Annotated in this window: 54 protein-coding genes (1 of these 54 running past the window's edge); 35 read left to right on the plus strand and 19 right to left on the minus strand. The window is 67.6% G+C overall.

Going from position 1 to position 55,799, the window contains the following annotated elements; translation table 11 throughout:
* Both bluB and EV662_RS17200 read left to right on the plus strand, forming a co-directional pair.
* Positions 1-654 (plus strand): 5,6-dimethylbenzimidazole synthase (gene bluB, locus EV662_RS17195; RefSeq protein WP_132465355.1); only part of this gene is annotated, 654 nt, incomplete at its 5' end.
* Between the two features lie 762 nt (positions 655-1,416).
* Entirely contained in the window at positions 1,417-2,787 is a 1,371-nt protein-coding gene (locus EV662_RS17200; protein WP_132465358.1) for an SLC13 family permease, read from the plus strand.
* A 62-nt stretch (positions 2,788-2,849) separates the two neighbouring features.
* On the opposite strand, the gene EV662_RS17205 is transcribed toward EV662_RS17200, so the two are convergent.
* Genes EV662_RS17205 through EV662_RS17220 form a run of 4 tightly spaced genes read right to left on the minus strand, consistent with a single transcriptional unit; the run spans position 2,850 to position 5,377 of the window.
* Positions 2,850-3,761 (minus strand): MBL fold metallo-hydrolase, encoded by a 912-nt coding sequence (locus EV662_RS17205; RefSeq protein ID WP_132465361.1) that lies wholly within the window; start codon positions 3,759-3,761, stop codon positions 2,850-2,852.
* Entirely contained in the window at positions 3,758-3,994 is a 237-nt protein-coding gene (locus EV662_RS17210; protein WP_132465364.1) for a thioredoxin family protein, read from the minus strand. Before EV662_RS17210 ends, EV662_RS17205 begins: the two co-directional genes overlap by 4 nt.
* 49 nt (positions 3,995-4,043) lie before the next feature.
* Complete coding sequence (locus EV662_RS17215) at positions 4,044-5,093, minus strand: permease (RefSeq protein WP_132465367.1); 1,050 nt, start codon at positions 5,091-5,093, stop codon at positions 4,044-4,046.
* Positions 5,090-5,377: an ArsR/SmtB family transcription factor gene (locus tag EV662_RS17220; protein ID WP_132465370.1), complete on the minus strand. Its 288-nt coding sequence runs from the start codon at positions 5,375-5,377 to the stop codon at positions 5,090-5,092. The genes EV662_RS17215 and EV662_RS17220 overlap by 4 nt, the downstream gene beginning before the upstream one ends.
* 379 nt (positions 5,378-5,756) lie before the next feature.
* Between EV662_RS17220 and EV662_RS17225 the strand changes: the two genes are divergently transcribed.
* Positions 5,757-6,245, plus strand: coding sequence for a peptidase associated/transthyretin-like domain-containing protein (locus EV662_RS17225; protein ID WP_132465373.1), 489 nt, complete (start codon positions 5,757-5,759; stop codon positions 6,243-6,245).
* A gap of 20 nt (positions 6,246-6,265) precedes the next feature.
* Entirely contained in the window at positions 6,266-6,877 is a 612-nt protein-coding gene (locus tag EV662_RS17230; protein ID WP_132465376.1) for a ferric reductase-like transmembrane domain-containing protein, read from the plus strand.
* Positions 6,878-6,938: 61 nt separating this feature from the next.
* Here the strand turns inward: EV662_RS17230 and EV662_RS17235 are convergent, their stop codons facing one another.
* The gene (locus EV662_RS17235; protein ID WP_165915643.1) at positions 6,939-8,273 is read right to left on the minus strand and encodes an ATP-binding protein; all 1,335 of its coding nucleotides are present in this window, start codon (positions 8,271-8,273) and stop codon (positions 6,939-6,941) included.
* Positions 8,270-8,983: a response regulator gene (locus tag EV662_RS17240; RefSeq protein WP_132465382.1), complete on the minus strand. Its 714-nt coding sequence runs from the start codon at positions 8,981-8,983 to the stop codon at positions 8,270-8,272. The genes EV662_RS17235 and EV662_RS17240 overlap by 4 nt, the downstream gene beginning before the upstream one ends.
* Before the next feature lie 233 nt (positions 8,984-9,216).
* Between EV662_RS17240 and EV662_RS17245 the strand changes: the two genes are divergently transcribed.
* The 7 genes from EV662_RS17245 to EV662_RS17275 all read left to right on the plus strand — a co-directional run bounded on the left by EV662_RS17245 (position 9,217) and on the right by EV662_RS17275 (position 15,711).
* Complete coding sequence (locus tag EV662_RS17245) at positions 9,217-9,765, plus strand: EF-hand domain-containing protein (RefSeq protein WP_165915644.1); 549 nt, start codon at positions 9,217-9,219, stop codon at positions 9,763-9,765.
* Positions 9,766-9,836: 71 nt separating this feature from the next.
* Positions 9,837-11,177, plus strand: coding sequence for a ferredoxin reductase family protein (locus EV662_RS17250; RefSeq protein ID WP_132465388.1), 1,341 nt, complete (start codon positions 9,837-9,839; stop codon positions 11,175-11,177).
* Between the two features lie 263 nt (positions 11,178-11,440).
* The gene (locus EV662_RS17255; protein WP_132465391.1) at positions 11,441-11,761 is read left to right on the plus strand and encodes a hypothetical protein; all 321 of its coding nucleotides are present in this window, start codon (positions 11,441-11,443) and stop codon (positions 11,759-11,761) included.
* 11 nt (positions 11,762-11,772) lie between these two features.
* Positions 11,773-12,558: a DUF4198 domain-containing protein gene (locus tag EV662_RS17260; RefSeq protein ID WP_132465394.1), complete on the plus strand. Its 786-nt coding sequence runs from the start codon at positions 11,773-11,775 to the stop codon at positions 12,556-12,558.
* Between the two features lie 87 nt (positions 12,559-12,645).
* The gene (locus EV662_RS17265) at positions 12,646-13,002 is read left to right on the plus strand and encodes a FeoA family protein (protein ID WP_132465397.1); all 357 of its coding nucleotides are present in this window, start codon (positions 12,646-12,648) and stop codon (positions 13,000-13,002) included.
* A complete protein-coding gene (gene feoB, locus EV662_RS17270; protein ID WP_132465400.1) occupies positions 12,995-15,481 on the plus strand; it encodes a ferrous iron transport protein B in 2,487 nt (828 codons plus the stop codon). The genes EV662_RS17265 and feoB overlap by 8 nt, the downstream gene beginning before the upstream one ends.
* The gene (locus EV662_RS17275; protein WP_132465403.1) at positions 15,478-15,711 is read left to right on the plus strand and encodes a FeoB-associated Cys-rich membrane protein; all 234 of its coding nucleotides are present in this window, start codon (positions 15,478-15,480) and stop codon (positions 15,709-15,711) included. Before feoB ends, EV662_RS17275 begins: the two co-directional genes overlap by 4 nt.
* 23 nt (positions 15,712-15,734) lie before the next feature.
* On the opposite strand, the gene EV662_RS17280 is transcribed toward EV662_RS17275, so the two are convergent.
* Positions 15,735-18,113 carry a YbcC family protein gene (locus EV662_RS17280; RefSeq protein ID WP_132465406.1) on the minus strand — a complete coding sequence of 793 codons (2,379 nt, stop codon included), beginning with the start codon at positions 18,111-18,113 and terminating at the stop codon, positions 15,735-15,737.
* Positions 18,104-19,693, minus strand: coding sequence for a proton-conducting transporter transmembrane domain-containing protein (locus tag EV662_RS17285; protein ID WP_132465409.1), 1,590 nt, complete (start codon positions 19,691-19,693; stop codon positions 18,104-18,106). Before EV662_RS17285 ends, EV662_RS17280 begins: the two co-directional genes overlap by 10 nt.
* A gap of 104 nt (positions 19,694-19,797) precedes the next feature.
* Between EV662_RS17285 and EV662_RS17290 the strand changes: the two genes are divergently transcribed.
* The 9 genes from EV662_RS17290 (at position 19,798) to EV662_RS17330 (ending at position 29,675) form a co-directional block, all read left to right on the plus strand.
* On the plus strand, positions 19,798-20,676 hold the full coding sequence (locus EV662_RS17290; RefSeq protein WP_132465412.1) for a LysR family transcriptional regulator: 879 nt from the start codon (positions 19,798-19,800) through the stop codon (positions 20,674-20,676).
* A 338-nt stretch (positions 20,677-21,014) separates the two neighbouring features.
* Positions 21,015-23,312: a cache domain-containing protein gene (locus EV662_RS17295; RefSeq protein ID WP_132465415.1), complete on the plus strand. Its 2,298-nt coding sequence runs from the start codon at positions 21,015-21,017 to the stop codon at positions 23,310-23,312.
* Positions 23,313-23,314: 2 nt separating this feature from the next.
* On the plus strand, positions 23,315-23,956 hold the full coding sequence (locus EV662_RS17300; RefSeq protein WP_132465418.1) for a response regulator transcription factor: 642 nt from the start codon (positions 23,315-23,317) through the stop codon (positions 23,954-23,956).
* Positions 23,957-24,248: 292 nt separating this feature from the next.
* Complete coding sequence (locus EV662_RS17305) at positions 24,249-25,328, plus strand: Hint domain-containing protein (protein WP_132465421.1); 1,080 nt, start codon at positions 24,249-24,251, stop codon at positions 25,326-25,328.
* A 173-nt stretch (positions 25,329-25,501) separates the two neighbouring features.
* A complete protein-coding gene (gene rpsD, locus EV662_RS17310; protein ID WP_132465424.1) occupies positions 25,502-26,122 on the plus strand; it encodes a 30S ribosomal protein S4 in 621 nt (206 codons plus the stop codon).
* A 147-nt stretch (positions 26,123-26,269) separates the two neighbouring features.
* Positions 26,270-26,806, plus strand: coding sequence for a TIGR00645 family protein (locus tag EV662_RS17315; protein WP_132465427.1), 537 nt, complete (start codon positions 26,270-26,272; stop codon positions 26,804-26,806).
* Positions 26,807-26,881: 75 nt separating this feature from the next.
* A complete protein-coding gene (hisC, locus tag EV662_RS17320) occupies positions 26,882-27,967 on the plus strand; it encodes a histidinol-phosphate transaminase (protein WP_132465429.1) in 1,086 nt (361 codons plus the stop codon).
* Complete coding sequence (locus EV662_RS17325; protein WP_132465432.1) at positions 27,964-28,884, plus strand: prephenate/arogenate dehydrogenase family protein; 921 nt, start codon at positions 27,964-27,966, stop codon at positions 28,882-28,884. The genes hisC and EV662_RS17325 overlap by 4 nt, the downstream gene beginning before the upstream one ends.
* Positions 28,884-29,675: an extensin-like domain-containing protein gene (locus EV662_RS17330; RefSeq protein WP_132465435.1), complete on the plus strand. Its 792-nt coding sequence runs from the start codon at positions 28,884-28,886 to the stop codon at positions 29,673-29,675. The genes EV662_RS17325 and EV662_RS17330 overlap by 1 nt, the downstream gene beginning before the upstream one ends.
* Positions 29,676-29,705: 30 nt before the next feature.
* Here EV662_RS17330 and EV662_RS17335 read toward each other — a convergent pair whose 3' ends face one another.
* Complete coding sequence (locus EV662_RS17335; RefSeq protein WP_165915645.1) at positions 29,706-30,707, minus strand: DUF2125 domain-containing protein; 1,002 nt, start codon at positions 30,705-30,707, stop codon at positions 29,706-29,708.
* A gap of 68 nt (positions 30,708-30,775) precedes the next feature.
* On the opposite strand from EV662_RS17335, the gene EV662_RS17340 reads away from it, so the two are divergent.
* The 3 genes from EV662_RS17340 to EV662_RS17350 all read left to right on the plus strand — a co-directional run bounded on the left by EV662_RS17340 (position 30,776) and on the right by EV662_RS17350 (position 34,276).
* Positions 30,776-31,315 (plus strand): gamma-glutamylcyclotransferase, encoded by a 540-nt coding sequence (locus tag EV662_RS17340; protein WP_132465441.1) that lies wholly within the window; start codon positions 30,776-30,778, stop codon positions 31,313-31,315.
* Between the two features lie 68 nt (positions 31,316-31,383).
* Positions 31,384-32,586, plus strand: coding sequence for a biopolymer transporter ExbB (locus EV662_RS17345; protein ID WP_132465444.1), 1,203 nt, complete (start codon positions 31,384-31,386; stop codon positions 32,584-32,586).
* Between the two features lie 4 nt (positions 32,587-32,590).
* Positions 32,591-34,276: a peptidoglycan -binding protein gene (locus tag EV662_RS17350; RefSeq protein WP_132465447.1), complete on the plus strand. Its 1,686-nt coding sequence runs from the start codon at positions 32,591-32,593 to the stop codon at positions 34,274-34,276.
* On the opposite strand, the gene EV662_RS17355 is transcribed toward EV662_RS17350, so the two are convergent.
* The 3 genes from EV662_RS17355 to gloB all read right to left on the minus strand — a co-directional run bounded on the left by EV662_RS17355 (position 34,273) and on the right by gloB (position 38,129).
* Positions 34,273-34,800, minus strand: a complete 528-nt coding sequence (locus EV662_RS17355) for a M23 family metallopeptidase (protein WP_165915646.1) — start codon at positions 34,798-34,800, stop codon at positions 34,273-34,275. The genes EV662_RS17350 and EV662_RS17355 overlap by 4 nt on opposite strands.
* Positions 34,801-34,865: 65 nt before the next feature.
* The gene (clpA, locus tag EV662_RS17360) at positions 34,866-37,196 is read right to left on the minus strand and encodes an ATP-dependent Clp protease ATP-binding subunit ClpA (RefSeq protein WP_132465452.1); all 2,331 of its coding nucleotides are present in this window, start codon (positions 37,194-37,196) and stop codon (positions 34,866-34,868) included.
* A 165-nt stretch (positions 37,197-37,361) separates the two neighbouring features.
* On the minus strand, positions 37,362-38,129 hold the full coding sequence (gene gloB, locus EV662_RS17365; RefSeq protein WP_132465455.1) for a hydroxyacylglutathione hydrolase: 768 nt from the start codon (positions 38,127-38,129) through the stop codon (positions 37,362-37,364).
* Positions 38,130-38,195: 66 nt separating this feature from the next.
* Here gloB and EV662_RS17370 point away from each other — a divergent pair, with 66 nt between their 5' ends.
* The 7 genes from EV662_RS17370 (at position 38,196) to EV662_RS17400 (ending at position 44,611) form a co-directional block, all read left to right on the plus strand.
* A complete protein-coding gene (locus EV662_RS17370) occupies positions 38,196-38,942 on the plus strand; it encodes a class I SAM-dependent methyltransferase (RefSeq protein WP_132465458.1) in 747 nt (248 codons plus the stop codon).
* Positions 38,943-39,206: 264 nt separating this feature from the next.
* Positions 39,207-39,767, plus strand: coding sequence for a F0F1 ATP synthase subunit delta (locus tag EV662_RS17375; protein WP_132465461.1), 561 nt, complete (start codon positions 39,207-39,209; stop codon positions 39,765-39,767).
* Positions 39,768-41,306: a F0F1 ATP synthase subunit alpha gene (gene atpA, locus EV662_RS17380; RefSeq protein WP_132465464.1), complete on the plus strand. Its 1,539-nt coding sequence runs from the start codon at positions 39,768-39,770 to the stop codon at positions 41,304-41,306. It begins immediately after the preceding gene.
* A gap of 20 nt (positions 41,307-41,326) precedes the next feature.
* Positions 41,327-42,196, plus strand: a complete 870-nt coding sequence (locus EV662_RS17385; protein ID WP_132465466.1) for a F0F1 ATP synthase subunit gamma — start codon at positions 41,327-41,329, stop codon at positions 42,194-42,196.
* Positions 42,197-42,214: 18 nt separating this feature from the next.
* Positions 42,215-43,639: a F0F1 ATP synthase subunit beta gene (atpD, locus tag EV662_RS17390; protein WP_132465469.1), complete on the plus strand. Its 1,425-nt coding sequence runs from the start codon at positions 42,215-42,217 to the stop codon at positions 43,637-43,639.
* A 56-nt stretch (positions 43,640-43,695) separates the two neighbouring features.
* Positions 43,696-44,106, plus strand: coding sequence for a F0F1 ATP synthase subunit epsilon (locus tag EV662_RS17395; RefSeq protein WP_132465472.1), 411 nt, complete (start codon positions 43,696-43,698; stop codon positions 44,104-44,106).
* Positions 44,107-44,260: 154 nt separating this feature from the next.
* Positions 44,261-44,611 (plus strand): H-type lectin domain-containing protein, encoded by a 351-nt coding sequence (locus EV662_RS17400; RefSeq protein ID WP_132465475.1) that lies wholly within the window; start codon positions 44,261-44,263, stop codon positions 44,609-44,611.
* Positions 44,612-44,666: 55 nt separating this feature from the next.
* On the opposite strand, the gene EV662_RS17405 is transcribed toward EV662_RS17400, so the two are convergent.
* Entirely contained in the window at positions 44,667-45,692 is a 1,026-nt protein-coding gene (locus EV662_RS17405; protein WP_132465478.1) for a ribose-phosphate pyrophosphokinase, read from the minus strand.
* A gap of 104 nt (positions 45,693-45,796) precedes the next feature.
* On the opposite strand from EV662_RS17405, the gene EV662_RS17410 reads away from it, so the two are divergent.
* Positions 45,797-46,396: a 2-hydroxychromene-2-carboxylate isomerase gene (locus EV662_RS17410; protein ID WP_132465480.1), complete on the plus strand. Its 600-nt coding sequence runs from the start codon at positions 45,797-45,799 to the stop codon at positions 46,394-46,396.
* A gap of 161 nt (positions 46,397-46,557) precedes the next feature.
* On the opposite strand, the gene EV662_RS17415 is transcribed toward EV662_RS17410, so the two are convergent.
* The 6 genes from EV662_RS17415 to EV662_RS17440 form a co-directional block, all read right to left on the minus strand.
* The gene (locus EV662_RS17415) at positions 46,558-47,643 is read right to left on the minus strand and encodes a threonine aldolase family protein (RefSeq protein WP_132465483.1); all 1,086 of its coding nucleotides are present in this window, start codon (positions 47,641-47,643) and stop codon (positions 46,558-46,560) included.
* 4 nt (positions 47,644-47,647) lie between these two features.
* Positions 47,648-48,118, minus strand: a complete 471-nt coding sequence (locus EV662_RS17420) for a YcgN family cysteine cluster protein (RefSeq protein WP_132465486.1) — start codon at positions 48,116-48,118, stop codon at positions 47,648-47,650.
* A 4-nt stretch (positions 48,119-48,122) separates the two neighbouring features.
* Positions 48,123-49,082: a bifunctional riboflavin kinase/FAD synthetase gene (locus tag EV662_RS17425; RefSeq protein ID WP_132465489.1), complete on the minus strand. Its 960-nt coding sequence runs from the start codon at positions 49,080-49,082 to the stop codon at positions 48,123-48,125.
* A gap of 32 nt (positions 49,083-49,114) precedes the next feature.
* Entirely contained in the window at positions 49,115-49,558 is a 444-nt protein-coding gene (locus EV662_RS17430) for a MaoC family dehydratase (RefSeq protein ID WP_132465491.1), read from the minus strand.
* A gap of 132 nt (positions 49,559-49,690) precedes the next feature.
* Entirely contained in the window at positions 49,691-50,560 is an 870-nt protein-coding gene (locus EV662_RS17435) for a TIGR01459 family HAD-type hydrolase (protein WP_132465494.1), read from the minus strand.
* A gap of 56 nt (positions 50,561-50,616) precedes the next feature.
* Entirely contained in the window at positions 50,617-51,537 is a 921-nt protein-coding gene (locus EV662_RS17440; RefSeq protein ID WP_132465497.1) for a manganese-dependent inorganic pyrophosphatase, read from the minus strand.
* Positions 51,538-51,787: 250 nt separating this feature from the next.
* Here EV662_RS17440 and EV662_RS17445 point away from each other — a divergent pair, with 250 nt between their 5' ends.
* The 4 genes from EV662_RS17445 to xdhB all read left to right on the plus strand — a co-directional run.
* Positions 51,788-52,075 (plus strand): co-chaperone GroES, encoded by a 288-nt coding sequence (locus EV662_RS17445; RefSeq protein WP_132465500.1) that lies wholly within the window; start codon positions 51,788-51,790, stop codon positions 52,073-52,075.
* 42 nt (positions 52,076-52,117) lie between these two features.
* Entirely contained in the window at positions 52,118-53,764 is a 1,647-nt protein-coding gene (gene groL / locus EV662_RS17450; protein ID WP_132465506.1) for a chaperonin GroEL, read from the plus strand.
* A 147-nt stretch (positions 53,765-53,911) separates the two neighbouring features.
* Complete coding sequence (gene xdhA / locus EV662_RS17455; RefSeq protein ID WP_132465509.1) at positions 53,912-55,360, plus strand: xanthine dehydrogenase small subunit; 1,449 nt, start codon at positions 53,912-53,914, stop codon at positions 55,358-55,360.
* On the plus strand, positions 55,357-55,799 hold the beginning of the coding sequence (gene xdhB / locus EV662_RS17460) for a xanthine dehydrogenase molybdopterin binding subunit (protein ID WP_132465512.1). It continues 1,861 nt past the right edge of the window; the window shows 443 of its 2,304 coding nt (coding positions 1-443); its start codon is at positions 55,357-55,359; its stop codon lies beyond the right edge, outside the window. The genes xdhA and xdhB overlap by 4 nt, the downstream gene beginning before the upstream one ends.

The following is a 55,799-nucleotide window of genomic DNA, read 5'->3' on the forward strand; positions in this document are numbered from 1 at the left end:
GCGCGCCGTTTCACCCCCGAGGAACGGGACACGATCCACGAATTGATCCGCAGCCGCCGCGACGTCCGCGACGAGTTCCGCCCCGATCCGATCCCCGACGACGTTCTCTGGCGCATTCTGGACGCGGCCCATCACGCGCCTTCGGTTGGGTTCATGCAGCCCTGGAACTTCATCCTGGTCCGCGATATCGAACGCCGCCGCGCGGTGCACCGCGCGTTTCAGGCCGCCAATGCCGAGGCCGAGGCGATGTTTCCCGAGGAAACCCGCAGCACCTATCGCGCGCTCAAGCTGGAAGGCATCCTGAAGGCACCGCTGAATATCGTGGTGACCTGCGACCGCGACCGCTGCGGGCCGGTGGTCCTGGGACGCACCCACAACCCCGAGATGGACCTGTATTCCTCGGTCTGCGCGGTGCAGAACCTGTGGCTTGCCGCGCGTGCCGAGGGCGTCGGCGTGGGCTGGGTCAGCATCTACAACGAACCCGACCTGCGCGCGATCCTGGCGTTGCCAGACCACGTGGCGATCGTCGCCTACCTGTGTGTCGGTTTCGTCGACGCGTTCTACGCCGCCCCCGAACTTGCCCTGAAGGGCTGGCGCCAGCGCCTGCCGCTGGAGTCGCTGGTCATGGACGAGACCTGGAAGAAAGGCGCATAAAAAGCCGCGGCGGCGGGTCGGTCCACCCCGCCGCCGCCTTTACGGCGGCTTTGGAGACAGCATCGACCTCTGGCGCATCGTGTGGGGCTAAATGCCGGGACGGGAGAGCGCCCGGTGCCTGGAAAGCCGCCGAACATGGCGTGCAGCCCTCTTGAAATGCGCGTCACCAAAGGGAAGCGTCCTTCAACCCTTTGATCTTGGGGCAGGTCAAGGACCGCAGGTTTCGGCAGATCGACGAAGAAACCGACCGCCTTGAGGCGATGCCTTCGCTAACCTTCGGGCGGATGTGGCTGTTTTTGCGGCACTATGGACGACAAAACCCGGGGTTTGTCCGCGAACCTGGGTCTCGGCGTAATCGCGATCTTTCCGGTGGCCCTTGCCGTTCATTCGAACATCGGTGCCGCCGGTGCCCGAGCGTTTCGGCAGGTGGTGTCATTCGAACACCGTGCGCGAGCCGTCATGGCCCGCGCGTGCCAGAAGGTGCACCGCCGTGCAGGCGACCGCGCTGCAAGGCACAGGGTGCCCCAAGTCGAGAAGGCCCTCCGAAGGCGCATAATTCTGGGCGCACCGCGTGGTCTTGGGGCATGAAACTTGCGTGCGATTTCTGTCTTGGTCCAAAGGGTGCCCAACGAAACCGCCAGGTGCGGCGGGGAAATTCGCTCGATCCGGCGGGGATGCGACGGGAACCGGGATAATGTCGGTGTTCCACGCGGCCGCGGGACGCGCTATCCCGGCGCCGCCGATTACCGGAAAGGATACGCGATGCGCCATGGCTCCCTGATGCTTTTCGGGCTGATTTTCGCACTTTCGGCGGGGATCGCACTGACGGCGCCGGCGGGCCTGGCGCACGACCAGGCGCTGACGCTGGCGGTGGTGCTGGTCACGCTGGGGCTGTGGGGGACGGGCCTTGTGCCGCCATACCTTGCCACGCTGATCTTCTTCGCCGCGCTTCTGGTGGGCGGGCTGGCCGGGCCCGAGACGGTGTTTTCGGGGTTTTCCTCGGCGGCGATGTGGCTGGTGATGTCGGGTTTCGTCATCGGCGCGGCGATCACCGGGTCGGGGCTGGGCGCGCGGCTGGGCGCGGCGGTCGCCCCGCACCTGTCGCGCAGCTATGCGGGGCTGATCGCGGGGATGATGGGGCTTGGCGTGGTGCTGGCCTTTCTGATGCCCTCGTCCATGGGGCGGGCGATGGTGATGGTGCCGGTCGGGCTGGCCCTGGCCGAGGCGCTGGGATTCGGGCGCGGGTCGAACGGCCGGATCGGGGTTGCGCTGGCCGTCGCGCTGGCCTCGAACCTACCGGGCTTCGCGGTGCTGCCCGCGAACATTCCCAACATGGTGCTGGCGGGCGCGGCCGATCGGCTTCTCGACCTGCAGCCGAGCTATGCCGATTACCTTCTGCTGCATTTTCCGGTCCTTGGCCTCGCCAAGGCGGGCGTGGCGGTCTGGCTGATCCTTCGGCTTTTCCCGGCAGAAGTCGCCCCGGCGCAGGCCGCGACCGCGGCAAGCGCGGGGACCCGGCGCCAAACGGTGCTGATGGTGTTGCTGCTGGTCACGCTTGTCCTGTGGTCCACGGACAAGCTGCACGGGGTTAGTCCCGCCTGGGTCGGGATGGTTCTGGCCATCGTTCTGCTGCTGCCGCAAATCGGTTACGTCTCGCCGCCTGCGTTCCGCGAGGCGGTGGATTTCGGCACGATGATCTTCGTCGCCGGGGCGCTGGCCCTGGGGTCGGTGGTCGGCTCGTCGGGACTGGGCGAGAAACTCGCCGGGCTCTTGCTGCAGGGGCTTCCATTGGCGCCGGGGCGCGATTTCTTCAATTTCCTGGCCCTTTCGGGGCTGAGCGGTGCGACCGCGCTTGTCACCACCCAGCCCGGGGTGCCCGCGGTGATGACGCCTTTGGCCCAAGATTTGGCCGCGGCGACCGGGTTTTCCCCGTATGCGGTCGTCATGACGCAGGTGGTCGGCTTTTCCACGGTGGTGTTTCCCTACCAGGCCGCGCCGCTGATCGTGGCGATGGGGCTGGCCAAGGAACCGGTCCGCGCGCTGGTCCGCACGACGCTGGCGCTGGCCGTGCTGACCGTCGTTTTCCTGCTGCCGCTGGATTTCCTGTGGTGGAAGGCGCTGGGCTGGATTTAGGGCAGGGGGCCTTGCGCTGCGGTGCGATCGCCTGTTCTGGGGGCGGAACGGTGTGCCCGCGCCTATTCCCATTCCATCTGTTCGAAGGCGGACTGGGCATTGCGGCCGGCAAGGCTGTCGAACTGTTCGAGATGCGAAAAGGCCGACTGGTCGACACTCGGCGCATCCATGATATCGCCGCCCTCTTCGATCAGGGCACCGATCTTTTCGCGCAGGTTCGTCAGGTAATCGAAAGTCTCGGCCCGCGCCCGGTCGAGCGTGGTGGCCGGCCCGTGACCGGGGATGACATGGGCGGGGTCGAGGGCCGCGACCGCTTCAAAGGCAAGCGGCCAGCCCGCGACCGAGCTTTGCGGACCGATTCCCAGCAACCGGCCGATATAGACGATATCGCCGGTAAAGACGGTCCGCGCCCGGGGCATCCAGACGAAACTGTCGCCGGGTGTATGCGCCGGACCGACGTGCACGATTTCGAGGCTCAGCCCGCCAAGGGCGAGCGTGTAGCGATCCGCGAAGGTGATATCGGCAAAGGCAGGCTCCGTCCCGGCAAGCGCATCGCCCAGAAACCCGGCCAGCGCCGTCATCTGCATCGACCCGCGCGCGGCCTGGTCTTCGACCGCGGCGGCGCTTGCGATCACCGTTGCGCCCTGCGCCTGCCAATAGCCATTGCCAAGCCAGCGGTGATCCTGGCCGCCGGTGTCGATGACATAGACCACCGGCTGTTCGGTCACCGTGCGGATCGCATCATGCAGCGCCGCCGCCCCCTTCCACGAGCCGCCCGGATCGATCAGAACCGCCCCCTCCGGTGTCGTCACCAGGCCGAAGGTCGCGTTGTTGCCCAGGTTTTCGGGGCTGCGCTGTGCCGTTTCGCCGACGATCGCCCAGACACCCTCGGCGACGGGCTGGATTTCAAGCCGCTGTGCCGATGCAAGGTCGGGAACGGCGCACGCCAAGGCGATGACCAGAATGCGGATCATGCGGTCAGCCAGCTTTCCAGCTTGGCTGTGTCGGGCAGTCCGCCGGCATGGACAAGCTTGCCATCCACCGCGACGCCCGGCGTGGACATGACACCCGCCATCGCGATGGATTTGGCGTCGGTGATCTTTTCGACCGAGACCTCGACGCCAAGCCGGGATGCGGCGTCCTTGACCATGGCCGCGGTGGCCTCGCATCGTTTGCAGCCGGGGCCGTAGACCTTGACGGTTTTCATGGCGTTCTCCTTGGAATGGGGCCCGTGGCCCGGGCGGATCACAGGATGATCAGAGGATGAGGTTGAACAGAAAGCCGGTGGCCAGGATGCCCAGCGATACCACCGCGAGGAAAATACCGATCAGCCGGTAGGTCAGCACCTGCTTTAGGATGATCATTTCGGGCAGCGACAGCGCGATCACCGACATCATGAAGGCCAGCGTCGTGCCAAGTGCGGCGCCCTTGCCCAAAAGCGCCTCGACGATCGGGATCACGCCGGCCGCGTTGGTGTACATCGGAACGCCCACCGCGACGGCCGCAGGCACCGACCACCACGCCTCGCCGCCCATGATCCGCAGCATCATCGCCTCGGGCACATAGCCGTGGATCAGGGCACCGATGCCGATGCCGACCAGCACCCAGATCCAGACCTTGCCGACGATCTCGCGCACCTGTTCGGCGCCGATCCTGAACCGGTCGGCCAGGGTCAGCCGTTCTTCGGGAATATCGCCCACCGGGCCCGCGTTCAGCTCGCGCACCCAGTCCTGCAGGTAGCGTTCCAGTCCCATGCGCCCCAGCATGAAACCCGCGACCGTGGCGATGGCAAAGCCGAAGACAAGATAGACCGTAGCGATCTGCCAGCCGACAAGCCCGTAAAGCAGGCCCAGCCCCACCGGCCCCACCATCGGCCCCGCGATCAGGAACGAAAAGGTCACCCCCAGCGGGATCCCCGCCGAGACGAACCCGATGAAAAGCGGCACCGACGAGCACGAGCAGAACGGCGTGAACACGCCCAGCAGGGCGGCCAGGGGATAGCCCGCGATCTCGCGCTTGCCGGCGAGAATGGCGCGGGTCTTTTCCGGGCTGAACCAGCTGCGCAACACCCCGGTGACAAAGACGATCGCCGTCAGCAACAACAGAACCTTGGGCACGTCGTAGATGAAAAAGGCGAGGGCCTCGCCGGTGTGGCTGTCGCGCGCCACCGGGAAAAGCGACGTCGCCCATTCCGAAAAGCCCACAAGCTGGGAATAAAGCAGCCACCACGCGCCTGCCGCCGCCGGCAGCCCGGCATACCATACCCAGTCCGGACGGCCGCGGGGCGGGTGCGTCTCGGCCGTCATGCGACCTTCTCCGCCACGCTGCGTTCCGCCGCCAATACCGCGTCGATCACCGCGACCAGTTCCGGCGCAAGATCGGGGTTGCGGCGATACCGCACCCATTGCGCGTCGCGCCGGTCCAGCACCAGACCGGCCTGCCGCAGCACCTTCATGTGCCGCGACATCCGGCTTTGGCTCGCGTCGAGGCGGGCCATCAACTCGCAGACGCAATGCTCGCCGCCGTCCCAGACAAGGGCAAGCGCGGCACGGCGGGTCGGGTCGGAAATGGCTGTCAGAATATCCTGCATGGCGTTATGTATATGCTTGATGGCGCATATGCGCAATTCTTCATTTTCCTGAAGGTCTCTTCCAAGCCTTCGGGCCGATATCGCGCGCCGCTGGCCGGCCTGTGAAAAGGGGAAATCCGCCTCGGACATGACCCCGCCGCGCAAGGTGCGCAGGGGCGCATCGGCCCTGTCGAAACCGCTTGTCGTGCCGTGCCGCCGAAACGCCCCGTACCGCCTGCGCGCCGAACGCGGCCCGGGCTGCGTTCCTTCACGGCCCCGTGGGGACAATTTACCTCGCGCTTCGGCGCCCTCGGTTGGGGGAACGACCCACATGCGCTATTTTATCTGGGAACGGTTGTCTCAGCGACCGTGTTCTACGCGCCTACCGGGAGAGACCGACATGACTGCCGTCCTGTTCAATCGCCGAACCCTGCTGGCCGCCAGCGGTGCGGCCTTGGTGACCGGTGCATCGGGCCTGCGGGTTCCGGCCAGGGCGCAGGGGGTTTCACCGACCCCCACGATGCGCGGCGGGTCGAACAACTATCGCCCCGGCGCACCCATCGTGAAGCGGATCGGCGGTGGCGGTTTCTGGATGTCGGGCACCGTGCGCCGCGCGGGCGATGGGGCGCCGCTGGCCGGTCAGCGCATCCAGATCTGGGCGCACACGACCGAGGGGCATGAACGCGACTGGCACAGCCACGGCGCCACGCTGACCGACGAGAACGGCGTTTTCCGCCTGGAGATGCCGCAGATCGTTCCTGCCTTCGGACAGGCCCATGGGCACCTTGCCTATGACAGCGGCGACTTCAAGACGGTCTTCCTGCGCCCGGTGATGGCCAGTTCGAAAGACACCAGTCTGGAGGCGCATTTCGTCCTTCAGCCGGCGTGATCGGGGTGAGGGAGGCGCGAATGCGCCGGCTGCGCATGGCCCTGATCTGGGGCGGTTTCACCGCCGCGCTGGCCGTGCCGATCGCGGCGGCGGCGACCAGCCCCCTGCTGGCATGGCGCGACCCGGTCTACGTCGCCGCCGGCTTTGCCGGGATCGTCGCGATGGGGCTGTTGCTGTTTCAGCCGCTTCTGGCCGTCGGATACTTGCCGGGCCTTGCTGCGCTGCGGGGGCGGCGCGTCCATCGCTGGACCGGCGGCGCATTGGTCGCGGCCATCGTTGTCCATGTCTCGGGGTTGTGGATCACCAGCCCGCCGGACGTGGTCGACGCGCTGACGTTCACATCGCCCACACCCTTTTCCGCCTGGGGCGTGATCGCCATGTGGGCACTTTTCGCCGCGGCGCTGCTGGCCGCGGGCCGGCGCCGGGTGCGTCTGCGCTGGCGGACCTGGCGGCTCGCGCATACCTCGCTGGCGGTGGTGGTCGTGATCGGCAGCGTGGCGCATGCCCTTCTGATCGAGGGCACCATGGAAACGCTGTCCAAGGCGGGGCTTTGCATGCTGGTCGTCGCGGCGACGGCGAAGGCCCTGGTCGATCTGCGGGTCTGGTCGTCCGGGGCAAACGCGAACCGGTGAAAGCCGGCCACCACGGCAGAGGGCATTCGAAAGCGCCCCGCAAAGGAAGCCGCCTCGATCGCTAGGTCGCCTTGGTCGCAGGCAGGCGTAGGGTGACGCGCAGTCCGCCCTCAGCCCGGTTTTCAAGACACAGTTCGCCGCCATGCGATGCGATGATGTTGCGCGCGATGGCCAGCCCCAGGCCCGCGCCCCCAGTCTCTCCGCTGCGGCTTTCCTCGCCCCGGACGAAGGGTTCCAGAACGTCCGAGAGCCGGCCTTCGGGGATGCCGGGGCCGTCGTCCTCCACGATCACGCGGGCCGCGGTTCCCTCGCGTTCAACGCGCACACCGGCGGCCCCGCCATAGCGGATGGCGTTGTCGATGACATTGCCGAAGGCGCGGCCCAGTGCGACGGCGCGGCCGGGCACCTGCACCGCCTCCGCACGCGTCAGCTTGGCGCCCCGCTCGTGGCACAACCGGTCCAGCAGCGCGGGCAGATCGACCCGCGTCTGTTCCTCGCCATCGCCGGCCCCGCGCGCATACTGGACCAGCCCGTCGGCCATGACGGTCATCTCGTCCAGGGTGCGGATCATCGGGGCTGCCTCATCCTCGTCCAGCATCTCGGCACGGATCCGCAGGCTGGTGATGGGCGTGCGCAGATCATGCCCGACTGCGGCCAGCGTGCGCATCCGCTCGGCGTCGAACCGGGCGATGCGGCCCTGCATCTCGTTGAAGGCGGCGGCGGCGTCGCGCAACTCGCGCGGTCCGGCTTCGGGGACATGCACGCCGCGGTCGCCCTGTCCGGCGGCGCGCGCGGCCGCGGCCAGCGCGTTGAGGGGGCGTGTCAGACGCCGAACCAGCAACAGCGCGACGCCCAGAACCGACACCAAGGAGGTTCCAAGCACCAGCAACAGGACCTCGGACGGAATTCCGGGCGGCCCCCTGTGATCGCCGCGCGAAATGGAGTTCAGCCATTGCAAACCGCCGGCATCGCCGCCCAGCCGGATCGACAGCGCCACCGCCTCGCCGCTGCGCGCCCCGTCCTCGCGATGCCGGACCACCAGTTCGGCGCGCACCTCGCGGTCGCCCAGGGCGTCGCGCAGCGCGCGGGTCAGGGACGCGGAACGCGGGCCGCTATGGCCTGCCTCGACGATGGGGGCCGGGTCGACGGAGACCCGGGTCCGCCGGGTCGAAGCCGCCCGCGCCGCCTGAACCCGGCGATCGGCGGGCGCGGCCTCGATGGCGGGGACAAGCGAGACGATGCGTTCCACCTCGCGCTCGATCAGCGCGGCACTGTCCTGCCGCGCCCGATCCGCATACAGCAGGGCCGCCGCGACGAGGTTCGCCGCGATCAAGGCCGCCGCCAGAAGGATGGAAAACCGGGCGGCAAGGCCGTCGAGGGGCAGGCGCAGGGTCATGTGTCCTCCACGTCGACGGCCAGGCGATAGCCGCCGCCCCATTCGGTGACGATCAGCCGGGGCGCCTTGGGGTCGGCCTCGACCTTGCGGCGCAGGCGGCTGACGGTGTTGTCGATCGCCCGGTCATAGGCCTTGGCATCGCGCCCCGCCGTCAGGTCCAGCAGGCGGTCGCGGCTGAGCACGGTATGCGGGTGATCCAGCAGGATGCCCAGCAGGCGGCTTTCGCCCGAGGTCAGCGACACCGTGCGCCCGTCATCGTGCTGCACCTGCTGAAGGTCGGGATCGTGGTGCCACGGCCCGAACCTGCGGATGCCCGAGGCGATAAGCGTCGCGGGTTCCGGCACCCGGCGCAGAACCGCGCGGATGCGCGCCAGCAACTCGCGCGGGTTGAAGGGTTTGACCACGTAGTCGTCGGCGCCCAGCTCCAGGCCCACGATGCGGTCGGTCTCGTCCGCCATCGCGGTCAACAGGATCACCGGCGGGCCGCCGCGCGCGACCAGCCAGCGGCACAGGCTCAGCCCGTCCTCGCCCGGCATCATGATGTCCAGCACCACCAGCGCGGGCGTGCCGTCCTCCAGAACCCGCCGCGCCTCGCCCGCATTCGCCGCAAGCTGCGTCCGCAGCCCCTGCTTGCGCAGGTATTGGCCCAGAGGCTCGCGTATGTCGCGGGCATCGTCGACGATCAGGATCTGTGGGTCACCTTGGGACATCCGCGGGGTCGGGCCTTTCAGCTTTTCCATAGAATAGGGGGGAGTAGGCGGGGTTTCCCAGCCTCTCCATCCCGTGCCGGCAAAAAGAAATGTCGCGAATTGTCGTCGCGCCCGGCGTTACGACAATTCGCGACAAACCGGCGCCGGCGCTGACACACATTCCGGCGAGGGGTCGTCCATATCGGGGTCATCGAGGGCCGAACGGCCTTACGGACACAAGAAAGGATGACACCATGACCAAATCGAAACTCGTTCCCGCAGGTCTCCTGACGCTGGCCCTGGTCGGCGGCACCGCCGCCGTGGCCACCGCGCAAGGCATGCCCTTCTTCGGCGACAGGGACGCCAAGGTGATGCGCGCCGATTTCCGTGGCGGCGATCATGGCCAGCGCGGCGACCGGGGCGCACGCGGCCCGCGCGGTGCCTTTGGCGGCGAGATGGTCCGCACCGTCTTCGAGGCCGTCGATGCCGATGGCGACGGCCGCGTGACCCGGGCCGAGATCGACACCTATCGCGCGGCGCAACTGGCCGCGGCGGACAGCTCGGGCGACGGCGCGCTGTCGATCGAAGAGTTCGACACGCTTTACCGCGCGCTGACCCGCGCGCGCATGGTCGACGCGTTCCAGGCGCTTGACGCCGATGGCGACGGGCAGATCGTGGCCAAGGAGATCGACACCCGGGTGTCCCGCATCGTCGAACGGATGGACCGGGACGGCGATGGTGTCCTGACGCTGACGCCGGCGCGGCCCGCGCCGGCACCCGCCGCCCCGCAAACCGACAACTGAGATGTCACGGGGCGGCCCTGCGCCGCCCCGTCCATTTTCGATCCGGCGCCAATCGCCCAAGGACCACCGAGATGAAGACAATCAACACCACCTTCTGGGCCCTGATGCTGGGGATCAGCGCCCTCTGGATCGCGGCCAGTCTGCCGCTGCCGCAAGCCCCGAATTTCATGGCCATCCGCCACTTGCTGGTGGACTATTCCGGCTATCTTGCCATCGGCGCGATGAGCGTCGCGATGATCCTGGCCACGCGCACGCCGTGGCTGGAACGCTGGCTGAACGGGCTGGACAAATCCTATCGCCTGCACAAGTGGCTGGGCATCGCCGCGCTGGTGACCGCGGTCGTTCACTGGGTCTCGGTCAACGGCCCGAAATGGGCGGTGTCCTGGGGCCTGATGGCGCGGCCCGAACGGGGCGGGCATGGCGGCGCGGGCGCCGATCTTGGGGCGGTCGAGGCCTTCCTGAGAAGCCAGCGCGGCACCGCCGAGATGCTGGGCGAATGGGCGTTCTACGGGGCCGTGGCGCTGATCGCCGCGGCGCTGATCAAGCGTCTGCCCTACAGGCTGTTCGCCGCGACCCATACGCTGGTGGCCATCGCCTATCTGGTGCTGGTCTTTCACGCCGTCGTGCTGATCGATTTCGACGCCTGGACGCAGCCGGTGGGCCTCGTCACGGGTCTGTTGATGGCCGGCGGCGTCGCCTCGGCGGCGCTCGCCCTGACGCGGCAGATCGGCCGCCGCCGCCAGGTCGCGGGCCGCATCGCCGCGTTGCGCCAGATCCCCTCGATGCAGATCACCGAGACCGAGATCGCCATGGACGAAGCCTGGCCGGGGCATGAGGCGGGGCAGTTCGCCTTCGTCACCTTCGATGCGAAAGAGGGTGCGCATCCCTTCACCATCGCCTCGGCCTGGACCAGGGGCAGCACATCGCTGACCATCATCAGCAAGGCCCTGGGCGACTACACCTCGCGCCTGCCCGACACGCTGCGGATCGGGGACGATGTCACCGTCGAAGGCCCCTATGGCCGCTTCACCTTCGAGGACAGCAAGAAACGCCAGATCTGGATCGGTGCGGGCATCGGCATCACGCCCTTCCTCGCCCGGCTGCAACACCTGGCCGCCCGGCCCGATGGCACGCGGGTCGACCTGATCCATTGCGTGCCCGAGATCGCCCCCGAGGCGCAGGCGCTGCTGGAAAAGGATGCCGCGGCGGCGGGGGTGAACCTGCACCTGATGCGCGACGGCACGGACGGCCCGTTGACCGGCGCACGCCTGCGCGCCATGGTGCCCGACTGGGCCGAGGCCAGCGTGTGGTTCTGCGGCCCGGCGGCCTTCGGCCAGGCGCTGCGCGAGGATCTGCGCGCCAACGGCCTGCGCCCCGCAGATTTCCACCAGGAACTGTTCAACATGCGCTGACCTGCGCCGCCCCACCACCATGAAAAGGCGCGCCGATAGAACACGGCGCGCCTCTGTCCTCCGGCGAGAGGCAGGGCAGCGCCAACGCCGCCTTGCCCTTTCGGAACAGGCTCGCAGGCGGACGGAATGTCGCAGGCCAGGTTCTTGATAAAAATACTAAGGTAAGGTTTTCTGACTTAGGTAGGTACCCCAAGCCGCCGCCAGGGGTTCTTGGAAAACCGGATCGGCAGCTGCTTTGCTGCCCCAGAAAAAACGAGGATACCATGACCTTGAACACAAGGATTTTCCTGGCGGGCGCTGTGGTTGCGCTTGGGATTGCGGGCGCGGCGATGGCACATACGCCGCTTTGCGCATGTTACGACAACGGCGACGGAACGATTCTGTGCGAGGGCGGATTTTCCGATGGCGCATCGGCCGCCGGCGTGCGTCTGGCGGTCATCGACGGCGACGGTAACGTGCTGGTCGAGGCCAAGATGGACGAGAACAGCGAATTCACCTTCGCGCGTCCCGCTGGCGTCTTCAGCGTCCTGTTCGATGCCGGCGAGGGCCACGAGATCACGATTCCCGCAGACGAAATCTACTGAGGAGCGCGCCGATGAAGCCCCTGCTTTTTTCCGCCGCGCTGGCGGCTCTCGCAGCTGCGCCGGCCTGTGCCCATTTCCAGTTGATCTACAACCCCGAGCCCAATCTCGAACGGCCCGGCGACGTGCCGCTCAGGCTGATCTTCTGGCACCCGATGGAAAACGGGCATGCCATGGACATGGGCAAGCCGCTGGAGCTGTTCTACGTCTTCAAGGGCGAAAAGATCGATATCGGCGAAACCCTTGCCCCGATCACCTTCACGGGCGCGCAGAACGGGGCGGCAGCCTTCGAGGCGGCCCTGCCGGTCAAGCGCAATGGCGACTACATCGTCGGACTGGTGCCCGCCCCCTATTACGAAGAATCCGAGGACATCTACATCCAGCAGATTACCAAGGTCTTTTTCAACAAGGGCGGGATCCCGTCCGGCTGGAACGAACCGTTGGGCCTGCCGACGGAAATCGTGCCGCTGAACAAGCCGACAAACGTGATCGCGGGATCGACCTTTTCCGGCCGGTTGCTGTCACAGGGCGCGCCGGTGGCGGGCGCCGAGATCGAGATCGAGTATATCGCCGCGGAACCGGACATGGAGACGAACGCCGTAGGCGAGGCGACGGTGGGGCCGGTGCCGGGGGGCGCCATCGTGGCCATCACCGATGAAAACGGCGTCTTCACCTTCGGTATCCCGCGCGCGGGCCATTGGGGCTTTGCCGCGCTGGGCGCGGGGCCGGCCACCGAACATGAGGGCAAGGAACTGAGCCAGGATGCCGTGATCTGGATCAAGGCTTACGACCTGGATTGACGCGATATCTGACTGGACGAGTCAGGATTGCAGGAGCCGGCGGGACCGCTAAAACGCGCGGTCCCGCCCAAGCGACGGGAACAGGACATGGGACGTGGCTTTTTCGGGCACAAGGGGTGGGGCAAACAGGGGCGGGGCCTTGGGCTTGGCCTTGGCCGTAGGCGGCGTGGCCAGGGCGCCGGCCACGGGGCCGCGCTCTGCACCGCCTGTCCCATCGGCAACAGCCTGAACGAGGCCGCGCCGGGTACGACCTGCCGGATCCTGCGCCTGATGGGTTGCGGACCTGTGCGCCAGCGCCTGCTCGACCTGGGTATCCGGCCCTGCCGCGAGGTGACGGTGGTGCGCAACGCCCCGTTGAACGACCCGATCGAACTTAGGGTCGGGGACAGTTTCATCGTGCTTCGGCGGCGCGAAGCGGCGCAGATCGAGGTCGAACATGTCTGAGACCCGGCTGGTCGCGCTTGCCGGTCAGCAGAACGCGGGCAAGTCCACCCTGTTCAACCTTCTGACCGGCCTGACCCAGCACATCGCCAACTATCCCGGCGTCACGGTCGAAAAGAAATCGGGTTGGTATTCCGACGGTGGCCGCAGCGTCGAGGTGGTGGACCTTCCCGGTTGCTATTCCCTCACCTCCTATTCGCCCGAGGAACGCGTCGCGCGGGCCTTCCTGCTGGACGAGGCGCCGGACGTCGTCGTCAACGTGCTGGACGCGTCGAACCTGCGCCGCGGGCTGCCGCTGACGTTCCAGCTTCTGGAAATGGGCATCCCCGTCATCGTCGCGCTGAACATGATGGACGTGGCCGAGGGGCGCGGGCTTCAGATCGACCTGGCTGCGCTGGAAAAGCGTCTGTGCGTGCCGGTGATTCCCGTCGTGGGCCGCAAGGGGCAGGGCGGCGATGCCTTGCGTCGCGCCATCGCCGAGGCGCGCGACACGCGCCCGGCCACGCTGAACTACGGCGCGCTCGAACCGGCGGTGCAGGAACTTCAGGCGCTGCTGGCCGACCAGCCCGCGCTGAAGGTCTATTCGGCCCGCTGGCTGGCGGTGAAGCTTCTGGAAGACGACAGCGAGGCCGCGCGCCTGCTGTCCGAACGAGTTGAAAACCCGCACCCCATCCTGGACCGCGCGCACCGGCTGCGCGCGGCCATCCCGGGCGAGGACACCGCCGCCGACAAGATCGCCACGGCCCGCGACATGCTGGCGGCCGATATCGTGGGAACCTGCATCACCGCGACCCGCGCCGGACATGTGCCAATGTCGGAACGGATCGACCGGTTCCTGCTGAACCGCTGGCTGGCACCGGTCTTCCTGGTCGCGACGATCTGGGCCATCTACCAGCTGTCCATCGTGCAGGGGTACGAGCTGACCAAGGTCACCTGGCCAATCCTGGCGGGCATTCGCAATATCGCCGCGGGGCTGTTGCCCGATGCGGGTTTCCTGGTCGATCCGCAGATCCGGTCGCTCGGGCTTTGGCTGGTGGATTCGGCCAACACGCTGCTGAACTACGTGCCGATCTTCCTGATCCTGTTCGCGCTGATCGCGATACTGGAGGATTCGGGCTACATGGCGCGGATCGCCTTCATCCTGGATCGCATCCTCAACCGCTTTGGCCTGCACGGGCAGTCGACCTTGCCGTTCATCCTGGCGGGCGTGTTCGCGGGCGGCTGCGCGGTGCCGGGCGTGATGGCGACCAAGGGCATTCCCGACCATCGGGCGCGGCTGGCCACGATCCTGACCGTGCCGTTCATGAACTGCCTGGCCAAGATCCCGCTCTACACGCTTTTGCTGAACATCTACTTCCCCGAGGCCAAGGGGCTGATGCTGTTCTACCTGTCCACGATCACCGTGATCGCGGCGCTCTTGGTCTCGAAACTGCTGACCACCACGCTTCTCAGCAGGCATGAAACCGCGCCCTTTGTGATGGAACTGCCGAACTATCACCTGCCGACGGTCAAGGGCGTGCTGCGCCGCTCGGTCGACCGGACCTGGCTATACATCAAGAAGGTCGGCACCGTCGTCGTGGCCATCGCCGTCGTGATCTATGTGCTGCTGCAATTCCCCGGCGTTCCGGCGGATCGCGAGGTCGCCTATCAGGCGCGCGCCGAGACCGCCATCGCCCGCTTCTACGATGCGCTTGACGGCAACCCGAACACCGCCGCCGTGCCCGACCAGGCCGCGCTGATCGACCTGATCAACGTCCATACCGCCTACAAGGCCGCGCGATTGAATGCGGGAGGGCGCGACGCGGCCATGGCGATCGACGCGCGGCTGGCCGAAGAGCACCCGCAATTCGCGCCCTTCGTGCTGCGCTCGCGCGTGGCGGCGGACAAGGAGGCCGCCGCCGCGCTCAGGGACCTGGCGGGCGAGCGCACGACCCTGCGCCGCGAGATGCGCGAGGACAAGATCGAGTCGAGTTTCCTCGGCATGGTGGGCCGCGGCCTGGAACCCGTCACGCGGTTCGCCGATTTCGACTGGAAGATCAACGTGGCGTTGCTGGCCTCGTTCGCGGCGCGCGAAAGCTCGGTCGCGACGCTGGGCGTGCTGTTCGACCAGGAGGATGGCCAGAACCAGACGCTTGAGGACCGCATGGGCGCCGCCCAGGGCGCCGAGGGGCGCACCGCGCTGTCGGCGGTGGCGTTGATGCTGTTCTTCGCGCTTTACCCGCCCTGCCTGGCCACCGTCATCATGGTGCGGGTGCAGACCGAAAGTTATCTCTGGATGGGCTTTTCCATCGTCTTTCCGACGATTCTGGGGCTTGCCGTGGCCAGCACCGTCTTTTCGCTGGGCAGCGCGCTGAACCTGACCGGCTTGCAGGCGATGACCGCGGTCTACCTTGCCGGCCTTGCCGCGCTGTTGATCGTGGCGCTGCCCAAGCCTTGGATGCGGCTTCCCGCCCGTGCGCCGGTCGCGGAGGACTCGCCATGAACGGAACGCCGCAAATCGACCTCGCTGCGGAAACCAGCATCGCGGCCCACGAGGTGGCCTTGATCGCGGTGGCCGTGGTTCTGGCGCTGGTGTTCCTGTTCCGCGGGGTGCTGCGCCGCCGCCGGGGTGCGGCCCCGGCTTGCGATTCCTGCCCGGGCTGCGCCAGCGGAACACCCTGCCAGGCGGTGCAGTACGATTTCACCCGCGACACCGCCGACGACCGGACCTGAGCGCCCCCGCCGGTGCAGGGGCGTCAGGGCGCCACGGCAAGGGACGGTTCGCGCGCCCAGGTCCCGCCGGGCCGATACCGCGCGGCGATCCTGCCCTGTTTCAGCGCGAAAAGGTGCAGCCAGCCATTGTCGAACAGCAGGGCGATGTCGGGGTGCCGCCCCAGAACGTCTGTGATGGCGTCCTCGGGCGCCTCGATCAGCACCGACAGCCTGAGCGGGTCGTGGGCCAGGCGCGCGCCGTTATGGATGGCTTGCCACGGCAGACCCGGGCGCAGACGTCCGCCATTGCCCTCGACCACGCCGATCCCGCCGGTCACGTTGTGCAGCAGCTTGGTGCCGCCGCCGAAAGCGGCGGGCGCGACGGCGGATCCGTAATATTGCAGGCTGATCCAGCTGGCCACCACCACCGGCGCGGTCAGGATCAGTTCGAGCGTGCCGAAGCCGTCATCGGCCGTCCAGTCATAGCTGTGCAGGAAGACCCGCCCCCCCAGGTCGGCGCCGGCGGTCGCGGCGCGGGGCGCGGCGATGAAGGCGGCGCAGCCCGCAAGGCCCCATTCGGGCCGCGTCTCGGCCCAGTTCGTCGCCCGCGCGGCCACGCGCGCGGCGGTCGCCCCCGGAAGCCTCGGCGCGCGTTCGGCACGGGCCTGTGCCCCGGCGGCCCGCAGCCAGCGCTGCGCCTGCACGAGGTCGGGCGCATGGTCCGGCGCCGGACCGTCGTCATACAGGGTGATCTCGTCGGTCGTTGTGTCATGCAGGCCCGCGACGAACAACGTGTCGTCGGGCAGTGTGATCCCATGGTCGGGCAGGCCCGCGCGGGTTTCGGGATCGTTCAGCAGTTGCGCGAGGAGCCGGGCCGACACCTCGCCCGTGTGACCGCCGCAGGCGCCGCAGTGATAGGCGCTTTCATGGGGGTTGTTCGTGACCTGCGCGCCGTGGCCCAGCAGCAGGACGACCCGGCCAAACCCTTCCGTCAGGCTCATCGCCCTCAGCACCTTGGCGGCGGTCTCGACCTTGGCCTCGGCCGACAGCCCGCCGACGAACCGCGGCGCGGGGGCCTTGTCCCCCGCCCGGCCGCCAAGGCCCAGCGCGTCCTTGACCAGTTTCACCCCGAAAAGCGGTCCCGCGGCCTCGACGAAGGCGAAGGAGGACACCGCGGCCTGCCGGAACCGGCCCCATGCGCGCACCGTCCGGGCGAGGATGCGGGTCCTTTGCTCTTCCGCGTCCCCGGTGCTGCTGGCCGAGCTCAGAGCAGGGCGCAGCAGCACCGGAAGTCGGTTTTCCACCACGTCCGAGCCCTGCGCGCCATGCGCAACCGGCAGGCCGAAGAAGCCGGCAAAGCCCAGCGTCTCGATCCCGGGCGCCTGGCATTCCAGCGCCCGGCGGATCACCTCCGACCGGACATCGATGCAGAACGCCGCCTGCAGGGCCGGGCGCGTGCCGGGCGCGGTCGCGGTGACCAGCGCATCGGCCAGGCGGCGCTGATAGGCGCGCTCGGCGGCCTCCTGCAGGATCGCGTCCACGACCTGATCGGGCGTTGGCGTCACCGGGGCCGCGTGGGCGGCGACGACCCCTTGCCAGCGTTCGGCGATCTGCGGGGCATGGGCCAGCAACGCCTCGTCCCAGACCAGCCGGATCGCAAGCAGATCGCCAAGCGTTCCGTCCGTTTGACTGGCCAACTCGGCCTGCCAGAGCAACCAGCGCGCGTGTTGCGCCCAACCGCCCAGGTCCATCAGCAGCCGGTGGAAGGCGGTCTCGGCGGCCGCCTCGGACAGGCCCAGGCGGTCCGCCGCCCGCACAACGGCACGGTCCGCCGTGTCGGGGGCCGATGCCGCGTGTGCACAGAACCCTGTCAAACCGGCGATCTCGGGCGTCAGGTCGCGGCCCGCCCAGGCCTGCCAGGCCGGCCAGGCGGCCTGGTCGGGGGCAGGCGACCACAGCGCTTGGCCGCGATCGAACTGCCCGGCGGCCCACAGGCCGAAGGCGCGTTCGATCACCGCCGGCCAGTCCACCCCCGTGGCCTCTGCCGCCAGCTCGGCCACCGTCGGAAGGGGCTGCGTCGCGGCCGCCGGGGTGATGGCTCGGGCCTTGAGCATCGCAAGGTCGCGCGGCTTCAGCGGCGAGGGGCAGGCGATCAGGGCCGCGGCAAGGTCGTCATCGGTGATCTGCCCCGACGCGATCTGCCGGGCAAAGTCCGCCCGCGGCCGTGTCAGCGGCACACCGGCCACCCGCGCCATCCGCGCGGCGGCGGTGGCCAGGTCCTCTCCGGCCTGGCCGAGGAAGGGGTTGACCGCGACGGTGGCATCCAGCGGGAAGGCCGGGGGGATGGCGCGCATCGCGGTTTCGGCCGCCGCAAGCAGATGCGTGCTCCGCGCAGGTGCGATCCTGATATGCTTCATGAACATGGTGTCTGGCCCTTTGCTTGGTCGGTGTCGGCGACCCGGAACCCGCCGATCAGCCGGTCGAGAAGCGCGTTGAGGTAAAGCCCGTTGGCAAGGTGCACCCGCAAACCGGCGCTGGCCGGGTGATGGGCCCAGAGCGGGAACAGGGCCTGTGCAAAGGCCACGAGGCCGAAGGACAGCACCGCCAGCGCGATCAGCGCCCAGTCCAGCGATCCGGGCGTGGGCGCCGCGGGCAGGTGTGGCCCGCAGATCGCCAGCGCGGCCATCTGGAATGTGAAATACCCCGCCGCCGCACCCAGCGCGGCCAGCGCGGTGCGCCGGGTCAATGCCACCGGCGCCGCATCGGCCAGGCCCTGCGCCACCAGGTAGGCGACGCCGAAGATCAGCATCGTGCCCAGCGCCAGCGCCTGCGGCGACTTGGGCCCGGCAAGGGCGGTGAACAGGGCCGCCATCGCGGCGTAGATCACCAGCGCCAGGCCAAAGGATTTCAGCACCGCGCCCAGTCCGGGCGTGGCGACCGGCCCCGGGCGGCGCAGGCTTGCGACGGCCGCTACCGCGCCGCCCGACGCCAGGAAGGCATGCGCCTTGTAAAGCGAATGCGCCACGATGTGCAGCAGCGCCAGCGCCCAGAGACCAAGCCCGCATTGCAGCAGCAGGAACCCCATCTGCGCCACCGTCGACCAGGCCAGCGCGGTCTTTACGGCGCTTTGCGTCAGCATGACCACCGCCCCGAAAAGCGCCGTGAACCCGCCGATCATCACCAGCGCGGCCATGGCGCCGGAACTCGCCTGAACCAGCTCGGCGGTGCGGATCAGCAGGAAGCCGCCCGCGTTGATGATGCCCGCATGCAGAAGCGCCGAGACCGGGGTCGGCGCCTCCATCACCTCGGTCAGCCAGCCATGCAGCGGGAAGGCCGCCGTCTTCAGCACGGCCGCCAGAACGATCAGCGCGATCGCAAGATGCCCCGTCCCCGACGGAACCTCTGCGGCGGACGCGGCCAATGCCGCGAACTCGCCCGTACCGAACACCCCCAGCCAAAGCGCCGCGGCCAGGATCAGGGCCGCGTCCCCCGCATGCCAGACAAGCGTGAATTTGGTGGCGGCCCGGCGGGCCGCGGGCCGGTCCGGATAGAACAGCTGCAGCTGCCGCAGCCCGATGCCGACGCCGATGAAGGCGAGGATCAGAATCGACAGGCTGCCCGACTGCATCAGCAGCAGAACCGCGGCAAGGGTCGCCAGCATCAGCCCGTGAAACCGCCCCTCGCGTGGCTCGCCGTCCAGATAGCTGCGGGAATAGCGCAGGACGATCCAGCCGATGAAGGCGACGAGGAAGGTCATCGTCGTGCTGACGGCGTCCAGCCGCAGGACGACCGCAACCGGCCCTTCGACCAGCGCCACCCGCGCCGGCCCGCCCGTCAGGTTCTGTGCAACCCCTGCCACGGCCAGCGCCAACGCTCCCAGGGCGGCGGCTTCGGAAAGCCGGGTGACCCCCCTTGGGCGAATGCCCGGATGGCGAAAGGCCGCGAGGGCCGCGATCAACAGAACGATCGGCGCAAGGGCGCCCAGGGGCAAGGCAAGGGACATGGCGCGGTTCCAGGTGGTTTGCGGTCGCGGAAACGAATAGCGGCTCGACGGAATTCAAAAAATTACATATATTGGTCAAAAGCGTTCTGTATTTTGGATGATTAGTGGCGCTCAACCTGCATCATCTGCGGCTGTTCAGGGCGGTGGCGCGCGACGGAACGCTGACCGGTGCGGCCCGTGCGCTGAACCTGTCGCAATCGGCGCTGTCCACGCAGATCAAGACGCTCGAGTCCTCGCTCGGACACGCGCTTTTCGAACGGCGCGGTCGCGGCCTGGTGTTGACCGAGGCGGGGCGGATCGCACTCGACCATGCCGAGGCGATCTTCCGGACGGCAGAGGATTTGACCGCGACGCTGAAACACGCGGCTGGCGCCCGGCGGGTTCTGCGCATCGGCGCGCTGGCCACGCTGTCGCGCAATTTCCAGATCGGTTTCGTCGCACCGTTCATCGGCCGGTCCGATGTCGAGGTGGTGGTGCGGTCGGGGGCGCAGGCCGACCTTCTGAGGGCGCTCGAGGCGCTGTCGCTCGACGTGGTGTTGACCAATCTCGTTCCGGCCAGGGATGCAGCAAGCCCCTATCTGGTTCACGCCCTGTCCGAACAACCGGTCAGCCTGATCGGACCCTGCCATCTTCAGGGGCGTCCGCTGCGGGACCTGCTGGCCACCGAGCCGTTGATCCTGCCCACGCCCGAGGCCGCGCTGCGCGCCTCGTTCGACGGCCTGGTGGGGCGGTTGGGCGTGGTGCCGCGGGTCGCGGCCAAGGCCGACGACATGGCGATGCTGCGTCTTCTGGCGCGCGCCGGGGCGGGGCTTGCGGTTCTGCCGCCCATCGTGGTCCGCGACGAACTGGCCGCGGGCCTTCTTTCGGAACTGGTGCGCCTGGAAGGCATCACCGAAAGCTTCTTCGCGGTCACGCTTCAGCGCCGGTTCCCGAATCCTCTGGTCGCCGAAATCATCGACGCCTTCGAACTTGACAAGCGCTGACCGGGCCTTGGGCGATATGCGGACGGGGCCTTGTGCCGCATAGGCAAATCTACCTAGGCAATGGTGCCGATAGCCTGCAGGTCCCGATTGCCGTAGCGTTAGACATGTTCCAGCGGTCGTATTTCGTTGGGGTTCGGGGATTTCAGGCAGTCTTTGCAAGTGATCATTGTCATCCAGGTGAGTGGCTTGGACATAACGCTCTGCCCTTAGGGGCAGAGCGTATTCTTTGGGGTCGTGGCGGTGAACGCCCTTGGGTCGTTTCATGCGAACCGGTATGACCTGAACAGCGCCGGGCATCGGTCCGGCACCAGGAAACAGACCCGGGGCCCGCCGATCCGATGAAATCCCTTGGTGTGATACTCGCTCTGGCGTTGGCGGGCCTCCAGCTCTTCGCGGTGACGGTGGTCGTCTCGTCGTCCTATTTCACCTCGGAACGCACCCTTCTGGAACATGCCAGAAGCCAGCTTGTCGATGTCGGCACCAACGTGATCCAGCATACCAAGTGGTTCATGTCGCCGGCCCGCAGCGCGGCCGAACTGTCGACGGCCCTGGCCGAGAACCAGATCGTCCGGCGCGAGGAACGCGACCACCTGGAGGGCCTGCTGTTCCAGCAACTGCGCTCGGCGCCGCAATTCGCCGGGGCGTTCTATGGCGACGAAGACGGGAATTTCGTTTTCGTCAAGCGCGACGGCCCGCATGCCTACCTGACCAAGATCGTCGATGTCACGGACCCGCGGCGCGCCCTGTTCATCGCGCGCGACGATGATTTCGTCAGCCTCGGCAACCGCTTTGACCCGGACGACGCCTATGATCCGCGCACGCGGCCATGGTACAAGGCGGCCAAGACCCAGCGCGCCAGCATCTGGACCGATCCCTACATCTTCTTCACCTCGCAATCCCCGGGCATCACCGCGGCCACGCCGGTGATCGATTACCGCGGCCACGTGCAGGGCGTGGTCGGTGTCGATATCGAGATCAAGGAACTGTCCAACTTCCTTTCGGAACTCAGGATCGGCAAGACCGGGGCGGCATTCATCCTGAACCGCAACGGCGACGTGATCGCCCATCCCAACCCCGCGCTTCTGACGACGGTCGGCGAGGGGGGGACGCTGGAATTCCCCTCGATCCGAAAGATCGACGATCCGATCGCGCGGGCGGCCTTCGGTGACCGGATGACGGCCGACGGGGTCGCGGTCGAAACCCTGGTGCAATCCGATTTCGACTATGCCGGGCGGCGCTACGTGTCGCTGATCATGCCGTTCGGCCTGGATGACATTCCCTGGACGATCGTGCTGTTCGCCCCCGAGGACGATTTCATCGGCACGATCAAGGCGAACCGCACGCAGAACACCCTGATCGCGATCGCCGTGGCGTTGGCCACCGCGCTGCTGGGGCTGGCGCTGGCCAACCGGATTCATGCGCCGGTTCGGGCCTTCGCGGTGCGCTCGGCGCTGATCTCGCAGGGCGAGATCGACCCTGACGAGCCGCTGCCCAGCACCTATCGGGAACTGGAAAACGCCAACACCACGCTGGTGCGCGAAATATCGCAGCGCCGGAAGACCGAGACCGAATACCGCCTGACCTTCGACAAGGCCTCGCGCGGGATGGTGCATATCGAAAGCGGCACGGGCCGATTGTTGCGCGTGAATGCCAGTTTCGCGCGGCTTCTGGGCTATCGCGAGGACGAACTGGACGGGGTCGCCTTCCAGTCGCTGCTGGATCCCGATGAACCGGACGTGCTGACCGAGTTCGGCGAAAGCATCGCGGAACACAGCGCCTTCGGATTCGAGGCCAAGGCGATGCGCAAGGACGGCACGCCGGTCTGGATCAGTTTCAACGGCATCTTCTTCCAGGCCGACGGCGAGGGCGAGAATTACATCGTCGCGACGATCGACGACATCACCCAGGCGCGCGCCTCCGAAGAGAAGATCGAGACGCTGAACCGCGAGATCGCGCATTTCTCGCGCCAGCGGATGATGGGCGAACTGGCAACGGGCCTTGCCCACGAACTGAACCAGCCGCTGACCGCGATCACCCAGAATGTCGATGCGGCGCTGTACCTGATCGGGCACGCACCCGACCGCGCCGACGAGGTGCGCGGCCTTTTGGGCGATATCGACCAGCAGGCGCACCAGGCCGCCGACATCATCCGTGCGCTGCGCGCGCTGGTGCGCAAGGACGGCAACATTCCCAGCGAATTCGGGATCCGCGAGCTGGCCCAGCAGGCTCGCCGGTTGGTCCTGTCCGAAGCGCGGCAACATTCGGTCGAGATCGTCCTGTCGAAAGGCCCCGAGATCGAGGTGCGCGCGGTCCGGGTGCAGATCGCGCAGGTGGTGGTGAACCTGCTGCGCAACGCCGTGGAATCCGTCTCCGAGGCCGGCAGTACCCGCCGCCAGGTCATCGTGTCGGCCCGCCATGTCGACGGCGCCGTGCAGGTCGATGTCGAGGACAGCGGCCCGGGCCTTGCAGAGGGTGTCGAACTGTTCATGCCATTCGAAACCACGAAACCGGACGGTATGGGCCTGGGCCTGTCGATCAGCCGGTCGTTGATCGAGGCGAATGGCGGGCGCATCTGGCACGAAGCCGCTTCTTCCGGGACGCGCTTCTGTTTTACGGTGCCCCTGAAAGGAGCCTGAGCATGGCAGAGGACGCGTTGAACGGCCCTTGCGTTTTCCTGGTCGATGACGACGCCGATATCCGGACGTCGCTGTCGCGTGCGCTGGGGCTGCGTGGTTACAAGGTCCGCAGCTTTCCCTCGGCCGAGGATTTCCTGGCGGCGTATGACGGCACCGCATCGGGATGTCTGATCCTGGATTACGGCATGCCCGACATGGACGGTCTGCAGTTGCAACGCCATCTCAGGGACTGCGGCATCACGATCCCGGTCATCTTCATCACCGGGCATGGCGGCGTGCCCGAAACGGTCGAGGCGATGAAGATGGGGGCGCTGGATTTCCTGGAAAAGCCGTTCAAGCAATCCATCCTCGTCGAGCGGATCGACGCGGCCATCGAAACCGACGAAAAGCGGCGCCGGGCCAGCCTGCGAACGCACGAGACGCGCGCCCGTTTCGACGCGCTGACCGAGCGCGAGCGCGAGATCGCCGCGATCATGGTCACCAATCCCGCGCGCAATTCGTCCAAGGAGGTCGCCCGCCAGCTGGGCATCAGCCCGCGCACCGTCGATCACCATCGCGCCCGGATCCTCGAAAAGATGGAGGTCCATTCCGTCGCCGAACTGGTCGAGGCGGCCGTCAAGGCAGGCCTGTTCAAGGACCAGTAGGCCCGGGGCGGGGTGTGCCGGACCGCGTTCGGCCTTTGCAGAAACGAACATTCCCGTGTCCACGAACCGCTGGAATCCCTGCCGAATAGCCCCACGCACCGGTAGCAAACCGTTCCGTTTCCAACATTTCAGCCAGTAAATCCCTGCGGGAATTGTCTCTGCGTTGACCGTTTCGCGTGGCTTTTCCGACACCGACCGGCCCTTGCCGCCGCGTCGCCCCTTACGGCATCGCGTTAACGAATGTTAACCGAATGTCGGCGGGACACGCCGAGGGGTAACGGGCGAGGCGGGAATGAAGGCGGGACAGCGCGACGCATACGTCATTTCATGGACGCAGACAGAACTCGACGGTGCGCGTGCCCCGGCGTCCGGCGCCATCGTCGCCGGTCTGCCTTGGCGCTGGTCGGGCGATGCGGTGCGGATCGCCGGCGCCATCTTGGCCCATGACATACCGGCCGATGGCGACGAGACCGCCTTGCGTCGTCGCGCCGCGCGGTCGGCGGCGCGTCTGGTCGGTGCGGCCTTCGCCGGCATGGATACAACAGGTGTGCCCGACGTGGCAGAGGACGACGCGATGCCCGATCGCGGCTTCGTTCTGACCGATGGCCGCGCCAGTTATGTCGCGACCGAAATCGACTCGGGCCCCGGTCGACTTCCGCTGCTAATGTTCCTCGATGCCATGCCGCCGCGCGGCACCGATCTGTGGGTCGTGCGCCTGCTGGGCGAGCAGACGGCCGGTGCCGCTCCGCAGAGTGGCCCGAAAGGCGTGATCTGCTTTGCAGAGGGCACGCGGATCGACACGCCCTGCGGCCCGGTGCCGGTCGAGACGCTTCGCCCCGGTGACAGGGTGCTGACCCTGGATGACGGCGCGCAGGAGATTCTCTGGACCGGGCGACGCCGGATGACCGGGGCGCGGCTCTACGTCATGCCGCATCTCAGGCCCGTGCGTATCCGCGCCGGCGCCCTGGGCGGCGACCGACCGTCGGGCACCTTGCTGGTCTCGCCAAGCCACCGGGTGCTGGTGACCAGCCATGCGGCCGAAACTCTTTTCAACAGTGACGAAGTTCTGGTTGCGGCGCGCGACCTGGTGAACGACCGCTCGATTACCGTCGACCATTCTTTGCGCGGGCTGACCTATGTCCATCTGATGCTGAACCGCCACCAGGTGGTCTGGGCGAACGGCGTGGCGACCGAAAGCTTTCATCCGGCCTCGACCTCGCTCGACATGGTGCCGCCCGAACAGCACGTGGCCCTGCTCGAGGCGTTCCCGGCGCTGCTGGGCGACCCGCATGCCTATGGCGGCTTTGTCCGGCGCTGCCTGAGCAGTGCCGAGGCCGCGATCCTGCGTCACGAGGGCCGGCCCGGCCATTGACAGCCCGCAAGGCATCTGTATAAGCGCGCCATCCCGGCCCGTGTGGCCGGGTCTTTCATTGGTGTTGGTGGCCCCCGCAAGGGGATGCCTGTCGGCCCCGGACCCGATCCGGGCAAAGGACAACGCCCTTCATTGCCGCCCCCGTGGTGGCGCCCGATTGAAGGAGATCAGCCGTGAGCAAACGCACGTCTGCCAAGTACAAGATCGACCGCCGGATGGGCGAAAACATCTGGGGTCGCCCGAAATCCCCCGTCAACCGCCGCGAATACGGCCCCGGCCAGCACGGCCAGCGCCGCAAGGGCAAGCTGTCGGATTTCGGCATCCAGCTGCGCGCCAAGCAGAAGCTCAAGGGCTATTACGGCGACCTGACCGAAAAACAGTTCCGCCGCATCTATGCCGAGGCCGAGCGGGTCCGCGGCGACACCGGTGAAATCCTCATCGGCCTGCTGGAACGCCGCCTCGACGCCGTCGTCTACCGTGCCAAGTTCGTGCCCACGATCTTTGCCGCCCGGCAATTCGTGAACCACGGCCACGTCCTGGTGAACGGTCAGCGCGTCAATATCCCCTCCTACCGCGTCAAGGAAGGCGACGTGATCGAGGTGCGCGAGAAATCCAAGCAGATGGCCGCGCTGCTCGAGGCCGTCCAACTGGCCGAGCGTGACGTGCCCGATTACATCGAGGCCGACCATTCCAAGATGACCGCGACCTTCGTGCGCACGCCGGGCCTGGCCGACGTGCCCTACCCGGTCATGATGGAACCGAACCTCGTCATCGAATTCTACGCGCAGAACTGAGGTTCTCGCGCCCCGACACGAAGCACGCGGCCCGTCCCTGTCCGGGGGCGGGCCGTTTCTATTACGTCTGTCCGCCCGCGCCGCTTGCCAGCGTGTCCCCCGCGCAGTACATCACACGACGCGCGCCGCTATGTGGGGAAGGGCGAGATGCCGGAGAAACCTGCCCTGGAACGCTCGTTCGAACGCGGGCTTTTCGCCTCGCGCTGGCTTATGGCGCCGATGTATCTGGGCCTTGTCGTGTCCCTGGGTCTGCTGACGATCGTGTTCCTGCGCGAACTGGCCTATTACGCGCCGCAGGTTCTGACCATGACCGCCGAAAAGGCGATCCTGGTGATCCTGACGCTGATCGACCTGACGCTGGCGGCGAACCTTCTTCTGATCGTGCTGTTCTCGGGCTACGAGAATTTCGTGTCGAAGCTTGATATCGGGGCGCATACCGACCGGCCCGACTGGATGGGGTCGGTGGACTTCTCGGGCCTCAAGATGAAGCTGATCGCCTCGATCGTGGCGATTTCGGCGATCCACCTTCTGAAACGCTTCATGGAGATCGGCCAGCAGGCCGCCGACGCTGTCTATGGCCGCGAGGAGCTGTTCTGGCTGGTGGTGATCCACATGGTCTTTGTCCTGTCGGGGGTTCTCATGGCGGCGATGGACTGGCTGTCGGCCCGCGCCAAGAAGGGCTAGGGGACGCCCCGCTTTTCCCACTGGCCTTGCCGGGACCGCTCGGTTAGGGATGCCCGCCAAGGAGAAACGACGCCGATGACCCTGATCACGCCGCAGCCCGGTATCCTCGAGATCGCGCCTTACGTGGGCGGCCAGTCCAAGATCGCGGGCATGACCGACGTGATCAAGCTGTCGTCGAACGAAAACCCGTTCGGCCCATCGGAACGCGCCAAGGCGGCCTTTGCGCGCACCGCCCATAGCCTGCACCGCTATCCCTCGACCGACCACGCGGACCTGCGCGCGGCCATCGGCGAGGTGCACGGGGTGGACCCGGCCCGGGTGATCTGCGGCGTCGGCTCGGACGAGATCATCACCTTTCTCTGCCAGGCCTATGCCGGCCCGGGCGACGAGGTGATCCATACCGAGCACGGCTTTTCGATGTACCGGATCTCTGCGCTGGCCGCGGGCGCCACGCCCGTCGAGGTGCCCGAGCGCGACCGTGTCGTCGATGTCGACGCGATCCTCGCGGCCTGCACGGACCGCACGCGCCTTGTCTTCATCGCGAACCCCGCCAACCCGACCGGCACCATGATCCCGGCCGAGGACGCGGCGCGGCTTGCCGGGGGCCTGCCGCCGCAGGCGATCCTGGTGCTGGACGGCGCCTATGCGGAATTCGTCGAGGGTTTCGACGGCGGCACCGCGCTGGTCGAGGCGCGCAGGAACGTCGTGATGACGCGGACGTTTTCCAAGATCTACGGGTTGGGGGGGCTGCGCATCGGCTGGGGCTATGGCCCGGCCGAGGTCATCGGGGTGCTGGACCGCATTCGCGGGCCGTTCAACCTGTCCACGACCCAGTTGGAAACCGCCGAGGCGGCGCTGCGCGATACCGACTATACCGACCGTTGCCGGGCCGAGAACGCGCGGATGCGGTCCTGGCTGGTCGAGGCGCTGAACGGGGCGGGCGTGCCGACCGACGAGTCCTTCGCGAATTTCGTGCTGGCGCGCTTTGCCGACCAGGCCGAGGCCGAGGCCTGCGACGCGTTCCTGAAATCGCAGGGCCTGATCGTGCGCCAGGTGGCGGGCTACAAGCTGCCCAATTGCCTGCGGATCACGGTGGGCGACGAACCGGCCTGCCGCCGGGTGGCGCATGCCGTCGCCCGGTTCCGCGAGGGCGCGCGGTGAGCGTGCTGTACGACCGCGTTGCGCTGATCGGGCTGGGCCTGATCGCGGGGTCGATGGCGCTGGCGATGCGCCGGGCGCAGCTTGCGGGGGAAATCGTCGGCACCGCGCGCTCGGCCGAGACGCGCGCCGTCGCCGCCGAGATCGGCCTGGTCGACCGCGTGGTCGACACCGCCGCCGAGGCCGTGCAAGGCGCCGACCTGGTGGTGCTGGCGGTGCCCGTGGGCGCGATGGGCGCGGTTGCCGCCGAGATCGCGCCGCACCTGAAACCCGGTGCGACCGTGAGCGACGTGGGCTCGGTCAAGCGCGCGGTGATCGACGCGGTCGGCCCGCATGTGCCCGAGGGTGTCCATTTCATCCCCGCCCATCCGCTGGCGGGGACCGAACATTCCGGGCCGCGCTCGGGTTTCGCCGAACTTTTCGACAATCGCTGGTGTCTTTTGGTCCCGGCCGAGGGCAGCGATCCCAAGGCAGTGGACCGGCTGCGCGCCTTGTGGGAAGCTATGGGCGCCTCGGTGGAGGAAATGGATGCCGATCACCACGATCTGGTCCTTGCCGTGACCAGCCACGTGCCGCACCTGATCGCCTACACGATGGTGGGCGTGGCCGATGATCTGCGCCGCGTGACCGACAGCGAGGTGATCAAGTATTCCGCGGCCGGTTTCCGCGATTTCACCCGCATCGCGGCATCCGACCCGACGATGTGGCGCGACGTGTTCCTGACCAACAAGGACGCGACGCTGGATATCCTGGGCCGGTTCACCGAGGAACTCTTTGCCCTGCAACGGGCGATCAGGACAGGGCAGGGCGACATTCTGTTCGATTATTTCACCCATACCCGCGCGATCCGCCGCGGCATCATCCAGGCCGGCCAGGACACCGACGCGCCCGATTTCGGCCGCGCGAAGAAAGCGAACTGATGCGCGCGCTTGCGGCGGGCGCGCTGGCGCTGGTGCTGATGGCGGGGCCGTTGGCCGCGCTGCCACTCGATACGTCGCCTCGTCCCGTTGCGCGCCCGGACGCGACGCGTCAGGCGGCCCCGGCGCCCGCGCCTGCCCTTGCGGCCTCGGTTGCGCCGCTCGACCGGTCTGCCCGTCCTGCGCCGCGCCCCGACCTTCCGATCCGCACCGCCGCTCTGTCCGCTTCAGGCGTGCGCAACCAGCCCTCGGCCATCCTGACCGGCAAGCGGGGGGCGATCTGCGGCGATCCCGGCATCCGGGGCGAGGCGATGGCGCCGATCCCGGGCCGGATCAACGGCTGTGGCGTCGAGCGTCCGGTCAAGGTGCTTGCCGTCGATGGCGTGCCGCTGACCCGGCCCGCGGTGATGGATTGCACCACCGCCCAGGCGCTCAAATCCTGGGTCGAGGATGGCGTTCGGCCCGCTGTTGGCCGGATGGGCGGGGGTGTCGCCTCGATCAAGGTTGTCGCCGATTACGCCTGCCGCACGCGCAACAACCGCGCCGGGGCGAAAATCTCGGAACATGGCCGGGGTCGGGCGGTGGATGTCGCGGCGATCAACCTCAAGAACGGCGCCTCGATCAGCGTGCTGGACGGCTGGCGCGATGCCCGGCAGGGCAAGGTTCTCCGCCGGCTGCACCAGGCCGCCTGCGGCCCCTTCGGCACGGTGCTGGGTCCCGATTCCGATCGCTATCACCAGGACCATTTCCACCTGGATACCGCGCGGTATCGCAGCGGCCCCTATTGCCGCTAGCCGATTGGCCGCCGCGACACTGGGCGGTGGCTAGCGGATCGTGAAATCTGGCGCGGGGGCGATGGGGACCGGGCCGAGCCAGGTTTGTCCCGCCGCAAACCGCAGCGCCACGTCCAGCGTTTCGGGCCGCCCGCTCAGCCCGGCCAGCAACTCCAGCGCGTCCTCGATCCGGTCGGCCAGCGCGGGCGGCACCCGCCCCGAGGCGCGCGCGATTCCGAGCATCTCGCGCCAGTTCGTCGCCCGCACGGTCAGTGCGCCCGTGGGCCGCCCTTCGCCATCCACGTCCAGATCGCCCGCCGCCTGCAATTCCAGGTCGCCCCATTTCGCATTCAGGTCGGTCAGTTCGATGCGGGTGACCTGCGGCCGCCGGTCCTCGATCGCATGGCGGTCCCAGGGGGCATCGAACCCCAGGATCGCGTCGATCCGCACATGATCGAACAGCGCGGGCAACACGCCCGCCCGGTCCAGCAGCGCCACCAGCCGCGCGGGCGGGCGCATCTGCTCGGCGGCAAAGGCGACGGCATGGGTGGTTTCGCGCCCCTCGACCGCGGCGGAATTCAGTTCGGCCCGGGCCATCGTCGCCTCCCAGCCCAGGCTGGAGGCCAGCGAAAACGCCTCCATAACGTAATCCGCTGCCGCCACCTCCAGCGCCGGCCCCGGGCGCAAGGCCAGCCGCCCCTCCATGCGCTGCGCGCCGATGGCGATCGTCTCGGCGGGTGTGGCCAGCGTCTGGGTCTGGGGCCAGGTCACGGTGACATGGTGCGGGCGATAAGCCGCGGCCTCGATGTGGAACGCGGGTGCCGACCAGGCCAGCCCGGTCCCCGGATCGGCCAGTTCCAGCCCGGTCAGCGTGGTTACGAACCGCGTGGGAAATCCGGCGACGTCCAACCCTGTGTAATCCGCCGCCCATCCCTCGGCCCGGCGGATTTCCATCCAGCGCGACAGCCCCGTTTCCAGCCCCCGCGCGGCCAACGCCCAGTAACTCGACCAAAGCGCCGCGGCCAGCACCGCCAGTGTCGCCAGGATCCGCATCGCGGGCGCCCCCTTTCGCATCCCCTCCATTTGCGGTTTACAGGGGCCGGGCAACAAGGACCAGAACGATGCGCGACGGGCTATGGGTGTTCGGCTACGGCTCGCTTCTGTGGAAGCCGGGCTTTCCGGTGGCCGAACGCCGGCTGGCGCGGCTGGACGGGTGGCACCGCAGTTTTTGCATGCGCTCGATCCACCACCGCGGCACCGAGACCGAGCCGGGCCTCGTGCTGGCGCTGGATGCCGCGCCGGGGGCCTGCTGTCACGGCGTTGTCCTGCGCGCCGAGCCGGGCACCGAGGACGCGACGCTGGCCTACCTGCGCGAGCGTGAACTGATCTCGTCGGCCTATTTCGAGACCGAACTCGACGTGGTCTTCGAAGATGGCAGCGACGGGCTCACCTCGGTCGCCTACGTGATCGACCCCGACCATGTGCAGTATTGCGGTGGGCTGCCTTTGGAAGACCAGGCGCAGATCATCGCCCGCGCCCGCGGCGGCATGGGGCCGAACGACGAATACCTTTTCAACACCGTCGATCACCTCGCCGAACTTGGCATCGTGGATGCCGACCTTGCCTGGCTGGCCGACCGCGTGCGGGCGCTCAAGAGCTAATGATTGTTGTTCGGGCGGGGCCCATGCCCTAGACTTGGGGGCGACGTCAACGGGGCGGGGCGCTTTCCATGGCCATGACCGAGCGCGAGGCCGAGCCGCAGTTCTCACGACCGCTGCGCCAGATCTTCCTGATGCTTCTGTCCATCGGGCTGTTCTCGGCGGGGGCCTATCTAGCCTATCCGCAGGTGGCGCCGGTCTTCCTGGCGAACCCCTACCTGAATGGCGCGATCCTTCTGGTTTTCGTGGTTGGCGTGCTGGCCTGTTTCCTGCAGGTGATCCAGCTGATCTCGTCGGTGCAGTGGATCGAGGATTTCGCCGCCGGGCGGGCGGGGCATGAACTCACCCGCGCGCCGCGGCTGCTGGCCCCGCTGGCCGCCCTGTTGCGCAAGCGCCGGGGCAAGCGGATGCAGATCGGCGCCTCCTCGGCCCGGTCGATCCTCGATTCCGTCGCGACCCGCATCGAAGAGGCGCGGGATATCACGCGCTACATTGTCAACCTTCTGATCTTCCTCGGGCTTCTGGGCACGTTCTACGGGTTGGCCACGACCGTGCCCGCGGTAGTCGAGACGATCCGCTCGCTCGCCCCGCAAGAGGGCGAGGGCAGCGTCGAAGTGTTCGGCCGGCTGATGACCGGGCTCGAGGCACAGCTGGGCGGCATGGGCACGGCCTTCGCCTCGTCGCTTCTGGGGCTGGCGGGCTCGCTGGTGGTGGGCTTGCTGGAACTCTTCGCCGGGCACGGCCAGAACCGGTTCTACCGCGAACTCGAGGAATGGCTGTCGACCATCACCCGGCTGGGATTCTCGTCCGGTGACGGCGAAAGCGAGGCCGGTGCCGAAACCGGCCTGCTTGCAGCCACGCTGGACCAGTTGGCCGAGCAGATGGAGGCGATGCACGCGCTGTTCTCTCGCGCCGACGAGGGGCGGCAGGCGCTCGAGGCCCGCGTCGGGTCGCTGGCCGATGCGGTGGAATCGCTGGGCGTCGCGCTGGAGGGGCAGCTCGGCCACAGCCAGGAGGTGACCGCCGCGCTGGCCCGGGTGGCCGATGGCCAGGAACGTGCGGCCACGGCGATCGAGGCGCGCATGGGCGAAGAGGGTGCGATGGCCGATGCCGAGGCGCGGATGCGCCTGCGGTCCATCGACGTGCAACTGTTGCGCATTCTCGAAGAGATATCGTCGGGCCGGCAGGAAACCGTGACCGACCTGCGCGGCGACCTGGCCGCGATCGGCCGCGCCCTGTCGCGGCTGTCGGCCGAGGACGAGCGGTGGAGCTGAGCCCATGGCCCTGACCCGGCGCAGCGGCAACCGCTTTCAGGCGTCGATCTGGCCCGGCTTCGTCGACGCGATGACCGCCCTTTTGCTGGTGCTGATGTTCGTCCTGTCGATCTTCATGATCGTGCAGGAAATGCTGCGCGAAACGATCACCGGACAGGAAAGCGAGCTGTCGCAACTGGGCGCGGAACTGGCCGCCCTGTCGGACGCGCTGGGCATGGAACAGCGCCGCGCCGAGGGTCTGGAAGAAGAGATCGGCATCCTGACCAGTTCGCTGGCTTCGGCCCGGAGTGAGGCCGAGGAACGCGAGGCGTTGATCGCCTCGCTGCGCGGCCGGGTCGACGCCCAGGCCGCCGACCTGGCGGCCGCGCGCGCCTCGATCACCGATTTCGAGGCACAGGTGGCCCGGCTGTTGTCGGAACGCGACGCCGCCCAGGAGCGGGGCGCGGCGTTGGCCGGGGAGGTCGCCGCGCTGCAAGCCGAGCGCGCCGAATTGATGACCGAACAGGAACGGCTTTCCTTGGCGCTGGCCGCCACGCGCGACGAGGTCGACGCCCAGGCCGAGGCCGCGCGGCTGGCCGCGGCCCGGCGCGAGGCGCTGGAGGCGCTGATCGCCGATCTGCGCACCGAACAGGCCGAGAGCGAAGCGGCGCGCGCCGCGCTCGCGGGCGAGGTCGAGACGCTGCAGTCCGACCTGTCCGAGGAAGAGGCCGCGCGGCTGGCCGAGGCCGCGGCGGCCCAGGCGTTGCGCGACCGGCTGAAGGGAGCCGAGGACGAGCTGACCGCCATGACCCTGTCCTTAGAGCAGGAGCGCGCCCGCGCCGAGGAAACCCTGACCCTGCTGGCCGCCGCCGAGGCCGCCCGCGATGCCGCCACGGCGGAGGCCGCCGAGACCCTGAGCGAGGCCGACCGGCGCGCGGCCCTTCTGGCCCAGGCGAACACGGCGCTGGCCGAGCAAGAGGCGGCTTCGGCCGAAAGCCAGCGCAAGGTCGCGTTGCTGAATCGCCAGCTTGCCGCGCTGCGGGCCGAGCTTGGGGATTTGCAGGGCCTTCTCGAAGAGTCCGAAGCGCGCGATGCCGCCGCCCAGGTGCAGATCGAGGCGCTGGGAACCCGGTTGAACGCGGCGCTGGCGCGCGCCGCCGCCGAACAGCGCGCGCGCGCGGAACTGGAAGAGGCCGAGCGTCAGCGCCTGGAGGAAGAGGCGCGGCGACTGGCCGAGGAAAAGAAGAACCTCGAGAATTACCGGTCGGAATTCTTTGGCGAGTTGCGTCGGCTCTTGGCCGGGCGCGAGGGCGTTCGGATCGTCGGCGACCGGTTCGTGTTCTCGTCCGAGGTACTGTTCGAACCCGCCCGCGCGCGGCTTTCGCCCGATGGCGAGGCGCAGATCGCGAACGTGGTCGCCATCCTGCGCGATGTGGCCGACCAGATCCCGGCGGATATCGACTGGATCCTGCGGGTCGACGGGCATACCGACGACGTGCCGCTGGCCGAAGGCGCCGAGTTCGCCGACAACTGGGAACTCAGCCAGGCACGCGCGCTGTCGGTGGTGCGCTTCATGGTGGACGACTTGGGGTTCCCGCCCGACCGGCTGGCTGCGGCGGGCTTTGGCGAGTACCAGCCCGTAGCCGCAGGCGACAGTGCCGAAGCCCGCGCGCAGAACCGGCGGATCGAGTTGAAACTGACCGAGCGCTAGAACACGTTTTGCCGGCCGGCATAGGGCGGGGGGGCTTGCCAGAGCGTGCGTTTCTGCCGTCCGTCGCAGGTGACGGGATCGTCCGGGGCGAAGGGATCGACAACAGCGCCGCGGCGGCGCAGTTCGAAACCCAGAAGCGGCCGGTCCGCGCCACCGCTTGCGCCGACCAGGCCCAGCCGCGTGCCCTTGGCGACGCGCAGGCCCAGGCGAACCGCCACGCTGTCCCGGGCGAGGTGGCAATACCGGGTCAGCCATCCCGCACCGTGGTCGATCACCACGCCGTTCCCGCACTCGGCCGGCCGGCCGGGCATGGCGTCCGGCAGGCCGTCGCGCAGCGCGATGACGGTGCCGGGCGCCGGGGCGATCACCGCGGTGCCCGGGGGCGCGGTGAACTCGGTGCGGGTCTGCCCGTCGCGGCTGAGCGGGCCGCAGGTGTAATCGGCCGCGCCCGGGCCCGGGTCGCGGTCGACATAGGCGGCGATCGTGCAATCATGCCCCGGCCAGCAATCAATCGGCAGCGCCAAACGAATGTCCCCCGCGGCCGGGTGGGCCGCGAGGGACAGGACCAGGGCCGCGCTGGCGCGGTGGATCACTCCGCCGTCAGAAGCGGCGGCTTCTTCGAGCCAAGCCGGCGCTTCTCGGGCTCTTCGATCTGCAGGTCGATCTCGCCATCCTTGACGCCGACCTTGACCACGCCGCCCTTGGAAAGCTTGCCGAACAGCAGTTCCTCGGCCAGCGGCTTCTTGATGTTTTCCTGGATCACCCGGCCCAGCGGGCGCGCGCCCATCTTGTCGTCATAGCCCTTGTCGGCCAGCCATTCGGCCGCGGGCTTGCTCAGCTCGATGGTGACGTTGCGATCCATCAGCTGCGCTTCGAGTTGCAGGACGAACTTCTCGACGACCTGCATGATGACCTCCTTGCCGAGCGGCGCGAAGGAAATCACCGCGTCCAGCCGGTTGCGGAACTCGGGCGTGAAGGTCCGCTCGATCGCGGCGGTATCCTCGCCCTCGCGCCGGTCGCGACCGAAACCGATGGCGGCCTTGGCCTGTTCGGTGGCGCCCGCGTTCGAGGTCATGATCAGCACCACGTTCCGGAAATCCACCTGCCGGCCGTTGTGGTCGGTCAGCTTGCCGTGGTCCATCACCTGCAACAGGATGTTGAACACGTCCGGGTGCGCCTTCTCGATCTCGTCGAGCAGCAGCACGCAATGCGGGTTCTGGTCCACGCCGTCGGTCAGCAGACCGCCCTGGTCGAACCCGACATAGCCCGGGGGCGCGCCGATCAGGCGGGACACCGCGTGCTTCTCCATGTATTCCGACATGTCGAAGCGCAGCAGTTCGACGCCCAGCGTGCTGGCCAGTTGCTTGGCGACCTCGGTCTTGCCGACGCCGGTGGGCCCGGCGAACAGATAGTTGCCGATGGGTTTCTCGGGCTCGCGCAGGCCGGCGCGGGCCAGCTTGATCGACGACGACAGCGCCTCGATCGCCTTGTCCTGACCGAACACCACGCGCTTGAGCGTGCTTTCCAGGTCCTGCAGAACCCTGGCATCGTCCTTGCTGACGTTTTTCGGCGGGATGCGAGCGATCTTGGCCACCACGGCCTCGATCTCCTTGGTGCCGATGGTCTTGCGCCGCTTGGATTCCGCGACCAGGTGCTGTGCCGCGCCGGCCTCGTCGATCACGTCGATCGCCTTGTCGGGCAGCTTGCGGTCATGGATATAGCGTGCGGACAGTTCCACCGCCGTCTTGATCGCGTCCGAGGTGTATTTCACATCGTGATGTTCCTCGAAATAGGGCTTGAGGCCCTTGAGGATCTTGATCGCGTCCTCGACCGAGGGCTCGTTCACGTCGATCTTCTGGAACCGGCGGGACAGCGCGCGGTCCTTCTCGAAATGCTGGCGGAACTCCTTGTAGGTGGTCGATCCCATGCAGCGCAGCTTGCCGCCCTGAAGCGCGGGCTTCAGCAGGTTCGAGGCATCCATCGCCCCGCCGCTGGTCGCCCCGGCGCCGATCACGGTGTGGATCTCGTCGATGAACAGGATCGCGTCGGGGTGGTCCTCCAGTTCGGTGACCACCGCCTTCAGACGTTCCTCGAAATCGCCGCGATAGCGGGTGCCGGCCAGCAGCGCGCCCATGTCCAGCGAGTAGATCGTGGAATTGGCCAGAACCTCGGGCGTTTCGCCCGAGATGATCTTGCGCGCCAGGCCCTCGGCGATGGCGGTCTTGCCGACGCCGGGATCGCCCACCAGCAGGGGGTTGTTCTTGCGCCGCCGGCACAGCACCTGGATGCAGCGCTCGACCTCGTGCTCGCGGCCGATCAGCGGGTCGACATCGCCCTTGCGGGCCTTGGCGTTCAGGTCGACGCAGTATTTCGCCAGCGCGGATTCACGGGAATCGCCGCTTTCGGCCTGGCCGCCGGGCTGGGCCTCTTCCTCGAACTCGCTGGCACCGGTGATCGGGCGATGTTCGCCGAAGGACGGATCCTTGGCCACGCCGTGGGCGATGAAATTCACCGCGTCATAGCGCGTCATGTCCTGTTCCTGCAGGAAATAGGCCGCGTTCGATTCCCGTTCCGCGAAGATCGCCACCAGCACGTTGGCGCCCGTCACCTCGGTGCGGCCCGAGCTTTGGACGTGGATCGCGGCGCGCTGGATCACCCGCTGGAACGCCGCGGTCGGCACTGCCTCGGATCCTTCGATATCGGTGACGAGGGTCGAAAGCTCGTCCTCGATGAATTCGGTCAGCGTCTTGCGCAGCTCTTCGAGATCGACCGAGCACGCCTTCATCACCTTGGCGGCGTCCGGCTCGTCGATCAGCGCAAGGAGCAGATGCTCCAGCGTGGCCAGTTCATGCCGTCGGGCATTGGCCAACGCGAGCGCGGCGTGGATGGCTTGCTCGAGTGTGTTCGAAAACGAAGGCACGAGACGTGCTCCTTTCTTCCTGTGGCCGACGGGTGGCAAAACCCTGTCTCAACCTTGGCCTCTCAGGATTAAGTTTTGGTGTTTGCGGGCGCGCTTCAAGTTTTTTCTGTTCAAATCTTGACCGCTGTCATGGAAACGCCTTGTTTTTCGGCGTTCTTCCCGATTTCAGAAACGGTCCTTGCGCGCGCGGACCTCGGCGAAAACGTCGGCATCGGGCGCGCCTTCCATGCCGACGCCCCGTTTCACGGCGTCCTGCCCGGCGCGCAGGAACGGGTTCGTCGCCAGTTCCTCGGACAGCCGCGAGGGGACCGTGGGCCGGCCCTCGGCGCGCAGCACGGCCACCTCGGCGACCCGGGCCCGCAGCGCGGCGTTCTCGGGCTCGATCGTCAGGGCAAAGCGGCCGTTGGCGGCGGTGTATTCATGGCCCGAACAGACCAGCGTTTCGGGGGGCAGGGCGGCCAGCTTCGACAGGCTGGCCCACATCATTTCGGGCGTGCCTTCGAACACCCGCCCGCACCCCAGCGCCATCAGGCTGTCGGCGGTGAACACCACGCCGCTGTCGGGAAAGTGATAGGCGATGTGGCCGACGGTGTGACCGGAAACGTCCAGCACCCGCCCCGTCGCGGCCCCGATCGAGATGCTGTCGCCATCGCCCAGGGCCAGGTCCAGCGGTGGCAGCCGGTGGGCGTCGGCCGCGGCCCCGACGACGCGGGCACCATGGGCGTCGCGCAGCGCCTCGACCCCGCCGACATGGTCCTGGTGGTGATGGGTGATCAATATGTCGCTCAGCCGCCAGCCCCGTTCCGCCAGCGCCGCTTCGACCGGCGCGGCCTCGGGCACGTCGACGACCGCGGTCGCCCCCGTCGCCGGGTCATGGGCGAGATAGGCGTAATTGTCGCTGAGGCAGGGGATGGTGACGATCTCCAGGGGCATGGCAATCTGGCTCCGCATGGTTATCTTGGGGTCCGTAACCCTGGCCCGAAGGCAGCGCGCGCCGCAATGCACCTGGACGTCCTGGACCTGAGGAATTTCTACTACCGCACCAATCTGGGGCGCGTGGCGCAGCGGGCAATACGCGACCAGGTTGTGGATATCTGGCCCGAGGCCAAGGGCCAGACGGTGGCGGGGTTCGGCTTTGCGGTGCCGTTGATGCGGCCCTTCACGCTGGATGCGCGCCGGGTGATCGCGCTGATGCCCGGCCAGCAGGGAGTGATGCCTTGGCCCGCCGGGCAGGACAACGTCTCGGTGCTGTGCGAGGAAACCGCCTGGCCGCTGCCCGACGGTTTCGTCGACAAGCTGATCGTGCTGCACGGGCTGGAAACGTCCGAGAACCCGGCGGCCGTGCTGGAAGAGGCCGCGCGCGTTCTGGGCCCCGGGGGGCGCGCGCTGTTCATCGTTCCGAACCGCTCGGGGCTCTGGGCGCGGCGCGACGGCACCCCGTTCGGCTTTGGCCGGCCCTATTCCAACGGCCAGCTCGAATCGCAACTGCGCCACCATGGCTTCGAACCCGAGGGCCACCGCGCCGCGCTGTTCGCGCCCCCCAGCGCGCGGCGATTCTGGCTGAGAACGGCGCCGATGTGGGAAAATACCGGGCGTCGCATCTCTGCCTATTATGCGGGCGGCGTGCTGATCGTCGAGGCGACCAAGCGCGTCTACCGGCCGTCCGGGCTGGCGGTGAAAGACGCGGTGCCGCGCCCTCTGCGCATTCTCGAAGGCTTGCCCAAGCCCGGGGCCGAACCCGCCTGAGCCCGGCAAACAAGGGCTTTCGCGCCCCCTGTGCCATGCCGCCGCGCAACCGTTCCGTGTGGCCGATTTCGCTTGCCAAACCGGGGCTGCGGCGCGACCGTGGATCAGCGACACAATAAGCCGCTCTAGGCGGTTGCGAGGTTCCGCGGCCTCTGCTACACCCACGCCGATTTCGGAGCGTGCCCGTCCGGGTGCGCCGCTTGATCTGCCCCTGACCCGCGTCCCGCGGCGCTTACGGGGGCCATAGATATCGGAAGGGTTGACGTGTCCGAACCAGCCTCGATTTCGTCCGGCATCGCCGCGCGATACGCCACCGCTCTGTTCGAGATCGCCAAGGAAGCCAATGCCGTCGCGGCCCTCGAGGCCGATGTCGACACCGTCGACGCCGCGCTGCAGGGAAGTGCCGATTTCCGCGATCTCGTCGCCTCGCCGCTCTACTCGCGCGAGGCGCAGTCGAACGCGATCGCGGCGCTTGCGCCGAAAATGCAGATCGGCGCGATGACGGCGAACACGATGCGGCTGATGGCCTCCAAGCGGCGGCTGTTCGCGCTGCCGCAGCTGATCGCCCAGCTGCGCGCGCTGATCGCCGAGCACAAGGGCGAGATCAGTGCCGAAGTCGTGTCGGCCAAGCCCTTGTCGGACGCACAGAAAGCCAAGCTTGCCGCCGCGCTCAAGGCCAATGCCGGCAAGGACGTGAAATTGAATGCCACCGTCGATGAAAGCCTCATCGGCGGACTCGTCGTCAAACTGGGCTCGAAGATGATCGACACCTCGATCCGCGCGCGGCTCAATGCACTCCAGAACACCATGAAAGAGGTCGGATAAATGGGTATCCAAGCAGCTGAGATCTCTGCGATCCTCAAGGAGCAGATCAAGAACTTCGGCCAGGAGGCAGAGGTTGCAGAGGTGGGCCGCGTGTTGTCGGTCGGCGACGGGATTGCCCGGGTTCACGGCCTCGACAACTGCCAGGCCGGCGAGATGGTCGAATTCCCCGGCGGTGTCCGCGGCATGGCGCTGAACCTCGAGGTCGACAACGTCGGTATCGTGATCTTCGGCTCGGACCGGGACATCAAGGAAGGCGATGTCGTCAAGCGCACCAACGCCATCGTGGACGTGCCGGTCGGTGACGGCATGCTGGGCCGCGTGGTCGACGCACTTGGCAACCCGATCGACGGCAAGGGCCCGATCGAGGCCGCCGAACGCCGCGTGGCCGACGTCAAGGCGCCGGGCATCATTCCCCGCAAATCGGTGCATGAACCGATGGCGACCGGCCTGAAATCGGTGGACGCCATGATCCCAATCGGCCGTGGTCAGCGGGAACTGATCATCGGCGACCGCCAGACCGGCAAGACCGCCGTGGCGCTCGACACGATCCTGAACCAGAAATCCTACAACGAGGCCGCGGGCGATGACGAGTCGAAGAAGCTTTACTGCGTCTACGTCGCTGTCGGGCAAAAACGCTCGACCGTCGCCCAGCTGGTGAAGAAGCTGGAAGAAACCGGCGCGATGGCCTACTCGATCGTCGTGGCCGCGACCGCGTCCGACCCCGCGCCGATGCAGTATCTCGCCCCCTACACCGCGACCGCGATGGGCGAATATTTCCGCGACAACGGCCGTCACGCGCTGATGATCTATGACGACCTGTCGAAACAGGCCGTCGCCTATCGCCAGATGTCGCTGCTGCTGCGCCGCCCGCCGGGGCGCGAAGCCTACCCGGGCGACGTGTTCTACCTGCACTCCCGCCTGCTGGAACGTTCGGCCAAGCTGAACGAGGATCACGGCTCGGGCTCGCTGACGGCGCTGCCGATCATCGAAACCCAGGCGGGCGACGTGTCGGCCTACATCCCGACCAACGTGATCTCGATCACCGACGGCCAGATCTTCCTGGAAACGGACCTGTTCTACCAGGGCATCCGCCCCGCCGTGAACACCGGTCTGTCGGTGTCGCGGGTGGGCTCGTCGGCCCAGACCAAGGCGATGTCCTCGGTTGCCGGCCCGGTCAAGCTGTCGCTGGCCCAGTACCGCGAGATGGCGGCCTTCGCCCAGTTCGGTTCGGACCTCGACGCCTCGACCCAGCGCCTGCTGAACCGCGGCGCGCGCCTGACCGAACTGATGAAACAGCCGCAGTACTCGCCGCTGACCAACGCGGAAATCGTCTGCGTCATCTTCGCGGGCACCAACGGCTATCTCGACAAGATCGCGGTCAAGGATGTCGGCCGCTTCGAGGCGGACCTGCTGACCTTCCTGCGCAACAAGCACCGCGAGCTTCTCGACGACATCACCAACAACGATCGCAAGGTGAAGGGCGAGCTGGAAGACAAGATCAAGGCCGCGCTCGACGAATTCGCCAAGAACTTCGCCTGAGCCAGGTCAGGATCGGATAGATGCCCAGCCTCAAGGATCTCAAGAACCGGATCGGAAGCGTCAAGAACACGCGGAAGATCACGAAGGCCATGCAGATGGTCGCGGCGGCCAAGCTTCGCCGCGCCCAGGAGGCCGCGGAGAACGCGCGCCCCTATGCCGCGCAGATGGAAAAGGTGATGGCGGGGCTTGCGGCCTCGTCCACCGGCGCCGCCAACGCGCCCCGGCTGCTGGTCGGTACGGGCAAGCAGGACGTGCACCTTCTGGTCGTGATGACCGCCGAACGTGGCCTGTGCGGTGCCTTCAACTCGTCGATCGTGCGCCTCGCCCGTTCGAAGATCACCGCGCTGCAGGGGCAGGGCAAGACAGTCAAGATCCTGACCGTCGGCCGCAAGGGCCGCGAGCAGCTCAAGCGGGAATTTGGCGACCTGTTCGTCGGCCATGTCGACCTGTCCGAGGTCAAGCGCATCGGCTATGCCAACGCGCGCGAGATCGCCCAGGGCATCATCGGCCGCTTCGATGCGGGGGAATTCGACGTCGCGACGATCTTTTTCAGCCGGTTCAAGTCGGTGATCAGCCAGGAGCCGACGGCCCAGCAGATCATCCCGGCCGAATTCGACGCGCCCGAGGAAACCTCGACGGTCTACACCTACGAGCCGACCGAGGGCGAGATCACGGCCGAGCTGCTGCCGCGCGGCGTGGCCACCCAGATCTTCACCGCGCTCCTTGAAAACGGCGCCTCGGAGCAGGGCGCGCGGATGTCCGCCATGGACAACGCGACCCGCAACGCCGGCGACATGATCGACAGGCTGACCATCGAGTACAACCGCTCGCGTCAGGCCGCGATCACCAAGGAACTCATCGAAATCATTTCGGGCGCCGAGGCGCTCTAGACGAACCGGAGAAACGCAATGGCCAATCCCACAGGCAAAGTCACCCAGGTGATCGGCGCCGTCGTCGACGTGCAGTTCGACGGCCACCTGCCCGCGATCCTGAACGCGCTCGAAACCGAAAACAACGGCAAGCGTCTGGTCCTCGAGGTTGCCCAGCACCTTGGCGAGAACACCGTTCGCACCATCGCGATGGACGCCACCGAAGGCCTGGTGCGCGGCGCGCCCGTGTCCGACACCGGCGGCCCGATCTCGGTGCCCGTGGGCGACGCCACGCTGGGCCGCATCCTGAACGTGATCGGCGAGCCGATCGACGAGAAGGGCCCCGTCGAAGCCAACGAAAAACGCGCCATCCACCAGGAAGCCCCCGAATTCGCCGAACAGGCGACGTCGTCGGAAATCCTCGTGACCGGCATCAAGGTCATCGACCTGCTGGCGCCCTATTCCAAGGGCGGCAAGGTCGGCCTGTTCGGCGGCGCCGGCGTGGGCAAGACCGTTCTGATCATGGAACTGATCAACAACATCGCCAAGGTGCACTCGGGCTATTCCGTGTTCGCCGGCGTTGGGGAACGGACCCGCGAGGGCAACGACCTTTACCACGAGATGATGGAATCCGAGGTCATCAAGATCGACAACCTGTCGGAATCCAAGGTGGCGCTGGTCTACGGCCAGATGAACGAACCGCCGGGGGCCCGTGCCCGCGTCGCGCTGACCGGCCTGACGCTGGCCGAGCAGTTCCGCGACCAGTCCGGCACCGACGTGCTGTTCTTCGTCGACAACATCTTCCGCTTCACCCAGGCGGGTTCCGAGGTGTCGGCGCTTCTGGGCCGCATCCCCTCGGCGGTGGGCTACCAGCCGACGCTGGCCACCGACATGGGCGCGCTGCAGGAACGCATCACCTCGACCAAGGCCGGCTCGATCACCTCGGTGCAGGCGATCTACGTGCCCGCGGACGACCTTACCGACCCGGCGCCCGCCACCTCGTTCGCCCACCTCGACGCCACCACCGTGCTGTCGCGCGCGATCTCGGAACTCGGCATCTACCCGGCCGTGGACCCGCTCGACTCGACCTCGCGGATCCTCGATCCGTCGATCGTCGGTGAAGAGCACTACCAGGTGGCCCGCGACGTCCAGGGTATCCTTCAGCGCTACAAGTCGTTGCAGGACATCATCGCGATCCTCGGCATGGACGAACTGTCCGAAGAGGACAAGCTGACCGTGTCGCGCGCCCGCAAGATCCAGCGCTTCCTGTCGCAGCCCTTCGACGTGGCCAAGGTGTTCACCGGTTCGGACGGCATCCAGGTGCCGCTTGAAAAGACCATCGCGTCCTTCAAGGCCGTGGTCGCCGGCGAATACGATCACCTGCCCGAGGCCGCCTTCTACATGGTCGGCGACATCGAGGAAGTGAAAGCCAAGGCCGAGAAGATGGCGGCCGAAGCGGCCTGATGACGGCGTAGGCGCCGGGCGGCACCCGTCCGGCGTCGGTTTCCCAAGGAGGCAAAATGGCCGATACGATGCAATTCGACCTTGTGGCGCCGGAACGCCGCGTGGCCTCGGAAAAGGCGACGCAGGTGGTGATCCCGGGCTTCGAGGGCGACCTCACCGCGATGCCCCAGCATACCCCGATGATCACCACGCTGCGCCCCGGTGTGCTCGAGGTGTTAACCGAGAAGGGCAGCCAGAAATACATCGTCACCGGCGGTTTCGCCGAGATCACCGCCGACAGCGCCACGGTTCTGGCCGAACGCTCGCACCCGGTCGAGGAAGTGACGCGCGAGATGATCAACGAGATGGTTGCCGAGGCCCGCGCCGCCCACAAGGAGGCGCATCCCGATGTCGTCGACGCCTCGGCCAAGATGTTGGCCGACATGGTGGCGATGGGCACCCATATGGGCTTTGAACCCCAGGGCTGAGCGGCCCGCCATTCAGCTGTTTCAAAGGCCCCGCCGCGCGCGGGGCCTTTGCCGTTCCGCGGGGCGAAAGCCGTCGGTCTTTGCATCCTGTTAACCGTGCCGGGTTACGCAGGAGCGGGCTGGAATGAACGGGCGAAACCGACGCCCCGGAGCGATGAAGAAGATCGAAAGCAGACTGCTGGGGATCGACCAGGGCAGCGTGGTGTTGTTCTCGGATTTCGAGACCGACGGTGTGATGTGGACCGGCACCGGCCCGCGCGAGGTTCGGCGCACCATCCGCTTTGCCGAGGCGTTCCGCGGCCTGCCCGCGGTGACGGTCGGAATCACGATGTGGGACCTCGACCAGAAGACCAACCAGCGCGCCGATATCTCGGCAGAGACCATCACCCCCGAAGGGTTCGACCTGGTGTTCCGCACCTGGGCCGACACGCGCGTGGCCCGCATTCGCGCCGACTGGATGGCGCTGGGCCCGGCGCGCGACCCGGAGGAATGGGACCTGTACTAGGGGCGGGTGTCGCCTTGGCGTGGCCAGGGCGACGGGCCTTTCCCCGCCCGTATCCCTAGCGCGCGTTCGGGGCGTAAAGCCCCTCGTAGATCGGGGCCAGCGTTTCATGCTCGAACAGGGAGGAAACCGAGGTGCCCTGCCAGATGTTCATGATCGCCTGCGCGAACAGGGGTGCGGTGGGGACGATGCGGATGTTCGGACAGGCCGCGACGGGCTCGGTCGGCTGGATCGAGTCGGTCACCACCACCGATTTCAGCTTCGACCCGCTGATCCGTTCGACCGCCGGGCCGGAAAAGACGCCGTGGCTGATATAGGCGTGCACCTCTTCGGCGCCGCCTTCGATCAGCTTGTCGGCCGCCTTGCACAGGGTGCCGGCGGTGTCGCAAAGGTCGTCGACGATAAAGCAGATCTGGCCCTCGACCTCGCCGATCACGGTCATCTCGGCGACTTCGCCGGGGCGCGAGCGGCGCTTGTCGACGATGGCCAGCCCCGCGCCGATCCGCTGGGCCAGTTCGCGGGCGCGCGCCACGCCGCCCACGTCGGGCGAGACCACGGTGATCTTTTCGCCCAACCCGTTGAATTCATGCGCGATGTCGAGCGCGAAGATCGGCGAGGCATAAAGGTTGTCCACGGGGATGTCGAAAAAGCCCTGGATCTGTGCGGCGTGCAGGTCCATCGTCAGCACCCGCTCGATCCCCGCCTCGGTCAGCAGGTTGGCCACCAGCTTCGCGGAAATCGGCGTGCGGGCCTTGGTGCGGCGGTCCTGGCGGGCATAGCCGAAATAGGGGATCACGGCGGTGATGCGCGCCGCGCTGGACCGGCGCAGCGCATCCGACATGATCATCAATTCCATCAGGTTGTCGTTCGCCGGGTTCGATGTCGGCTGGATGATGAACATGTCCTCGCCGCGGACGTTCTCGTAGACCTCGACGAAGATTTCGGCATCGTTGAAGCGTTCGACGCGGGCGTCCACCAGGCTGACATTGACGCCTCGGTGCATCGACATCCGCCGGGCGATGGCAGAGGCGAGGGGGCGGTTCGCATTGCCCGAGATCAGTTTGGGTTCGTGGATATTGTGCATGGGGTGGGTCCTCGGGCGCAGGATTCGTGACGGTCGCGTGACGTTGACAGCGCTTATCACCCGGTTACGGTCTTGAAAACCTAGCGGATGGGAGAGGCGTCAGGATGGCCCATATCGATTATTTCTTTACCGTGATTTCGCCGTTCTCCTATCTCGCGGGCACACGGCTGGAGGAGATCGCGGCGCGGCATGGGGCGGGGATCACCTACAAGCCGGTGGATGTGATGGCGCTGTTCGCGCGCACGGGCGGGGTGCCGCCGTTCGAACGGCCAGAGGGGCGGCAGGCCTATCGGCTGCAGGAAATCCGCCGGCAGGCGGCGAAGCGGGGAATGCCTATCACCCTGAAACCACGGCATTTTCCGACGAACGCGGCGCCGGCGGCCTATGCGATCATCGCCGCCCAACAGGCCGGGGGCGGCGACCTGGGCGGGTTGGTGCACGGGCTGATGCGGGCCTGCTGGGCCGAGGAGAAGGACGTGGCCGAAGATGCGGTGATCCGCGACTGCCTGGCCGCCGCCGGGTTCGATTCCGCCTTGGCGGACAAGGGGTTGCTGGCAGGGGCCGAGACCTATGCGAAGAACCTGGAGGAGGCGGCCGCGCGCGGGGTGTTCGGCGCGCCGTTCTATATCACGGATGGCGATGAACGGTTCTGGGGGCAGGACCGGCTGGAGGACCTGGACCTGCACCTGGCGGGCGAGCTGTAGGCCGAAAAGGCCCGGAATCGGCGATATGATTTCCATATGAATCGCATATGAATTCCATATGACTCTTGTATGAGGTTTCGGGCGGGCGACCGCGCCGCCGCGCGAACGAAAACGCCCCGGCGCGGGGCGCCGGGGCGGGGAAACCTGCGGGGCGGAACGGGTCAGCCGGGGACGTGCACCGGGTCGGGTTCGGGGCCGCCGTCGATCAGCGCGAGGAAGGCGTCGACCTCGTCATCGGTGGTGCACCAGGAACAGACCAGCCGGGCGGACAAGGGCACGTCGCCCGCACCCTCCAAAGACTGGTCCATCGGCCAGAGGTAGTATTGCGCGCCGGCCTTTTGCGCGCGGCGGTGGCCTTCGCGCGGCCAGGCGGCGAAGACGGCATTTGCCTGGGTAGGGTGCAGCAGAGAGGCGCCGGGGATCGCGGCCAGCCCGGCCGACAACCGCGCGGCGGCGGCGTTGGCGCGTTCGGCCAGCTTCAGCCACAGGTCGTCGTCGAGATAGGCCGCCATCTGCGCGGTCAGGTAGCGGTGCTTGGAAAACAGGTGGCCGCCGCGCTTGCGCCGCAGCTCGAATTCCCAGGCGCGGGCGGGGTCGAACAGCACCACCGCCTCGACCCCCATCAGCCCGTTCTTGGTGCCGCCGAAGGTCAGCACGTCGACCCCGGCCTTCCACGTCATCTCGGCCGGCGTGCAGCCGGCGGCGACCACCGCATTGGCAAAGCGCGCGCCGTCCATGTGCACGGGCAGGCCCGCGGCACGGGCCACGGCGGCGATCGCGGCGACCTCGGCGGGGGAATAGACCGCGCCCGCCTCGGTCGCGTTGGTGATCGAGACCGCGCCGCGCTGCACGTTGTGCACGCCCGCCCGCGCGGTAAAGCCGATGGCGCGGTCCAGCGCGGCAGGGTCGATCTTGGCATCCGCCCCGTCCAGCAGCGTCAGCTTGGCCCCGCCGGTATAGAATTCGGGCGCGCCGCATTCGTCCTCTTCGACATGGGCGTTGCGGTGGCAATAGACGGTGGCCCAGGGCGGGCAGAGGCAGGCCAGCGCCAGCGCGTTCGCCGCGGTGCCGGTGGCGACAAGGTAGACCTCGGCCTCGGGCGCCTCGAAGGTGGCGCGGATGGTGTCGCGCAGGTCGGTCGTGGCCACGTCGTTGCCATAGGGCATGGCGTAGCCGTGGTTGGCCTCGATCAGCGCCTCAAGGACCTGAGGGGGCACGGGCGAGGTGTTGTCCGAGGCGAAATGCATGGGCCTATAGCTCCTCTTCGATGACGTGGTCTTCCCACTCTTCGACGGGAATATCGAATTCGGGCAATGTCCATCCCCTTACCGAGACGCCCGCCCGGTGCACGGTTTCGGGATCGCCCGAGACCAGCGGGTGCCAGTCGAACAGCGGCTTGCCCTCCCACAGCCGACGATAGGCGCAGGTGGCGGGCATCCAATAGGCGATCTCGGCGATGTTCGAGGGTTTGAGGACGACGCATTCGGGCACGATGGATTTGCGCACCTCGTAATTGGCGCAGCGGCAGGTGTCGTCGTCCAGCAGGCGGCAGGCGATGCGGGTGAACACCACCTCGCCGGTATCGGCATCCTCCAGCTTGTTCAAACAGCACTTGCCGCAGCCGTCGCAGAGCGCCTCCCACTCCTTGGGGGTCATCTTTTTCAGGGGCACGCGTTCCCAGAAACGGGGGCGCAGGCCGGTGCGGTCGATCGGGTCCTTCATCGCCCTAGGGCCGCCAGGGCAGGGGCGGTTCGTTCGCCAGGATTTCGCGGGCGCGGGCGCAGTCGCGGTCGATCTGGGCGACCAGCTCGTTCAGGCTGTCGTATTTCGCCTCGTCGCGCAGGAATTCCACCAGCGCGACCGACAGGTGCGTGCCGTAGAGATCGCCCTTGAAGTCGAACAGGAAGCTTTCGCAATTGGGCACGTTTTCCCCGAACATCGGGCGGACCCCGATCGAGGCGGCGCCGTCATAGGTGCCCTTGTGCGGGCCCGACAGCACGTCGACGCGCACGGCATAGACGCCGAAGCGGGGGCGGTGCAGGTTGTGGATCGACATGTTCGCCGTCGGATAGCCCAGCGCGTGGCCGCGCGAATCGCCGTGCAGCACCGCGCCCTCGATCCGGTGCCAGTGGCCCAGCATGGCGGCGGCGTCGCGCGGGCGGCCATCGGTCAGCGCGTCGCGAATGGCGGTCGAGGAGACCGCGCCGCCCTCGTTGGACAACAATTCCACCGCCGTCACGCCAAAGCCCAGCTCGTCGCCGAAGCGTTTGAGGTCGGCTACGTTGCCCTTGCGCCCCTTGCCGAAGCAGAAATCCTGCCCGACGACGACATGGGCGAGGCCAAGGCCTTCGTGCAGGACCTCGCGGGCGAAGGCCTCGGGCGAGAGGGCGGCCAGTTTCGCGTCGAAGGGCAACTCGTACAGGTGGTCGATCTGCAGCTTGGCCAGCCGGTTCGACCGGGCCTCGGCGTTCATCAGGCGGAAGGGGGGCGCGTCGGGGGCGAAGTGCTGGCGCGGGTGGGGTTCGAAGGTCAACACGCCCAGCGGCACGCCGTGGGCGGTGGCTTGTTTCCGGGCGATCTCGATCACCGTGCGGTGACCCAGGTGCACGCCGTCGAAATTGCCGATCGCGGCAACCGCGCCCCGTTCGCCATGGGGGGCGCCGGCCCATGTGGTGAAGGTCTGCATCGGCCCCCGATTGCACCGGGGACCGGGCGGCGTCAATCGAATTTCTTGGTCGGCGCCAGCACGGTGGCCTCGCCCTTGAGCACCGGCTTGCCGTCGACCAGGCAGCGGGTGTCGAGCCGGACCCGGCGCTTGCCATAGTCGATTTCCATCACCTCGACCTCGGCCAGGACGACATCGCCGGGGCGGACGGGGGCGAGGAATTTCAGGCTTTGGCCCAGGTAGATCGTGCCGTGGCCGGGCAGCTGTTCGCCGATCACCGCCGAGATCAGGCCGGCGGTCAGCATCCCGTGGGCGATGCGGCCCTCGAAGATGGTGTCCATGGCGTAATCGTCGTCCAGGTGGACGGGGTTGCGGTCGGTCGAGACCTCGGCGAACAGTTCGATGTCGCGGTCGGTCACCTCCTTGCGGAGATGGCGGACCATGCCGACCTCGAGGTCTTCGATACAGATCGTTCCGAGTGGCATGTTGTCGAGCATTCCCCGGCTCCCGGACCGTGATGTTGCAGCGCAGCATAGCGAAGCGCGCCCCAGCCTGCAACGGGGAAGAGTAATATATTGTTACGCCCGGCGCGAATGTCGCAACTTTCTTGCGTGCCGCACTGGTGCGGCCTAGCGCAGAAAGCCCATGGCGTAGGTGGGGCTGGCCATTTCGCGGGCGAGATAGGCGTTCAGCGCGTCGGGGTCGGGGGCGCGGGTGGTTTTCGTTTCCCCGGCGGCCAGCCCGCCGGTGATGAACAGCGAATCGAGGTCTTCGCCCAGCGCGCCGCGAATGTCGGTGGCGATGCCGTCGCCGATGCACAGGATCTGGTGGTCGGGCACGTCGGCCACCTGGGCCAGCCGCTGGCGGGCAAGATCGTAGATCGCGGGCTGGGGCTTGCCGAAATACAGGCTTTCGCCGCCCATCTCGGTATACAGCCGCGCCACCGCGCCCGCGCACCATTCGCGCGTCTCGCCGCGGTCCACGACGATATCGGGATTGGCGCAGAGAAGTTTCAGGCCCTTCTGCTTGGCGTAAAGCAGTTGCGGGCGCAGGTCGGCCGGGTCGGCATGGGCGTCGAAGGGGCCGGTGCAGACGATGCCCTCGGCCTGCTCCAGCGGCACGCGTTCGATATCGACGGGGTCTTCGACGATGCGGATCGGGTCGAAGAAGGTCAGGTCGAACTCGATTCCCACGAACCAGATCTTTTGCCCCACGGCGCCCCGGAACATCGCCGCCCGCGCCGCGTCGCCCGAGGTGGCGATGGTGTCCCAGCAATCGGTCGGCACGTTCAGTTGCGCCAACTGCCCCTCGACCGCCTTGCGATGCCTTGGCGCGTTGGTCAGCAGCACCACCGCGCCGCCCCCCGCCTTGTAGCGCTGCAGCGCGGCGACCGCGTCGGGGAACGCCTTGTGCCCGTTATGCAGGCACCCCCACAGATCGACGAACAACGCGCGGTAGCGGTCCGACACCTCGTCGAGACGGTCGATGATCTGGGTCATGGGGGGACGTCCTTGAGCGAAAAAGGGGCGCCCGGTGCGGGCGCCCCGGAAAGGGATCAGAGCTGCAGGTTCGGCAGGATCTGCTTTTTCCGGCTGACGATGCCGGGCAGGACGACGGTGTCGCCCTCGACCTTGGCGGCAAAGCTTTTCTCGGCCAGCGCCTTGACCAGGTCGTTCGGCACCAGGAGCGTCGCCTCTTCGCGCAGGATGTCGACAACGAAAAGCAGCACCTGGTCGGCGCCGTCTTCGGCGGCCACGGTCTTCATCGACTCCATCAGGCTGGCCTTGCGGTCCAGCACCGTCGCGGGCGAGGTCGTTTCCAGGACCGAAACGCGCAGTTTCTTGCCCGCGACCTCGTATTCCTTGGAATCCATCCGCAGCAGTTCCGCGTCGGAAAAGGCCGACACGTCGGATTTCGCCGCGAACATCTCGGCCGCGTAATCGGGGATCGAGATGCCGAGGTCGGCGGCCAGTTTCTCGGCCAGCGCGCGGTCGACGGGCGTTGTGGTGGGCGAGCGGAATTCCAGCGTGTCGGACAGGATGCAGGACAGCATCGCGCCCTTGATGTTTTCCGGCATCTTCGCCGCGTTCTCGCCCATCAGGTCATGCATGATGGTGGCGGTGCAGGCCACGGGGCGCACGGTGATGTCGATCGGCGCGCGCGTTTTCAGCCCGCCGACCAGCATGTGGTGGTCGATCAGGGCCAGCACGTTGGCCTCGTTGATCCGGGCGGGCAGTTCGGCGGGGTTGTTGGTGTCGACCACCACGACGTCCTGGCCGGGGGCGACATCGGCGACAATCTCGGGCTGGTCGAAGCCCCAGCGTTGCAGCACGAATTTCGCCTCGGTGTTGGGTTCGCCCAGCAGGACGGGCTGGGCCGCCTTGCCTTCGATCTCGGAAAGATACCACGCCCAGATGAGGGGCGAGCCGGTGGAATCGGTGTCGGGGGCCTTGTGGCCGAGAACCTTGATCGTCATGGGATTGGGTCCGGTTGTCTGGTGGGTGGGTCGGGCGCCCTTATAGGCAGGGGCGCGGGGCTTGTCACGGGGGCGGCGGGCGAAGCTTTCGTGACGCCGGGCGGCGTTCGGGCGCGCGGGTCCCGGCCGTGAAATTTTTCGGCTTGCCAGTGCTTGACAGGCTGCGGCGTCTTGCCTACCTCAGCGTCCGTTAGCACTCGACGGGTGCGAGTGACAACAGTTCACACCCTGAACCAAGGAGCGTTCAAAGATGGCATTCAAACCTCTGCACGACCGTGTTCTGGTCCGCCGGGTCGAAGGCGACGAAAAGACCAAGGGCGGTCTGATCATCCCCGACAGCGCCAAGGAAAAACCGGCCGAGGGCGAGGTGATCGCTTGCGGTGAAGGCGCCCGCAAGGATTCGGGCGAACTGATCGCGATGGCGGTCAAGGAAGGCGACCGTATTCTCTTCGGCAAGTGGTCGGGCACCGAGGTGACGATCGACGGCGAAGAGCTGCTGATCATGAAGGAAAGCGACATCCTCGGCGTCATCGCCTGAGCCGTCGCACCACATTCAACCGGATAACCAGGAGCAATCGAAATGGCTTCCAAGGACGTCAAGTTCAGCACCGATGCCCGCAACCGCATGCTGAAAGGCGTGAACATCCTCGCCGATGCGGTCAAGGTCACCCTGGGCCCCAAGGGCCGCAACGTGGTGATCGAGAAATCGTTCGGCGCGCCGCGCATCACCAAGGACGGCGTGACCGTCGCCAAGGAAATCGAACTGGAAGACAAGTTCGAGAACATGGGCGCGCAGATGGTGAAAGAAGTCGCCTCGCGCACCAATGACGAGGCCGGCGACGGCACCACTACCGCCACCGTTCTGGCCCAGGCCATCGTGCGCGAAGGCATGAAGTCGGTCGCCGCCGGCATGAACCCGATGGACCTGAAGCGCGGCATCGACCTGGCCTGCAACAGCGTGGTCGAGGCGATCAAGGCCGCCGCGCGCCCGGTCAACGACAGCGACGAAGTCGCCCAGGTCGGCACCATCTCGGCCAACGGCGAGGCCAATATCGGCCGCATGATCGCCGACGCCATGCAGAAGGTCGGCAATGACGGCGTCATCACCGTCGAAGAGAACAAGGGCATGGAGACCGAGGTCGAGGTCGTCGAAGGGATGCAGTTCGACCGCGGCTACCTGTCGCCCTACTTCGTGACCAACCCCGACAAGATGGTCGCGGAACTGGAAGACTGCCTGATCCTGCTGCACGAGAAGAAACTGTCGTCGCTGCAGCCGATGGTGCCGCTGCTGGAATCGGTGATCCAGTCGCAGAAGCCGCTGCTGATCATCGCCGAGGACGTCGAGGGCGAGGCGCTGGCGACCCTGGTGGTCAACAAGCTGCGCGGTGGCCTGAAGATCGCCGCCGTCAAGGCGCCGGGCTTCGGCGATCGCCGCAAGGCCATGCTGCAGGACATCGCGATCCTGACCGGCGGCCAGGTGATCAGCGAAGACCTGGGCATGAAGCTGGAGAATGTCACGCTCGACATGCTCGGCTCGGCCAAGAAGGTGCTGATCAAGAAGGACGACACCACGATCATCGACGGCGCCGGCGACAAGGCCGAGATCGAGGCGCGCGTCGCCCAGATCCGTCAGCAGATCGAGGAAACCTCGTCCGACTACGACCGTGAAAAGCTGCAGGAACGTGTCGCGAAACTGGCCGGTGGCGTTGCCGTCATCCGCGTCGGCGGCATGACCGAGGTCGAAGTGAAAGAGCGCAAGGACCGCGTCGACGACGCCCTGAACGCGACCCGCGCGGCCGTGCAGGAAGGCATCGTGGTCGGCGGCGGCGTCGCCCTGGTGCAAAGCGGCAAGGCGCTTGACGGCCTGACCGGTGCCAACGAGGACCAGAACGCCGGGATCGCCATCGTGCGCAAGGCCCTGGAAGCCCCGCTGCGCCAGATCGCCGAGAACGCCGGTGTCGACGGCGCCGTGGTCGCGGGCAAGATCCGCGAAAGCGACGACAAGAACTTCGGTTTCAACGCGCAGACCGAAGAATACGGCGACCTGTTCAAGTTCGGCGTGATCGACCCGGCCAAGGTGACCCGCACCGCGCTGGAAGACGCGGCCTCGGTCGCCGGTCTGCTGATCACCACCGAAGCGATGGTGGCCGACAAGCCCGAGCCGAAAGGCCAGGGCGGCGCCGGTGCCGGCATGCCCGACATGGGCGGCATGGGCGGCATGATGTAAGCCGATCCTTCGGGACCCATTATCGGAAGGGGCCGCGGTTGCGCGGCCCCTTTTTCTTTTGCCTGCCGGATGGGCAATTCGGTCCGGGTGGCCTGGCGCCGCGCGGGTTCTGTTTGCGCCGGGCCGGGCGCTGCGTAGAGTGGCGGCATGGAGACATGCGCGACGGACCACCGCCGGGAAATCCGGTTCCTTCTGAATGACGATGAGCAACGGGTGGCCGAGGTCGGCGCCGAGGACACGCTGCTGGATTTCCTGCGCCTGCGGCGGCGGCTGACCGGCACCAAGGAGGGCTGCGCCGAGGGCGATTGCGGGGCCTGCACGGTGCTGGTGGGGCGGCTGGCGGGCGGGGACCTGGTGTACGAGCCGGTGAATGCCTGCATCCGCCTGCTGGCCAGCCTGGATGGCTGCCACGTGGTGACGGTGGAACACCTGGGCGCGCACGGGCTGCACCCGGTGCAGCGAGCGATGGTCGCCCATCACGCCAGCCAGTGCGGGTTCTGCACGCCGGGCATCGTGATGGCGCTGGCCGCGCTGTGGCTGGAGACGCCCGCGCCCGACGACGCGCAGATCGAGACCGCGTTGCAGGGCAACCTGTGCCGCTGCACCGGCTATGCGCCGATCCTGCGTGCTGCGAAATCCGCGCGGGACTTCGGCGACCCGGGCGACGATCCGCTGGTGGCGGGCCGGGCCGGGGTGGCGGCGCGGCTTGCCGCGCTGCGCGACGGGCGCCGGGTGGAGGTCGCCCGGGGCGACAGCCGGGCGATCCTGCCCGCGGACGTGGACGATTTTGCCGCCCTGTTCGCGGCGGAACCGCAGGCGACGGTGGTCGCGGGCGCGACCGATGTGGGGCTTTGGGTGACCAAGGGGCTGAAACGGATCGGGCCGGCGATCTTCATCGGGCATCTGGACGGGCTGCGGCGGGTGGAATTGGCCGGGGGCGCGCTGGAGATCGGGGCGGGCGCCAGCTATGCCGAGGCGGCCCCGGCGCTGGTCGCGGCCTTCCCGCACCTGGGCGATTACTGGAACCGCATCGGCGGGCCGCAGGTGCGCGCGATGGGCACGGTGGGGGGCAACATCGCCAACGGCTCGCCCATCGGGGACACGCCGCCCGCGCTGATCGCGCTGGGGGCCGAGGTGGTGTTGCGGCGGGGCGATGCGCGGCGGGTGCTGCCGCTGGAGGCGTTTTTCCTGGACTACGGCAAGCAGGACCGCGCGCCGGGCGAGTTCGTGGAAAGCCTGCGCGTGCCGCTGGCGGCGCCGGGGGCGCGGCACGCGGCCTACAAGGTGTCGAAGCGCCGCGACGAGGATATTTCCGCGGTCGCGGCGGGGTTCGCCGTGACGGTCGAGGGCGGCACGATCACCGCCGCGCGGCTGGCCTTCGGCGGCATGGCGGGGGTGCCGAAACGGGCCGCCCGGGCCGAGGCGGCGCTGGTGGGGCGGCCCTGGGCCGAGGCCACGCTGATCGCGGCGGCCGGGGAATTGCCGCGCGATTTCACGCCGCTGAGCGACTGGCGCGCCTCGGCCGCCTATCGCATGCGGGTCGCGCAGAACCTGTTCCGCCGGTTCTGGCTGGAGCAGGCGGAGGCAGGGGTATGACCGGGATCAAGGGGGCGGTGCACCGCGATCTGGCGCATGACTCGGCGGTAAAACACGTCACCGGCCGGGCAGACTATACCGACGATATCCCCGAACCGGCGGGCACGCTTCACGGCTATCTGGGGCTGGCGCAGGTGGCCCATGGGCGGCTGAGGGGGCTGGACCTGTCGGAGGTCGCCGCCGCGCCGGGTGTGGTGGGCGTGTTGGGGGCGGGGGATATTCCGGGGCTGAACGACATCAGCCCCGCAGGCACGGGCGACGAGCCGGTTTTTCCCGAGACGGTGGTGGAGTTCCACGGCCAGCCGATTTTCGCCGTGATCGCCGAGAGCCGTGACGCCGCGCGCCGGGCGGCCACGTTGGCGCGGGTGGAGGTCGAGCCGCTGCCCGCCGCGGTCAGCATCGAACAGGCGCTGGCGGCGGGTTATCCGGACGTGACCCC

It is taken from the genome of Rhodovulum marinum (assembly GCF_004343075.1).
GTDB lineage: Bacteria > Pseudomonadota > Alphaproteobacteria > Rhodobacterales > Rhodobacteraceae > Rhodovulum > Rhodovulum marinum.

Excerpts from the sequence above, each read along its gene's own strand:
- EV662_RS17315 (WP_132465427.1), top strand. The coding sequence starts at position 26,270 with ATGCCGGAGAAACCTGCCCTGGAACGCTCGTTCGAACGCGGGCTTTTC.
- EV662_RS17295 (WP_132465415.1), top strand. The coding sequence starts at position 21,015 with ATGAAATCCCTTGGTGTGATACTCGCTCTGGCGTTGGCGGGCCTCCAG.
- EV662_RS17260 (WP_132465394.1), top strand. The coding sequence starts at position 11,773 with ATGAAGCCCCTGCTTTTTTCCGCCGCGCTGGCGGCTCTCGCAGCTGCG.
- EV662_RS17340 (WP_132465441.1), top strand. The coding sequence starts at position 30,776 with ATGCGCGACGGGCTATGGGTGTTCGGCTACGGCTCGCTTCTGTGGAAG.
- EV662_RS17410 (WP_132465480.1), top strand. The coding sequence starts at position 45,797 with ATGGCCCATATCGATTATTTCTTTACCGTGATTTCGCCGTTCTCCTAT.
- groL (WP_132465506.1), top strand. The coding sequence starts at position 52,118 with ATGGCTTCCAAGGACGTCAAGTTCAGCACCGATGCCCGCAACCGCATG.
- EV662_RS17210 (WP_132465364.1), bottom strand. The coding sequence starts at position 3,994 with ATGAAAACCGTCAAGGTCTACGGCCCCGGCTGCAAACGATGCGAGGCC.
- EV662_RS17430 (WP_132465491.1), bottom strand. The coding sequence starts at position 49,558 with ATGCTCGACAACATGCCACTCGGAACGATCTGTATCGAAGACCTCGAG.
- EV662_RS17245 (WP_165915644.1), top strand. The coding sequence starts at position 9,217 with ATGACCAAATCGAAACTCGTTCCCGCAGGTCTCCTGACGCTGGCCCTG.
- EV662_RS17335 (WP_165915645.1), bottom strand. The coding sequence starts at position 30,707 with ATGCGGATCCTGGCGACACTGGCGGTGCTGGCCGCGGCGCTTTGGTCG.
- EV662_RS17330 (WP_132465435.1), top strand. The coding sequence starts at position 28,884 with ATGCGCGCGCTTGCGGCGGGCGCGCTGGCGCTGGTGCTGATGGCGGGG.
- xdhA (WP_132465509.1), top strand. The coding sequence starts at position 53,912 with ATGGAGACATGCGCGACGGACCACCGCCGGGAAATCCGGTTCCTTCTG.
- EV662_RS17395 (WP_132465472.1), top strand. The coding sequence starts at position 43,696 with ATGGCCGATACGATGCAATTCGACCTTGTGGCGCCGGAACGCCGCGTG.
- EV662_RS17435 (WP_132465494.1), bottom strand. The coding sequence starts at position 50,560 with ATGACCCAGATCATCGACCGTCTCGACGAGGTGTCGGACCGCTACCGC.
- EV662_RS17285 (WP_132465409.1), bottom strand. The coding sequence starts at position 19,693 with ATGTCCCTTGCCTTGCCCCTGGGCGCCCTTGCGCCGATCGTTCTGTTG.
- gloB (WP_132465455.1), bottom strand. The coding sequence starts at position 38,129 with ATGCCCCTGGAGATCGTCACCATCCCCTGCCTCAGCGACAATTACGCC.
- EV662_RS17445 (WP_132465500.1), top strand. The coding sequence starts at position 51,788 with ATGGCATTCAAACCTCTGCACGACCGTGTTCTGGTCCGCCGGGTCGAA.
- EV662_RS17345 (WP_132465444.1), top strand. The coding sequence starts at position 31,384 with ATGGCCATGACCGAGCGCGAGGCCGAGCCGCAGTTCTCACGACCGCTG.
- EV662_RS17275 (WP_132465403.1), top strand. The coding sequence starts at position 15,478 with ATGAACGGAACGCCGCAAATCGACCTCGCTGCGGAAACCAGCATCGCG.
- hisC (WP_132465429.1), top strand. The coding sequence starts at position 26,882 with ATGACCCTGATCACGCCGCAGCCCGGTATCCTCGAGATCGCGCCTTAC.
- EV662_RS17220 (WP_132465370.1), bottom strand. The coding sequence starts at position 5,377 with ATGCAGGATATTCTGACAGCCATTTCCGACCCGACCCGCCGTGCCGCG.
- EV662_RS17265 (WP_132465397.1), top strand. The coding sequence starts at position 12,646 with ATGGGACGTGGCTTTTTCGGGCACAAGGGGTGGGGCAAACAGGGGCGG.
- EV662_RS17225 (WP_132465373.1), top strand. The coding sequence starts at position 5,757 with ATGACTGCCGTCCTGTTCAATCGCCGAACCCTGCTGGCCGCCAGCGGT.
- EV662_RS17415 (WP_132465483.1), bottom strand. The coding sequence starts at position 47,643 with ATGCATTTCGCCTCGGACAACACCTCGCCCGTGCCCCCTCAGGTCCTT.
- EV662_RS17280 (WP_132465406.1), bottom strand. The coding sequence starts at position 18,113 with ATGTTCATGAAGCATATCAGGATCGCACCTGCGCGGAGCACGCATCTG.
- EV662_RS17255 (WP_132465391.1), top strand. The coding sequence starts at position 11,441 with ATGACCTTGAACACAAGGATTTTCCTGGCGGGCGCTGTGGTTGCGCTT.
- EV662_RS17230 (WP_132465376.1), top strand. The coding sequence starts at position 6,266 with ATGCGCCGGCTGCGCATGGCCCTGATCTGGGGCGGTTTCACCGCCGCG.
- EV662_RS17250 (WP_132465388.1), top strand. The coding sequence starts at position 9,837 with ATGAAGACAATCAACACCACCTTCTGGGCCCTGATGCTGGGGATCAGC.
- EV662_RS17300 (WP_132465418.1), top strand. The coding sequence starts at position 23,315 with ATGGCAGAGGACGCGTTGAACGGCCCTTGCGTTTTCCTGGTCGATGAC.
- EV662_RS17205 (WP_132465361.1), bottom strand. The coding sequence starts at position 3,761 with ATGATCCGCATTCTGGTCATCGCCTTGGCGTGCGCCGTTCCCGACCTT.
- EV662_RS17305 (WP_132465421.1), top strand. The coding sequence starts at position 24,249 with ATGAAGGCGGGACAGCGCGACGCATACGTCATTTCATGGACGCAGACA.
- EV662_RS17425 (WP_132465489.1), bottom strand. The coding sequence starts at position 49,082 with ATGCAGACCTTCACCACATGGGCCGGCGCCCCCCATGGCGAACGGGGC.
- EV662_RS17215 (WP_132465367.1), bottom strand. The coding sequence starts at position 5,093 with ATGACGGCCGAGACGCACCCGCCCCGCGGCCGTCCGGACTGGGTATGG.
- feoB (WP_132465400.1), top strand. The coding sequence starts at position 12,995 with ATGTCTGAGACCCGGCTGGTCGCGCTTGCCGGTCAGCAGAACGCGGGC.
- EV662_RS17440 (WP_132465497.1), bottom strand. The coding sequence starts at position 51,537 with ATGACGATCAAGGTTCTCGGCCACAAGGCCCCCGACACCGATTCCACC.
- EV662_RS17200 (WP_132465358.1), top strand. The coding sequence starts at position 1,417 with ATGCGCCATGGCTCCCTGATGCTTTTCGGGCTGATTTTCGCACTTTCG.
- EV662_RS17420 (WP_132465486.1), bottom strand. The coding sequence starts at position 48,118 with ATGAAGGACCCGATCGACCGCACCGGCCTGCGCCCCCGTTTCTGGGAA.
- EV662_RS17405 (WP_132465478.1), bottom strand. The coding sequence starts at position 45,692 with ATGCACAATATCCACGAACCCAAACTGATCTCGGGCAATGCGAACCGC.
- EV662_RS17235 (WP_165915643.1), bottom strand. The coding sequence starts at position 8,273 with ATGACCCTGCGCCTGCCCCTCGACGGCCTTGCCGCCCGGTTTTCCATC.
- EV662_RS17350 (WP_132465447.1), top strand. The coding sequence starts at position 32,591 with ATGGCCCTGACCCGGCGCAGCGGCAACCGCTTTCAGGCGTCGATCTGG.
- atpA (WP_132465464.1), top strand. The coding sequence starts at position 39,768 with ATGGGTATCCAAGCAGCTGAGATCTCTGCGATCCTCAAGGAGCAGATC.
- atpD (WP_132465469.1), top strand. The coding sequence starts at position 42,215 with ATGGCCAATCCCACAGGCAAAGTCACCCAGGTGATCGGCGCCGTCGTC.
- EV662_RS17400 (WP_132465475.1), top strand. The coding sequence starts at position 44,261 with ATGAAGAAGATCGAAAGCAGACTGCTGGGGATCGACCAGGGCAGCGTG.
- EV662_RS17370 (WP_132465458.1), top strand. The coding sequence starts at position 38,196 with ATGCACCTGGACGTCCTGGACCTGAGGAATTTCTACTACCGCACCAAT.
- EV662_RS17240 (WP_132465382.1), bottom strand. The coding sequence starts at position 8,983 with ATGTCCCAAGGTGACCCACAGATCCTGATCGTCGACGATGCCCGCGAC.
- EV662_RS17385 (WP_132465466.1), top strand. The coding sequence starts at position 41,327 with ATGCCCAGCCTCAAGGATCTCAAGAACCGGATCGGAAGCGTCAAGAAC.